The organism is Acetivibrio mesophilus (assembly GCF_004102745.1).
GTDB classification, from domain to species: Bacteria; Bacillota; Clostridia; order Acetivibrionales; family Acetivibrionaceae; genus Hungateiclostridium; species Hungateiclostridium mesophilum.
In genome coordinates this window covers 57,672-113,652 of the sequence record NZ_RLII01000009.1, presented here as the reverse complement: position 1 = coordinate 113,652, position 55,981 = coordinate 57,672, and the positions used below count along the sequence as shown (strand labels likewise).

The 55,981-nt window shown below is 37.5% G+C and carries 46 protein-coding genes and 4 pseudogenes (1 of these 50 running past the window's edge); 44 read left to right on the top strand and 6 right to left on the bottom strand.

Annotated features, from left to right (window positions below; genetic code table 11):
- From EFD62_RS09150 to EFD62_RS09085, 15 genes and pseudogenes are all read left to right on the top strand, one after another.
- On the top strand, positions 1-479 hold a 479-nt coding region (locus EFD62_RS09150), incomplete at its 5' end, for a PepSY domain-containing protein (protein WP_235832611.1).
- A 96-nt stretch (positions 480-575) separates the two neighbouring features.
- A pseudogene (locus EFD62_RS09145) lies at positions 576-2,055 on the top strand (RHS repeat domain-containing protein); the annotation flags it as partial.
- A gap of 117 nt (positions 2,056-2,172) precedes the next feature.
- A complete protein-coding gene (locus tag EFD62_RS18045) occupies positions 2,173-2,814 on the top strand; it encodes a DUF4474 domain-containing protein (RefSeq protein WP_083225307.1) in 642 nt (213 codons plus the stop codon).
- A 96-nt stretch (positions 2,815-2,910) separates the two neighbouring features.
- Entirely contained in the window at positions 2,911-3,345 is a 435-nt protein-coding gene (locus tag EFD62_RS09140; protein ID WP_235832610.1) for a DUF5104 domain-containing protein, read from the top strand.
- Between the two features lie 105 nt (positions 3,346-3,450).
- Positions 3,451-3,699, top strand: a pseudogene (locus EFD62_RS09135) (hypothetical protein); the annotation flags it as partial.
- A gap of 256 nt (positions 3,700-3,955) precedes the next feature.
- Positions 3,956-4,390 carry a DUF5104 domain-containing protein gene (locus tag EFD62_RS09130; protein WP_235832608.1) on the top strand — a complete coding sequence of 145 codons (435 nt, stop codon included), beginning with the start codon at positions 3,956-3,958 and terminating at the stop codon, positions 4,388-4,390.
- Positions 4,391-4,495: 105 nt separating this feature from the next.
- A pseudogene (locus EFD62_RS09125) lies at positions 4,496-4,882 on the top strand (DUF4474 domain-containing protein); the annotation flags it as partial.
- A gap of 44 nt (positions 4,883-4,926) precedes the next feature.
- Positions 4,927-5,439, top strand: a complete 513-nt coding sequence (locus EFD62_RS09120; protein ID WP_128706008.1) for a DUF5104 domain-containing protein — start codon at positions 4,927-4,929, stop codon at positions 5,437-5,439.
- A 432-nt stretch (positions 5,440-5,871) separates the two neighbouring features.
- Positions 5,872-7,578: pseudogene (locus tag EFD62_RS18315) on the top strand (RHS repeat-associated core domain-containing protein); the annotation flags it as partial.
- A gap of 843 nt (positions 7,579-8,421) precedes the next feature.
- Positions 8,422-8,736: a hypothetical protein gene (locus EFD62_RS09110; protein ID WP_069194458.1), complete on the top strand. Its 315-nt coding sequence runs from the start codon at positions 8,422-8,424 to the stop codon at positions 8,734-8,736.
- 1,007 nt (positions 8,737-9,743) lie between these two features.
- Positions 9,744-10,136, top strand: coding sequence for a hypothetical protein (locus tag EFD62_RS09105; protein WP_069194456.1), 393 nt, complete (start codon positions 9,744-9,746; stop codon positions 10,134-10,136).
- 361 nt (positions 10,137-10,497) lie between these two features.
- A complete protein-coding gene (locus EFD62_RS09100; protein ID WP_456236578.1) occupies positions 10,498-10,917 on the top strand; it encodes a MarR family transcriptional regulator in 420 nt (139 codons plus the stop codon).
- Positions 10,914-11,354 carry a pyridoxamine 5'-phosphate oxidase family protein gene (locus tag EFD62_RS09095; protein WP_069194454.1) on the top strand — a complete coding sequence of 147 codons (441 nt, stop codon included), beginning with the start codon at positions 10,914-10,916 and terminating at the stop codon, positions 11,352-11,354. Before EFD62_RS09100 ends, EFD62_RS09095 begins: the two co-directional genes overlap by 4 nt.
- On the top strand, positions 11,341-11,886 hold the full coding sequence (locus EFD62_RS09090) for a flavin reductase family protein (protein ID WP_128706007.1): 546 nt from the start codon (positions 11,341-11,343) through the stop codon (positions 11,884-11,886). Before EFD62_RS09095 ends, EFD62_RS09090 begins: the two co-directional genes overlap by 14 nt.
- Before the next feature lie 208 nt (positions 11,887-12,094).
- A complete protein-coding gene (locus EFD62_RS09085; protein ID WP_069194452.1) occupies positions 12,095-12,871 on the top strand; it encodes a formate/nitrite transporter family protein in 777 nt (258 codons plus the stop codon).
- 26 nt (positions 12,872-12,897) lie between these two features.
- Here EFD62_RS09085 and EFD62_RS09080 read toward each other — a convergent pair whose 3' ends face one another.
- A complete protein-coding gene (locus tag EFD62_RS09080; RefSeq protein WP_162302508.1) occupies positions 12,898-13,260 on the bottom strand; it encodes an AraC family transcriptional regulator in 363 nt (120 codons plus the stop codon).
- A gap of 267 nt (positions 13,261-13,527) precedes the next feature.
- Between EFD62_RS09080 and EFD62_RS09075 the strand changes: the two genes are divergently transcribed.
- From EFD62_RS09075 to EFD62_RS09020, 12 genes are all read left to right on the top strand, one after another.
- Complete coding sequence (locus EFD62_RS09075; protein ID WP_069196305.1) at positions 13,528-14,007, top strand: ferritin; 480 nt, start codon at positions 13,528-13,530, stop codon at positions 14,005-14,007.
- 775 nt (positions 14,008-14,782) lie between these two features.
- On the top strand, positions 14,783-16,465 hold the full coding sequence (locus EFD62_RS09070; protein ID WP_069194450.1) for a DUF1538 domain-containing protein: 1,683 nt from the start codon (positions 14,783-14,785) through the stop codon (positions 16,463-16,465).
- A gap of 27 nt (positions 16,466-16,492) precedes the next feature.
- The gene (locus EFD62_RS09065) at positions 16,493-16,807 is read left to right on the top strand and encodes a hypothetical protein (protein ID WP_128706005.1); all 315 of its coding nucleotides are present in this window, start codon (positions 16,493-16,495) and stop codon (positions 16,805-16,807) included.
- A 15-nt stretch (positions 16,808-16,822) separates the two neighbouring features.
- Positions 16,823-17,155, top strand: a complete 333-nt coding sequence (locus EFD62_RS09060) for a P-II family nitrogen regulator (protein ID WP_069194448.1) — start codon at positions 16,823-16,825, stop codon at positions 17,153-17,155.
- 338 nt (positions 17,156-17,493) lie between these two features.
- Positions 17,494-18,456 carry a biotin synthase BioB gene (gene bioB, locus EFD62_RS09055; RefSeq protein WP_069196304.1) on the top strand — a complete coding sequence of 321 codons (963 nt, stop codon included), beginning with the start codon at positions 17,494-17,496 and terminating at the stop codon, positions 18,454-18,456.
- The gene (gene bioD, locus EFD62_RS09050; protein WP_069194447.1) at positions 18,453-19,172 is read left to right on the top strand and encodes a dethiobiotin synthase; all 720 of its coding nucleotides are present in this window, start codon (positions 18,453-18,455) and stop codon (positions 19,170-19,172) included. Before bioB ends, bioD begins: the two co-directional genes overlap by 4 nt.
- Complete coding sequence (gene bioF, locus EFD62_RS09045; protein ID WP_069194446.1) at positions 19,165-20,331, top strand: 8-amino-7-oxononanoate synthase; 1,167 nt, start codon at positions 19,165-19,167, stop codon at positions 20,329-20,331. The genes bioD and bioF overlap by 8 nt, the downstream gene beginning before the upstream one ends.
- 23 nt (positions 20,332-20,354) lie before the next feature.
- Positions 20,355-21,101, top strand: a complete 747-nt coding sequence (locus EFD62_RS09040; protein WP_235832606.1) for an alpha/beta fold hydrolase — start codon at positions 20,355-20,357, stop codon at positions 21,099-21,101.
- Positions 21,098-21,958, top strand: coding sequence for a malonyl-ACP O-methyltransferase BioC (gene bioC / locus EFD62_RS09035; protein ID WP_069194444.1), 861 nt, complete (start codon positions 21,098-21,100; stop codon positions 21,956-21,958). The genes EFD62_RS09040 and bioC overlap by 4 nt, the downstream gene beginning before the upstream one ends.
- Positions 21,951-23,294, top strand: coding sequence for an adenosylmethionine--8-amino-7-oxononanoate transaminase (bioA, locus tag EFD62_RS09030; protein WP_172406034.1), 1,344 nt, complete (start codon positions 21,951-21,953; stop codon positions 23,292-23,294). Before bioC ends, bioA begins: the two co-directional genes overlap by 8 nt.
- Before the next feature lie 96 nt (positions 23,295-23,390).
- The gene (gene pabB, locus EFD62_RS09025; RefSeq protein ID WP_194087091.1) at positions 23,391-24,803 is read left to right on the top strand and encodes an aminodeoxychorismate synthase component I; all 1,413 of its coding nucleotides are present in this window, start codon (positions 23,391-23,393) and stop codon (positions 24,801-24,803) included.
- Between the two features lie 8 nt (positions 24,804-24,811).
- The gene (locus EFD62_RS09020; protein WP_083225132.1) at positions 24,812-25,606 is read left to right on the top strand and encodes an aminotransferase class IV; all 795 of its coding nucleotides are present in this window, start codon (positions 24,812-24,814) and stop codon (positions 25,604-25,606) included.
- A 15-nt stretch (positions 25,607-25,621) separates the two neighbouring features.
- Here the strand turns inward: EFD62_RS09020 and EFD62_RS09015 are convergent, their stop codons facing one another.
- Positions 25,622-26,632: a nucleotidyltransferase domain-containing protein gene (locus EFD62_RS09015; protein WP_128706003.1), complete on the bottom strand. Its 1,011-nt coding sequence runs from the start codon at positions 26,630-26,632 to the stop codon at positions 25,622-25,624.
- Positions 26,633-26,666: 34 nt separating this feature from the next.
- On the bottom strand, positions 26,667-27,437 hold the full coding sequence (locus tag EFD62_RS09010) for a nucleotidyltransferase domain-containing protein (RefSeq protein ID WP_128706002.1): 771 nt from the start codon (positions 27,435-27,437) through the stop codon (positions 26,667-26,669).
- 272 nt (positions 27,438-27,709) lie between these two features.
- Between EFD62_RS09010 and mscL the strand changes: the two genes are divergently transcribed.
- Positions 27,710-28,105 (top strand): large-conductance mechanosensitive channel protein MscL, encoded by a 396-nt coding sequence (gene mscL, locus EFD62_RS09005; protein WP_069194440.1) that lies wholly within the window; start codon positions 27,710-27,712, stop codon positions 28,103-28,105.
- 124 nt (positions 28,106-28,229) lie between these two features.
- Here the strand turns inward: mscL and EFD62_RS09000 are convergent, their stop codons facing one another.
- The gene (locus EFD62_RS09000; RefSeq protein ID WP_128706001.1) at positions 28,230-29,999 is read right to left on the bottom strand and encodes a glycosyl hydrolase; all 1,770 of its coding nucleotides are present in this window, start codon (positions 29,997-29,999) and stop codon (positions 28,230-28,232) included.
- Positions 30,000-30,348: 349 nt separating this feature from the next.
- Between EFD62_RS09000 and EFD62_RS08995 the strand changes: the two genes are divergently transcribed.
- Positions 30,349-32,997: a translation factor GTPase family protein gene (locus tag EFD62_RS08995; RefSeq protein WP_069194438.1), complete on the top strand. Its 2,649-nt coding sequence runs from the start codon at positions 30,349-30,351 to the stop codon at positions 32,995-32,997.
- A 7-nt stretch (positions 32,998-33,004) separates the two neighbouring features.
- On the opposite strand, the gene EFD62_RS08990 is transcribed toward EFD62_RS08995, so the two are convergent.
- Positions 33,005-33,664, bottom strand: a complete 660-nt coding sequence (locus EFD62_RS08990) for a Crp/Fnr family transcriptional regulator (protein ID WP_069194437.1) — start codon at positions 33,662-33,664, stop codon at positions 33,005-33,007.
- A 115-nt stretch (positions 33,665-33,779) separates the two neighbouring features.
- On the opposite strand from EFD62_RS08990, the gene EFD62_RS08985 reads away from it, so the two are divergent.
- The 8 genes from EFD62_RS08985 to EFD62_RS08950 all read left to right on the top strand — a co-directional run bounded on the left by EFD62_RS08985 (position 33,780) and on the right by EFD62_RS08950 (position 45,896).
- Entirely contained in the window at positions 33,780-34,484 is a 705-nt protein-coding gene (locus EFD62_RS08985; protein ID WP_069196302.1) for an ATP-binding protein, read from the top strand.
- A 46-nt stretch (positions 34,485-34,530) separates the two neighbouring features.
- Positions 34,531-36,159, top strand: a complete 1,629-nt coding sequence (gene hcp, locus EFD62_RS08980) for a hydroxylamine reductase (RefSeq protein ID WP_128706000.1) — start codon at positions 34,531-34,533, stop codon at positions 36,157-36,159.
- Positions 36,160-36,291: 132 nt separating this feature from the next.
- The gene (locus EFD62_RS08975; protein ID WP_069194435.1) at positions 36,292-37,194 is read left to right on the top strand and encodes a radical SAM protein; all 903 of its coding nucleotides are present in this window, start codon (positions 36,292-36,294) and stop codon (positions 37,192-37,194) included.
- A 17-nt stretch (positions 37,195-37,211) separates the two neighbouring features.
- Entirely contained in the window at positions 37,212-38,471 is a 1,260-nt protein-coding gene (locus EFD62_RS08970; protein WP_128705999.1) for a coproporphyrinogen-III oxidase family protein, read from the top strand.
- A 241-nt stretch (positions 38,472-38,712) separates the two neighbouring features.
- Positions 38,713-40,020, top strand: coding sequence for an MATE family efflux transporter (locus EFD62_RS08965; protein WP_128705998.1), 1,308 nt, complete (start codon positions 38,713-38,715; stop codon positions 40,018-40,020).
- Positions 40,021-40,606: 586 nt separating this feature from the next.
- The gene (locus EFD62_RS08960; RefSeq protein WP_128705997.1) at positions 40,607-41,071 is read left to right on the top strand and encodes a chemotaxis protein CheW; all 465 of its coding nucleotides are present in this window, start codon (positions 40,607-40,609) and stop codon (positions 41,069-41,071) included.
- A 50-nt stretch (positions 41,072-41,121) separates the two neighbouring features.
- Positions 41,122-42,993, top strand: a complete 1,872-nt coding sequence (locus EFD62_RS08955; protein WP_170176852.1) for a methyl-accepting chemotaxis protein — start codon at positions 41,122-41,124, stop codon at positions 42,991-42,993.
- Positions 42,994-43,229: 236 nt separating this feature from the next.
- Entirely contained in the window at positions 43,230-45,896 is a 2,667-nt protein-coding gene (locus EFD62_RS08950; RefSeq protein WP_128705996.1) for a glycoside hydrolase family 9 protein, read from the top strand.
- A gap of 6 nt (positions 45,897-45,902) precedes the next feature.
- Here EFD62_RS08950 and EFD62_RS08945 read toward each other — a convergent pair whose 3' ends face one another.
- Positions 45,903-46,337 (bottom strand): DUF2935 domain-containing protein, encoded by a 435-nt coding sequence (locus EFD62_RS08945; protein WP_128705995.1) that lies wholly within the window; start codon positions 46,335-46,337, stop codon positions 45,903-45,905.
- Positions 46,338-46,508: 171 nt separating this feature from the next.
- Here EFD62_RS08945 and hydF point away from each other — a divergent pair, with 171 nt between their 5' ends.
- From hydF to EFD62_RS08910, 7 genes are all read left to right on the top strand, one after another.
- The gene (hydF, locus tag EFD62_RS08940; RefSeq protein ID WP_128705994.1) at positions 46,509-47,711 is read left to right on the top strand and encodes a [FeFe] hydrogenase H-cluster maturation GTPase HydF; all 1,203 of its coding nucleotides are present in this window, start codon (positions 46,509-46,511) and stop codon (positions 47,709-47,711) included.
- Between the two features lie 222 nt (positions 47,712-47,933).
- Positions 47,934-50,162 carry a glycoside hydrolase family 9 protein gene (locus EFD62_RS08935; protein ID WP_069194427.1) on the top strand — a complete coding sequence of 743 codons (2,229 nt, stop codon included), beginning with the start codon at positions 47,934-47,936 and terminating at the stop codon, positions 50,160-50,162.
- Positions 50,163-50,522: 360 nt separating this feature from the next.
- Complete coding sequence (locus tag EFD62_RS08930) at positions 50,523-51,185, top strand: helix-turn-helix domain-containing protein (RefSeq protein ID WP_069194426.1); 663 nt, start codon at positions 50,523-50,525, stop codon at positions 51,183-51,185.
- 296 nt (positions 51,186-51,481) lie between these two features.
- Positions 51,482-52,441, top strand: a complete 960-nt coding sequence (locus tag EFD62_RS08925) for a DUF6263 family protein (protein ID WP_069194425.1) — start codon at positions 51,482-51,484, stop codon at positions 52,439-52,441.
- Between the two features lie 297 nt (positions 52,442-52,738).
- Positions 52,739-53,971 (top strand): putative glycoside hydrolase, encoded by a 1,233-nt coding sequence (locus tag EFD62_RS08920; protein WP_128705993.1) that lies wholly within the window; start codon positions 52,739-52,741, stop codon positions 53,969-53,971.
- Positions 53,972-54,167: 196 nt separating this feature from the next.
- Positions 54,168-55,430, top strand: a complete 1,263-nt coding sequence (locus tag EFD62_RS08915; RefSeq protein ID WP_128705992.1) for a putative glycoside hydrolase — start codon at positions 54,168-54,170, stop codon at positions 55,428-55,430.
- Between the two features lie 270 nt (positions 55,431-55,700).
- On the top strand, positions 55,701-55,981 hold the 5' portion of the coding sequence (locus tag EFD62_RS08910) for a vitamin B12-dependent ribonucleotide reductase (protein ID WP_069194422.1). It continues 2,062 nt past the right edge of the window; 281 of the gene's 2,343 nt are visible here — the first part of the coding sequence; the start codon lies at positions 55,701-55,703; its stop codon lies beyond the right edge, outside the window.

Below are 55,981 nucleotides of genomic sequence, written 5' to 3'. Positions count from 1 at the left end.
AGGAACTAATTAAATTATCCAATTCTTATGTTGATGAATATTGGGGTAAACGGACTTATTACGTAGGAAAAATCAATATGACACTAGACGAAAATCTTGAAGGAAAAGTTGAGATATGGTATAAAGATGATAATAAGGATAAAAATGGTGTACCGAACATAATTACAGTAGAAATTGATACTAAAAAGAATAAAATTTTGCGTATTATTAATCAGGAACGAAATTCAAAAATCGTTCCGGGTGATATCAATATCGATAAGTGGTCTGTAGATAGTATAAATGTTATTGATATAGCCAGGAAGAATTTTACGCAAGATAATGATTTTAATTTCACCACAGCGTGGTTGTCTGCGACTAGTATTGATAAGAATGAGAAAGAAATTTGGAATGTTAGCTTTTATAATGAAAATACCAAAAGGGCATATTATTTAGAAATTGATGCATATACGGGAGAGATTTACAGAAGTGAGGTCAAGTAAAGAGAAATATGAAATTTAAAGAGGTTTCTAAATTTTGCAACACTCGATAAAGTGTGATTAGAGCAGACAGCTTCATACGGAAGATTACCTGCAAAAATCACAGAGCCCGACGGAACCAGCTGATTATGACTACGCAGGAAACTTCATATCCACTACCGACGGCAACGGAAATACCACCCGATACACATACAACAGCTTAAACCTTTTGTCTGAAATAATAGACCCTGTGGGAATGAGAATAACCTTCAAATATGACAGGCAGGGAAGAATGGTGCAAAGGACAGGAAAAGACGGACGCAGCACTTATTACACCTACAATGCAGACAATAATATTACCAGCCGTTGGGAAGAAGAAGGACAGTTGGAAAAATATGAGTACAATATTGATGGAAGTCTCGCGGCATCAATAAGCGGTACTACCATACATACCTATACATATACTCCGGCAGGAAGACTAAAAAGTAAGGCAACCAACGGCCAAAAGGTACTGCAATATGACTATAATAAAAATGGACGCATATCGAAGCTTACCGATATAAGCGGAACTCCCGTGGAGTATACATACGATATGCTTGGCAGGCTAACGGCAGTATCAAATGGGGGAAAAGATTCTGCAAAGTATGAATACAACTTGGATAAGAATATAACAAGACTTCTAAATATAGACCCGTCAGGCAAAGAAATGTTTATGTACAGGTATGCCTATGACGGAAACGGCAATCAGATACTGAAGGAGGAGAATGACAAAGTCACAGCCTACAGCTACGATGCATTAAACCGCCTGGAGGAGGTAATATACCCGGGGCAGGTTAAAGAGAGATTTACCTATGATGCCAACGGCAATAGACTTAAGAGGGAATTTGGCGACATATTGGAGCACTATGAGTATGATAATTGTAATAGATTAATCCAAAGGATTAAGAATGGATTAACAACAGAATATGAGTATGACGAGAGAGGAAATCTCATAAGAGAGAAAGAAGGGCAATTAAATAAACTATACGGCTATGATGGATTTGACCGACTGACCCACGTAAAGAATCCTGACGGAACATATATGGAGAATATATATGATGCGGAGAATTTGAGATCAATATCGATAGAAAACGGAAAATATAACAGGTATGTATATAGCGGAAGCAGCATAGCATGTGAAGTGGATGAGGATTGGGGATTAAAAGATAGGATAGTCCGGGGTCATACAATATTGCAGAAAGAGGATAGCAATAAGGATGCTTACTATTATATCCATAATGCCCACGGAGACATTACCGCTCTTACCGATGGAATGGGAGAAGTAGTAAACAGATACAGTTATGATGCTTTTGGTAATATATCGGACTGCGTTGAGACTGTAGATAACAGATTCAAATATTCGGGAGAACTGCATGATCCAGTTACTCACCAATATTACTTAAGAGCAAGGTACTATAACCCAAGCATTGGAAGGTTTATGCAGGAAGACTCCTTTAGAGGTGACGGACTCAATTTATATACCTATGTTGCCAATAACCCGATAAAGTATATTGACCCAACCGGCCACTGCAAAGAAGGTGTCAACTTTATCGATTCAATTGGCAATGCTTTAGGAATTAATCTGAATGGTATTATCAGAAAGATACCAGGCGTGGATTGGATTTCAGACTGCTTTGATAATATAGTTTGGCCAGATAGCGGTGATGCATGGGATGATATGGTGGCATCTATATATAAAAATACACCTATATATAAGTGGTATGTAGAGCAAACGCAAGAAAGAGGATTACCTTGGATTTTTGGATTTTATAGGGATCAAAGTGGAAATTACCATGCTAGACAAAACAATTCATTGCAGAGTATCTCGATTGTGGGATATAATGACTTTTATGATATGGTGTTTGATTTAGCTACTAGTATGAGTAAAGAAAAATTTGACTTTTCCTATAATGGTCAGGATTACACGGTTTGGGTGTGGAAAGGCGATTATTTGAACTTAGGTGCAGGGGCAGAATTAGGTATATACAAAAGATTCGAGCTATTTGGAATACAGATAGAGCATTGGCTTATAGACAAAGATCTTTCTATGCCGATGACATTAGAAGTGGAATATGAAGGTGAGAAAATAATATCTTATGATCCAAAGAGAGATGATCCTAAAGGCCAAGAAATAGAAAAGTGGTGGGTTACAGGCTTTAACCCTTATTATCAAGATAAAAAAGCTCATGAACTGACAGCAACCTACACAATTGAATTTTCTGATAAGAAAGGTATGTTTGAAGCATTTCGTGAACAATGGAAAGATGATAAAAGATGGGATTTTGATGATGTGACATATACTGCAACATTTACTTTTTAATGAAAGAGAGGGATATATTTGATTAAGAAAACAGTATTACTAATATTTCTTACAAGTGCTTTTATATTAACGTCATGTTCATTTGGAGGTAGAATAGTGTATGTTGGCGAAGAAAAAGCGGCAAAGGCACGAATGAAAGAAATACTTGCAGCAATTAAAGATAAAGATAAAGAAGCGATGAAAGCGTTATTTTCCAAAAAGGCGTTGGATGAAGCCAATGACGTTGATGATGGAGTAGATTATTTATTTGATTTCTTTCAAGGAGATGTACAGTCTTGGGAAATATATAAATGGTCTTCAGGTGAATCAATAGAAAGAGGAAAGAAATCTTTAATGCTAAGGGCATGGTATACAGTAACTACAGATAAAGAGAAGTATATGTTTTTTGTAATTGATTATATAAAGGATACTATGAATCCTGATAATGCAGGGTTATATACATTACGTGTAATTAAAGCTGAAGATAAAGAGACTGAATTTGGCTACTGGCAAGATATGTGTATACCAGGTATTTACAAACCTGAACAATAACAATTTTTGAAGACTTTAATAGCATCGAAATGATTCTAACTGGTAAAATGTAAAAAATAAAAAAGACTGACATGGATTTTTAAATAATTTGACTTTTCTTATAATGGTCAAGATTACATGGTTTGGGTGTGGAAAGGCGATTATTTGAACTTAGGTGCAGGGGCAGAATTAGGTATATACAAAAGATTCGAGCCATTTGGAATACAGATAGAGCATTGGCTTATAGACAAAGATCTTTCTATGCCGATGACATTAGAAGTGGAATATGAAGGTGAGAAAATAATATCTTATGATCCAAAGAGAGATGATCCTAAAGGCCAAGAAATAGAAAAAATGGTGGGTTACAGGCTTTAACCCTTATTATCAAGATAAAAAAGCTCATGAACTGACAGCAACCTACACAATTGAATTTTCTGATAAGAAAGGTATGTTTGAAGCATTTCGTGAACAATGGGAAGATGATAAAAGATGGGATTTTGATGATGTGACATATACTGCAACATTTACTTTTTAATGAAAGAGAGGGATATATTTGATTAAGAAAACAGTATTACTAATATTTCTTACAAGTGCTTTTATATTAACGTCATGTTCATTTGGAGGTAGAATAGTGTATGTTGGCGAAGAAAAAGCGGCAAAGGCACGAATGAAAGAAATACTTGCAGCAATTAAAGATAAAGATAAAGAAGCGATGAAAGCGTTATTTTCCAAAAAGGCGTTGGATGAAGCCAATGACGTTGATGATGGAGTAGATTATTTATTTGATTTCTTTCAAGGAGATGTACAGTCTTGGGAAATATATAAATGGTCTTCAGATGAATCAATAGAAAGAGGAAAGAAATCTATAATGCTAAGGGCATGGTATACAGTAACTACAGATAAAGAGAAGTATATGTTTTTTGTAATTGATTATATAAAGGATACTATGAATCCTGATAATGCAGGGTTATATACATTACGTGTAATTAAAGCTGAAGATAAAGAGACTGAATTTGGCTACTGGCAAGATATGTGTATACCAGGTATTTACAAACCTAAGCAATAACAATTTTTGAAGACTTTAATAGCATCGAAATGATTCTAACTGGTAAAATGTAAAAAATAAAAAAGACTGACATGGATTTTTAAATAATTTGACTTTTCTTATAATGGTCAAGATTACATGGTTTGGGTGTGGAAAGGCGATTATTTGAACTTAGGTGCAGGAGCAGAATTAGGTATATACAAAAGATTCGAGCCATTTGGAATACAGATAGAGCATTGGCTTATAGACAAAGATCTTTCTATGCCGATGACATTAGAAGTGGAATATGAAGGTGAGAAAATAATATCTTATGATCCAAAGAGAGATGATCCTAAAGGCCAAGAAATAGAAAAGTGGTGGGTTACAGGCTTTAACCCTTATTATCAAGATAAAAAAGCTCATGAACTGACAGCAACCTACACAATTGAATTTTCTGACGAGGACAAAAAAGATATGTATTGGGCGTTTAAGAAAAAATGGAAGATGATAAAAGATGGGATTTTGATGATGTGACATATACTGCAACATTTACTTTTTAATGAAAGAGAGGGATATATTTGATTAAGAAAACAGTATTACTAATATTTCTTACAAGTGCTTTTATATTAACGTCATGTTCATTTGGAGGTAGAATAGTGTATGTTGGCGAAGAAAAAGCGGCAAAGGCACGAATGAAAGAAATACTTGCAGCAATTAAAGATAAAGATAAAGAAGCGATGAAAGCGTTATTTTCCAAAAAGGCGTTGGATGAAGCCAATGACGTTGATGATGGAGTAGATTATTTATTTGATTTCTTTCAAGGAGATGTACAGTCTTGGGAAATAGATGCATGGTCTTCAGGTGAATCAATAGAAAGAGGAAAGAAATCTATAATGCTAAGGACATGGTATATAGTAACTACAGATAAAGAGAAATATATGTTTTTTGTAATTGATTATATAAAGGATACTATGAATCCTGATAATGCAGGGTTATATACATTGCGTGTAATAAAAGCTGAAGACGAAGAAACCGAATTTGGTTACTGGCAAGATATGTGTATACCAGGTATTTATAAACCTAAGCAATAACAATTTTTGAAGACTTTAATAACACCGAAATCATTCTAACAGGTAAATTGTAGCTAATAAAAGAGACTGACATGGATTTTTAAATAAAATAATATGTGATCGTCAGTCTATCTTATATTATTGTTAAGCAACATACAATATTTGATATTTAGTGATAGTTAGTAACAATAAAGGGAAGTAGAGTAAAAATGCAATTGAATTAAATCAGCAGATAACGACAATGACAGATGCGGAGTGGAATTTGATTATGACCTGGCAAAACGTTTGATGCATATAACAACGCCAGAAGCAAAGCTCCAAGGAAGAAAGAGCGAGCAATATACCTATGACGCTGAAGGAAACTTATGAAGGAAAACAGCAAGAAGGGTGGCCGCTATTGTTCATAATGTCTAGGTAGACATTTGATGATGTGACATATACTGCGACATTTACCTTGCAAGACGCTTGGTAGATATAACAACTCCGGAAGCAAAGCTTCAAGGTCGAAACAGCCAGCAATACACCTACGATGCGGAAGGAAATATAACCGGAGTAATTGACGGAAATGGAAACAATGCAAAATATACCCTAGATCTGTGGGGTAAAATAATAAGCATCACAGAGCCCGATGGAATCAACACAAAATACGATTATGACTATGCAGGAAACCTTATATCCACCACTGACGGCAACGGAAATACCACCCGGTACACATACAACAGCTTAAATCTCATGTCTGAGATAATAGACCCTCTGGGAAGGAAAATAACCTTCAAATATGACAGGCAGGGAAGAATAGTACAAAGGATAGGAAAAGACGGACGCAGCACATATTACACCTACAATGCAGACAATAATATTACCAGCCGTTGGGAAGAAGAGGGACAGTTGGAGAAATATGAGTACAATATTGATGGAAGTCTCGCGGCATCAATAAGCGGTACTACCATACATACCTATACATATACTCCGGCAGGAAGACTAAAAAGTAAGGCAACCAACGGCCAAAAGGTACTACAATATGACTATAATAAAAATGGGCTTATATCGAGGCTCACCGATATAAGTGGAACTCCAGTGGACTATACATATGATGTACTCGGAAGGGTAACTGAGGTATCAAACGGAGGCAAAATTTCCGCAAAGTATGAGTACAATATTGACAACACCATAGCCCAGATATTGTATGGAAGCGGAGTATGCGCAAAATATGAATACAACTTGGATAAAAATATAACAAGACTATTAAATATGGATCCGTCAGGCAAAGAAATATTTACATACAAGTATGCCTATGACGGCAACGGTAATCAGATATTGAAGGAAGAAAACGACAAGGTTACAGCCTACAGCTACGATGCACTAAACCGCCTGGAGGAGGTAATATACCCGGGGCAGGTTAAAGAGAGATTTACCTATGATGCCAACGGCAATAGACTTAAGAGGGAATTCGGAGATATATGGGAGCACTATGAGTATGATAATTGCAATAGATTAATCCAAAGGATTAAAAATGGACTCATAACGGAATATGAGTATGATGAAAGAGGAAATCTTATAAGGGAGAAAGATGGTCAGCTAAATAAACTGTACAGCTATGACGGATTTGACCGACTGACCCATGTAAAGAATTCTGACGGAACATATATGGAGAATATATATGATGCCGAGAATTTGAGATCTATATCGATAGAGAACGGAAAATATAACAGGTATGTATATAGCGGAAGCAGCATAGCATGTGAAGTGGATGAGGATTGGGGATTGAAGGACAGAGTAGTCCGGGGGCATACAATATTGCAGAGGGAAGACAGCAATAAGGATACTTACTATTATATCCACAATGCCCATGGAGATATTACCGCCCTTACCGATGGAACGGGAGAAGTAGTAAACAACTACAGCTACGATGCTTTTGGAAATATACTAGACAGCGTTGAGAAAGTAGATAACAGATTCAAGTACTCAGGAGAACTGCATGATCCTGTGACAGACCAATATTACTTGAGAGCAAGGTACTATAACCCAAGTATAGGAAGGTTTATGCAGGAAGATACCTTTAGAGGTGATGGATTAAACTTATATACCTATGTTTCCAACAACCCGATAAAGTATATCGACCCAACTGGCCACTGTAAAGAGGGTGTTAACTTTAGTGATGGGAGTGGCAATATTTTAGGTACTAATTTGGATAATGTTATCAAAAAAATACCACTGATAGAACGGATTTTAGGCTATTTTAATAATGTAGAAGTAGGCAACACGTACAATGTTGAATCTGAATTTTTATCAGATGAATATTTTGATGAGTTAAATGCTTTATATAGCAAAGTTAAGAAAGAGAATAATAAATGGGGTATCTTTGGTAACGGGAAAGAAATTGCAGCAGAAGCAGTGATAAATCAAATGATGGATGATTTGGAGGCAAATCCTGATGCTTTAGTAGGTAATGCGAACTATAAACGATTCTTTGATACTTTTGACCAAAACATTACACAGTTAGATAGTATTACAGAACGAATGCATTACTTTAGAAATACATTGAACTCTTATGGTGGAGCGCCTACTGACTTAGAGGGTATGATAGAAATGGCTGCAAAAGGAGAATGGGAATTGTTTTCGACCATAGGAACTGCATATCATAGATATGATTATGACGGTGTTTATGGTGCTTTAAACGTTAAGTTTGTATCTGCAGACGGCAGATTTGAAGCTGTTTATAATACAGGTACTGGGAAGATGGTTACAGACCCTGCTAATATGGGTACTTATAACTACGCTCCAGCTTCTTCGGTAGTTGGATTCTTTAAGCATAATAAATGTGATGTGGAACCTTTTGAAAAATGGGGAAATACTTCAGAACTTTCATATGAAGATATCAAGAATTTGAAATCGGGACATATGACTATAACAGCGCATACGAATCATAATACTGTAAAAGAGTTAATAAAAATGAGAAAAAAAGAGCTAACAACGGAAAAATAATGAAGGGAGGAGATTTGCATGGATATAGGAAATGTGTTAATTAAATTTAAGATATATTATGTAGTAGTATTGTTTACTACACTTTATTGGATTTTTGCACTAACTGCGAGATTTTATCCCAGCATTTTTATGTTAGGAGGTATTTTGAGATTTATTCATGTAAAATTAATAGTAGGTGCAATTATTATTAATATAATAAACTTAATCCTTTTAGTTGCCATGATATATTTCAAGGTATGGCATTTGAAGTATTTGTTAATTTTATTAGGCATAAATATTTTAGCAGCTGCTATAGGAATTTATTTTACAAGCTTTCCTATTAGAATGATGTAGTAAAACTTTATCGACATCTAATTTGCTTTAGATGTTTGATGGGGTAGTAAAAATAATCCAAATATGACAGAAGATATTGAATGGAATAGAGAGGAATTATGGATAGAAAAATATTATTCTAATCGTAGCAAGTGTAATACTTATTTTGATAGCATTGACTACAAAAGATTTAGAGTACATATTTGATACGAGAATAAGAAAATATTTAGTGCAAAGGTAGAGAGATTATACCCAAAATGGATTTGAGGTTAGAGTAAATCCTTTGTAGTTAAGAAGGAATGTTGGAATTATCCGTGACGACAGATGAAAGATTGCTGTCAAGCACTAAGGGAATCGAACCTGGTATTTGCTAATAAAGCAAGAAATTGTAAAAGTGTAAAAGAGCTAATAAGCAGAAGAAAAGATGAGTTGAAAAATGATGTTAATAAATATATCAAAAGGGGATTAACGTGACTTTATCTGAATTGCTTATAAGATTTAAAATCAAATACATAATTATGGCAGTAAATCTAATTTATTGTACAGTTGCGATAATTGCTAGGTTTTTCACATCAATAATTACAGATTTAAATCTTTTTTGGTGGTCCGTTTATGTACAGCTGACAAAAGTATTAGTAGCGGCAAATATCATATGTATAATATTTTTGATAATGATGATGTGTTTTAAGACATGGAATTTAAAATATGCAATAGTTTTATTGGTTATAAATATTTTAATTCCAATCATTGGAATATATTTCATTCTTTTTCCGATTATTATTTTATAGACGTTATGAATGCTGAGAAATGCGATTATCTTATGATGAACGTCTATTTTTTGTGGTTTCTTTATAAATGCTTTCAATAATGTAGTAAAAGATGTAATATTAATATATTAACAAATAAATCGAAAAAATACAAAATATAGAAGAAAGGACGATGATTTTATGAGGTCAAAAAGAAGGTTTTACATAGTTATATCACTATTAATCATCTGCTTAATTATTTGCTCAATAGGAGTACTTTGCTTGAGAAAAGAAGTATTGGCGAGGAAAAAAAAACACAGTATAATAGACTCTTTCACCAGTAGGGATATCCAATATCTAGATAACAGTCTTGAAGCAACTACAATGATTGAATACCAAGAATACAAGGCAACTTATGATAATGTAAGGCAAAATGTAGTTAAAGCATTTGAAGATAATTATTATATAATGATGCCAACAGCAATGTATATTGATAGAAAATTAGATAAGAACGGGAAAATAAATAGAATTAGATTGATTGGATGGCCTAAATTTAACGGTAAGAGTATTGAGTTTGGTATTACGGTTGAACATATTGTCAATTGGAATAGTACTGAGATAACGAAAATATCATCTGAGAATGAAATGTTTGGAAAGATATTCTTTGATAAATGACCTAAACTACTGAAAAAAGCAAAGATATTTAAGAAAGCGGGAGTAAAAGACTTTGATTTGGATGCCTACAATATTGTCATATCAGAGGGAAGAGAAATAATTGAAATGAGATATAAGCGTGAAATAACACTTCCTTTTAGGAGAACAAAGTATATTTAGACGAACGAGTATTAAATAGTGATATAAAAATAAAAGAATAGACTGGATTTTTCATACTACTATTTTTCGATTTCTACACCATTCTATTACCTCTTACTCTACAAGTAGCAATCATATTTGGAATAGTACTTGACGAAAATAGTACTATATAGTATTATTCTATATAGAGAGGTGATGTTCTATTAAGACTAACGGAGGATTTTTGATATCCCAGATCAAACAGGTGCAAGGGCGCGTGTTCGAAAAGCTGCTTGGCGAAGCCGGTATAGAGGAATTCAACGGTCCACAAGGGCGAATACTGTATGTTCTATGGCAAGAAGACAACCTGCCTATTGTTGAATTGTCAAGGCGTACAGGACTTGCTAAGACCACTCTGACAAGTATGCTTGATCGGCTTGAAGCTCGTGGATTTCTAAACCGGGGGTTTGATAAATCCGACAGACGGATAATACGTATCATCCTTACTGATATGGCACGTTCTATGAAGGATAAATACAATCAGGTTTCTGAAGATATGAATAAAATCTTCTACAAGGGCTTTTCATCGGATGAGATCACTCAGTTTGAAGGGTATCTGCAAAAAATACTTGATAACCTATATAAGGAGGAGAATAATAAATGAAAAACGAATTGAGAAAAGACGCGCGTGAGCTGATGGAAAACGCAAAAATTGTATATGTGTCGTCTGTCAACGGCGATGGATTTCCTACCATAAAAGCTATGTTGGCATTGCACCATGAGGGAATGACGACACATTATTTCTCAACCCTCCTGTCATCAAAGAGAGTCTCACAATTTAGGCAAAACCCAAAAGCATGCATATATTTCTGTGATGATGTAGAGTTTAAGGGCCTTATGCTAACAGGTACTGTAGAAGTTTGCACAGATAGATATCACAAGGAATTATTATGGCGTGAAGGATTCGAGATGTATTATCCCAAAGGAGTAGAAGACGAAAATTATTGTGTCTTAAAATTCACTGCAACAAGCGGCAATTACTATCACAAGCTTGCAAATCATTCGTTTGAAATGGAGGAATTTAACGATGTTGAAGCCTAAAAACAATATCCCCTGTTTTTTCACACAGCAGGTTTTTCTGATAGGAACATATGACGAGGACGGCACCGAACGATTTGCTCCTATTTCGTGGATAAGCTATACAAATGGGGCTCCGGCCTGCCTTATAATAAGCATTAACGGTACAAAGAGGACAAAAAGAAATATCGAACGGACAGGGCTTCTTTCTGCAACGGTGGTTACACCGGAACTACTTGCTTTTGCCGAAAGCAGAAATAGTGCAACTGCCGATGAAAACAACGTTGTTGTTGTCCCGACGGTTAGAGGCAATGTTCTAGACGTTCCGTTGATTGCTGACTCGGTTTTCAGCTACGAGTGCCAGCTGTTAAAAACAGTGGAGTTGGGTATAACGCATACATATTTTGCTGAAATAAAAAAAGTAAACGTTCGTGACGATATTGAGAAGCTTGACTTTTACGATCTACGGGTTATCAATCCGGTGATATACTCTCCGGACAATTATTTTACCGTAGGCAATCACATTGGTAGAATTGGGGATTATTCCCAAAAATAAATGGGGGAGGACCAATGAACGCTGAGGACAAAATATGGGTAAATTTTCAGAATACAATGGAGAGTATTGAAAAAGAAATGATAAGCATAAAAAGTACTTTTTCATTTGCAATAAATATGTTATTATATATGCTGTGTCAGCTCTTAGGCAAATATTTTGTATACAAAATACGAAACGAAAATTGAGGAAATTAAGAAAGGATTCATTTATGGATGTTCATTCAGGACCAAAAGCCCTAACGGAGTACATACTATATCAAAGTAAGCATAAGGCCAATAAGCGATTTATTATCTTGCTTGTGCAGGGATTTCTTGCCGGATTGTATATTGCTATTGGTGCAATAGGAAGTCTTAAGGTTGCAGCAAGTGTTACAACCCCTGGAATAGGTAATTTCTTGGGGGCAGCGGTTTTCCCTATAGGGATTATTGCCATCATATTAATGCAGGCAGAGCTATTTACCAGTGATTGCATGGTTATGGTTGCTGTCTATGCAGGCCGTACTAAAATCAATAAGACTATCAGAATTTTATGTTTAATTATATTCTCCAATCTGCTGGGAGCAATCTTTGCAGCATTTTTAACTCAAACCTCAGGGATTTTTGACGATGCAGCAACTAATCTGGTAATTGCTAAAGCACTTCATAAAGTGCATATGCCAATAGGCCAGTTATTTGCCAGCTCCGTTCTATGTAATATCATTGTTTGCACTGGCGTGTGCCTTGCTTACAGTTGCAAAGAAGAAATCACGAAAATTATCGTTTTATGGCTTACAATTGCTGTATTTATTCTTAGCGGTACAGAGCACGTTGTCGCTAATATGTATTACTTATTCGCAGCACTGTTTTCCGGTGCAGGGCTTACAGCTAAAGATATTATTTATCATTTGGCTGTATCCGGATTTGGTAATTTCATTGGTGGAGGCATCATTGTATCGGGCATTAATTATTTATTGGCTTACAGGGATATAGAGAAAGTGAAAAAATAGGCAAAATTAAACTGAATAAAAAATATTCATAATATTAACCAAATATTATTCTTAATACCAATAGAGTATTTATCGGACTTTTTTTCTCTAAACCCTTTAGGAGAAAGTCCGGTATATTTTTTATATTGAGTTGTAAAGTAATTTTGGCTGTTAAAACCAATTAATATGGGTATATCCAATATCGACATATCCTCTTCTAAATGGTCATAAATATAGTCCACGGCCTTTCTGATATAAATATCTCGAATAGAAATTATATTATGCTTTAGTTGCTCTATATACCTTTGAATCATTACCCTTTCTATTTTGATGATTTCCGTATGGCAATGGCTTTTATCAACCATCGTAGAAAAAGCATGATATTTAGATTTTGCGCTGTATAAAGACACTTCTTTCCTTGTTGTATTATGGCAAATTTAAAGGAATATGGATGTCAAATAGCTTTTATTATTTTTATGTATAATATTATAAGTAGCCTCTTCTTTAAGAAAATCATCATGCAAATATTCAAAATTTGCATCGATTAAAATAATTGTTGTTTATATTATATGAATATGTGGTATATGAATATAAGAATAGTATTATTGATAAAATATATTCTATATGCAATAATAGTAAGAAAAAATGCAAATATAAGAATACAGGGAGGAAGAATAATGAGCAAATTGTATGACAATTTAAATGAGCAAATGAATTTTGAACTGGAGTCTGCTTACATATATGCGACTATGTCTGCATATTTCGATGCACTAAATATGAAGGGTATGACGCATTTTATGGATAAGCAGGTAAAGGAAGAAATGGAGCATGCAGGGAAGATTAAGAAATTCTTGCAAGAAACAGGATATGGTATAAAATATCGTCCTCTAAATCCTGGAGACGGTAAATTTGATTCTATTGAAGATGCATTCAAAAAAGCTCTTGCTCATGAGAAAGTGGTAACTTCACATATTAATGATTTGGTAAAAGAAGCAAGAGAAGAAGGCGACCAAAGAGTACTGAACCTCTTGGCTTGGTTTGTGGATGAGCAGATTGAAGAAGAAGATATGTTTGGTGTAATTGCAGAAAGATTAGAAAGAATTAATGGACAATGGAATGGATTATATATTCTTGACAACGAACTTGGTGCAAGATAGAATAAAAAATATAGAGGGTCGTGAAGGCAAAGAAGCTAGCTGATTTATAATTAGCGTTCTTTGCCTTTTTGATTTTACCTCTTGAAGTGAAATGAAAGAGGCAAAAGCGAAGGGATTCGATGTCCTGAGCTTTTATTTATTTAAGATGCAAGTGAAAATCAATAGATGTGGAAATACCTTGATTGGATGGAAATTTTATTACGAAAAACATATAACTGAAATAAAAAACATCGTGCGTAGACATGAAAACTATGATATAATAAGGAATTGAAGAAGGTGTATTCTACATTAGTTATTAACGTTACAGATATCGGTAGAGATATAAAGACGCATGTTAATAAAATTATTAGAATTACCCCTTTAGTTCCCAAAAGATCCTATGGGTTGTTTTATGGGCATTAGTATAGAAATGGCTAAAGAACTAAAGATATAGCCTTTAACGTAGACAAACATATATAACAGGAAAATTCCATTATTCAATTCTTTAATTGGTTTAATTTGGTAGTAAATATTAAGGATGAAACTACTGTAATACGCTCTTTAATAAAAGATTTTTGAGTATTTAAGAGTATTATGCTTTGGGATACTATGAAAATATAAAGTATTTGCCAAGTGCTGTAACATAGAAGAAACCAGCTGAAATACATATAGATTGATTTCTTAAATGATAATAATATTGAGCTTTGTATGCGACGCTGGAGACAACGAAAAGATTTTGTGATTGTGTTTGATTGATTAATTTGCATGTTTGACTAACTTGAGATAGGAGATTGTGATGAATAGTATAAACCTAAAAAGTAAGATCGCTATTTTTACTACTACATTAAAAGAAGTTTTTGTATCATCGCTACCCCTTGCGGCGGTTATAATCATTGTTTGCGGTTTTATTGCGCCCTTGGATAATATATCGGATTATATTAAATTATTTGTTGGCTATGCCAGTGTGGTTGTCGGTCAAACATTGTTTTTGGACGGGTTAAATATTAGTATTCTTCCTATAGGGAAGCTTGTTGGAGGATCACTAATAAAGCTTAAAAAGTCAGCCTTTATTATCTTTTTCGGACTTCTTTTCGGTTTGCTTGCTACTGTTGCTGAGCCTGCACTAACTGTTTTGGCTAAACAGACCAATATGATTATGCCGATTATCAATGAAACTGTATTTATCTGGATTATGGGTGCTGGAATTGGTGTTATGGTGGGTTTTTCACTTTTTCGAATTATGAAGGACTTAAACATTAAAATTGTTTTTGCTATATTATATATCATTACTTTCATAACAATTATATTTGTTCCAAATGAATTTGTTGCCTTAGCTTTTGACGGAAGCGGTGCAACAACAGGAGATATTTCGGTTCCATTTATTTTGGCTTTGGGTATGGGTGTTTCGGCGACTATGTCCAAACACAAAAGTAATGATGATAGCTTTGGAATTATCGGTCTTGCTTCGGTAGGTCCAATACTTTCATTGTCCATCTACGGCATTATACTTAATATTCGTCATAATGGTGTATTTCCTCCCGAACAGGTATATGCTCCTGAAACTATGGGAACCATAGGTGAAATAATAAGTAGCAATCTATTAGGAGTAGCTTTGGCACTTTTGCCGGTTATCATAGTATTTTTACCCTTTCAGTTCCTTTTAATTAAGCAACCTAAAAAGGAATTTGTGACTATTTTATCGGGAACTATTGTAGTGTTTATAGGCTTGTTGATTTTTCTGGTAGGTATAGATTATGGATTTGCATTTGCCGGTAAATACATTGGGGAAGTCTTCTTAGATCCTTCTCGTCCCGGATGGTTTAAGTGGTTGCTTCTGATTGTAGGATGTATTTTAGGTGCGGCTATTACCTTGTCAGAACCTGCTGTTACGGTGCTGGGAGAGCAACTGGAAGAGATAACTAACGGTCATATAAAAAAGACGACAATTCGCATGACCCTTGCAATAGGTATTGGTTTTGCATCTTTACTTGCTATGTTAAAGATATTGACAGAGATCAATATATTATGGTTTTTAATACCCCTCTATGCTATCGCACTTATCATGATGATATTTGCGCCGAAGCTATTTGTGGGGCTCGCATTTGACTCGGGAGGAGTCTCTGGAGGGGCTTTGACATCTGCGTTTCTAACACCTCTCACTCTTGGAGTGGCGCAAGCGGTGGCGGCCACGTCTGCTTCCGGGGGACAATCAATTTTGGTTAACGGTTTTGGAATTATTGCATTTATTTCAGTTACCCCATTGATTGCTGTACAATTTTTGGGTATAGTGTATAATATAAATATTAAGAAAGCAGAAAAATCTCTGAAAGATGCCGAAACAAATGATTTGAAAGAACTGGAATCCCTTGCCAATATAGTTGAGGAATCGCGCCAAGAGAAAAAAATTGTCGAAGACATAATCGAGGACATAAAAGTTATGCAGAGCAAGGTTAAGGTGGATAACGGTAGTCCAGAGTAGAATGTTTTAGAGGAGGAAAATATAGCCTTGACGGAATATAAATATGGTGTTGATTTTCTAACCTTAATAGTAGGTAGAAAGTATAAAAAAGAAATCTTAAAATTTCTATTTGACTCAAGATGTCATCTGATTGATGTAGTATATGCCAAGGGTACAGTCAAATCGGAATTTTTTAGAGATATGGTAGGACTTGTTCCTGAGGAGAAAAAAATTATGATTACCGGCTTAATTGCAGGTAATTTATCGGGCCAATTGCTTGACCAATTGATTACAAAATTTGATTTTAATAAACCGAATACAGGGATTGCTTTTATTGTCCCTGTAGATAAGTTGTCAGTATGATTTAGGAGGATAAAAATGGATAATGGTAATATGAGAGCTCTATATATAGTGGTTAATGCAGGATTTGCTGAACAAGTAGTTGATTTTATACGTTCACAAGGTTCTTCAGGTGCTACTATAATTAATGCGCGCGGAATTAGTTCGTTGCAAAAAGAAATTATGGGAATTAGTATTGATAGGGAAAAAGAAGTGGTATTGACTCTTACCGATAGCGAAATCGCTGACAAGATTATGGAGGCCATAAAACTAAACGCGGCATTCAAATCTGAGGCCCAAGGTATTTGCTTCACTTTGCCCGTGTCGAAAGCGATTGGTTTGAGGAATAGCTCATCATTGGATAAAATATAGTATATCTATGTTTTTAAGTGTCAACAGATATGCATTTCGTAAGCCATTGAGTTAAAAACAAAAGATATTCTTTGTGTTTGTGGAGATAAAATCCAAGAGTGTTTTTATTGTAATCCTACTTCAGTTATCAATTTATGTCGAAAAGCTTTCCAAAACCTTGATAAAATTTTATTTAGTATCAGGTAATAGCAATAAGTTAACTAACTTTTTCAAAAAGCAGTGGTTAAACTTTATTGCTTGATTAATTGTCAACCTAAATTTAGAATCAGGTTGACAATTGACTTTTGTATGGATATAATGTGAAATGAAGGTTGAAAAAGGGGGTAATGGGAAGTTATATGGATTTGATATCAGAGATTGAGGATAAATTTACTCGAGGTCAGATGATTACATTTGAGGAAGCAATTGAGCTTTCAAAAGGAAAGGTTGAAGACGAAAAGCTGTTTTTGCTGGCAGATAAGCTGTGCAAAGAGAATATGGGTTATAAGGTTGAACTTTGCTCAATTATTAATGCAAAGTCAGGGAGCTGCTCGGAGAACTGCAAATTTTGTGCCCAGTCAGGGCATTACAATACAGGTGTTGTAAGCTATCCATTGATTGACATTGATCATGTTCAAAAAGCGGCAAAGGAAAATGAAAAGGAAGGTGTGCACCGCTTTTCGATTGTGACTAGCGGAGAAAGGGTTTCGGATGAGGAATTTGAAAAGATTCTGGATATGATTTTACTATTAAGAAAAGAGACAGGTCTAAAACTATGTGCTTCATTGGGAAGCTTAAGTTATGAGCGGGCAATAAGGCTAAAGCAGGCAGGAGTATCTATGTACCACCATAATATTGAAGCTTGCAGGGAGTATTATAAAAAAATCTGTGATACTCATACATATGCTCACAGAATAAGCACTGTAAAAAATGCGGCAAAGGCAGGGTTGGAGGTTTGCTGCGGGGGAATAATCGGTATGGGGGAAAGCATGGAGCAAAGAGTAAAAATGGCGTTTGAGATAAGGGGGCTCGGTGTCAAGTCAGTTCCAATCAATATATTAAACCCCATAAAGGGTACCCCTTTAGAGAATGTTGAAAGTCTTCAACCGAATCAGATACTTAGAACCATAGCCATTTTCAGATTGATAATGCCCCATGCTTCCATAAGATATGCCGGTGGGAGGATGTCTTTGGGAGAACATCAGCCCAAAGGTTTTAAGGCTGGTATCAACGCAATGATGGTGGGAAATTATCTTACGACAGTGGGCAATAAAATTTCCGATGACATTCAAATGATTCAGAGTATGGGGCTTAAAATATGAGCAGGGCAAAAGGGATATATGTTATCGGAACAGATACTAATGTGGGCAAGACAGTAGTTTGTGCAGGGCTAACGTATTTGCTGGAGTCAAAAGAATATAATTCCTGCTATTTTAAGCCCATATCCAGCGGCGGCAGGGAAACAGCAGATGGCTTTATCTCATATGATGCTTCTTTTATAAAAGCTGTTTCGGGACTTAATGAAGATGATGAGATAATAAATCCTTTCAGATATAGAACGCCGGTTTCACCACATCTGGCGTCGGAGATGGAGGGCTTGGCAGTTAATAAAGAAATTATCCGGGATAGATACAGTAAGCTCACTGAAAAATACCAATATATCGTGGTTGAAGGCTGTGGAGGACTTGCTGTACCTTTATCCAAGGATGGATATATGCAGTTTCAGCTAATAAAAGAGCTTGAGATTGGATGTATCTTGGTTTCTCGAACTACTCTTGGCACGATAAACCATACTCTTCTTACCCTCTCCTTTGCTAAAAATACTGGTATTTCAATCAAGGGGATAATTTTCAATGGTTTTTCTAAAGGCAGTGTTGAACGAGACAACATAGAAACAATACGGCGATTATCCGAAGTGCCGGTGCTTAGCGTTGTTCCAAAAATTGAAGGAATTAATGTTGAAGATAAGGTTTTGGGAGAACTAAAATCTGTTTTTGAAAAAACAATAGATATTAAAGAGTTGTTGGCAAATGTTTGATTTTGAAGCTGCTTTGAAAGATATAAAAAACAAGGGATTGAACAGAGAACTGCGCAATCTAGAGACTGCCCAAGGTCCGTATAGCGTTATTGATGGTAGAAGAATGCTTATGATGTCCTCGAACAATTATCTGGGTTTGTGTAATGATATCAGGCTAAAAAGGGCTGCGATAGAATCCATTCGTAAATTCGGAGTGGGAGCTGGGGGATCAAGGCTGACCTGCGGAAACTTTACACTGCACAGGGAGTTGGAGGAAAGACTTGCCGGATTTAAACAGGCGGAAAGCAGTATTATTTTTGGCAGCGGATATGCTGCAAATATAGGAGCAATATCGGGTATTGCAGATAAAAGTTGTGTCATATTCTGCGACCGTCTGAACCATGCCAGCATTGTGGACGGTATTCGCTTAAGCGGTGCAAAGCTTGTGGTGTATAAGCACTGCGATATGGATGACCTTGAAAACAAGATTATACGCTACCATACCGGTAGGGGCCTTATAGCAACCGATGGGGTATTCAGTATGGATGGTGATATAGCACCAGTAGATAGAATTGTGAAATTGGCCAAGAAATTCAATCTGATGACAATGGTGGATGATGCCCATGCTACAGGGGTTTTAGGTGAGAATGGAAGGGGAACATTGGAGTATTTCGGCCTTAAAGATGATGTAGATATAAACGTGGGTACTTTGAGCAAAGCTTTTGGCGTTGAAGGAGGCTTTGTTGCAGGAAAGAGGAAACTCATTGATTTTCTCCGGCATAGGGCAAAAAGCTTTATTTACTCCACTGCTTTAGCACCCCATAATATAGCTGCAGCAGTTGAAGCTTTGAATATCATAGAAACAGGTCAACAGGCAAGAAAAGAATTGGCTGAAAAATCTATATGGCTGAGGAGTAAGCTGATAAAAAGATGCTTTGACGTCCCGAGAGGTGTCACACCAATAATACCTCTTATGGTGGGAAATGTGGATACTGCATTGAAATTCAGTATGTTACTTTATAACGAAGGGATATATATTCCGGCTATCAGACCCCCGACAGTTCCTAAAGGAACGAGCAGGCTTCGGATTTCTCTAATGGCTTCCCATTCCTACGATGATATGGAATTTGCAGTTGAAAATCTAGTTCGTTTTGGAAGAAAGCTGGGGGTAATACCATAATGTTGATAGGGGAGGATACTGTTTTGGAAAAGCAAAAGTTGGTCATGCTGCCCGGATGGAGTATGGATTCTTCAGTATGGAAGCCTGTTACTCCGGTTTTAAGTGAGTGTTTTCAGCTTGATTTCTGTGAATGGCACGGCATAAACAGCATGGAGGGTTATACCAAACGGGTCTGGAAGTTGATTGAAAAGGAGAAGGGGAAATTATCTCTTCTGGGATGGTCTTTAGGAAGCCTGCTAGCCATTGATGCTGCCTGTAAATATAAAGACAGGGTTGAAAAGCTTATACTTGTCAGCGGAACCTCTCGATTCACAAGGGATAAAGAGACAGGATACCTGTGCGGCTGGCCGAAAAGTACAGTTAAAAAGATGAAAAAGTCTGTAAGAGTTGATAGGGAAAAAACAATGAATTCCTTTTATTCTTCCCTTTTTTCTTCGAAGGAGCTAAAAAGCAAAGAATATGTAGCCTTGTTGAAAGCTGATATTAATACGAATGCTGCCTCTTTTATGGAACTGGAGGCAGGGCTTGACTACCTCTTGGCTGCAGATGTCCGAGAACATTTGGGGAGTATTAGAGCGGATACACTTATCATTCATGGAGAAATGGACACTATATGTCCTAAAGAGGCATCTTTGTATATAGCACAGAGGATGAAAGGTAAGGCGGTATTACATATCATGGAAGGAGCGGGTCATGTCTCCTTCTATTCTTCATCCGATGATTTCAGCAAGTTGATTTTGAAATTTATAGGACAAGGTGATAATAAATGATAGATAAAACTATTCTTCAAATGCACTTTAGCCGTAATGCAAAAAATTATGATACATATGCAAAAGTTCAAAAGAAAATGGCCAATACTCTATTGAATATGGTGGGCCTTGATTCTAAAAGCAAAAGTGATGCATTGGCTATTTTGGATGTGGGGTGCGGTACAGGATATCTCACAAAACTTATATTAGACTATTTGCCGAATGCACAAATAACAGCAATAGATATTGCGCCGGGGATGATTGAATATGCACAGGATAGGTTTAAAGAGAGCAATGTGGAATTTCTATGCCTTGATATTGAAGAGGCAGAGCTTAGCAAAAAATACGACCTGATTATTTCAAATGCGGCATTTCAATGGTTTAACAACTTAGGGGGGACTATGGAGAAGCTTGTCCAAGGCCTTAAGAATGATGGAGTACTTGCTTTTTCTACATTTGGGCATATGACCTTTAACGAGCTTCATTCTGCATACGAAACTGCCTGCAAAAAACTTAAAATAGATGGAGATTTCCCACCAAGCCAAAAATTCTTCAACTCAAAAGAGCTATTTGGTATTTGCAGACAGACACTGCAAGGGTTTGAGGAGTTCAAATTTGATATTATAAAAAAAGAAAGCCTTGAATATGAGTACTTTTATACAGTAAGAGAATTTTTGAATTCTGTAAAAAAAATCGGAGCAAACAACAGCAATAAAGAAAGAACGGTGAATACCACCCTTACTAAGGAAATGATAAGAGCTTATGAAGAGATGTATAAAGCAGATGGGTTGGTGAGGGCAACTTATCATTGCATTTTCATAACAGCAAGGAAGAAACTTGCTGCAAGTAAAAGAAGGTTGGTGAATGCAGTTGTATGACTTGCAGGAAAAAGACTTGAAATATATTTGGCATCCTTGTTCTCAGATGAAGGATTATGAAGATTTTCCTCCGATTATTATCGAGAGGGGGGAAGGTGCATACATTTTCGATACTCTAGGCAAGCGGTATATAGATGCGGTATCCTCCTGGTGGGTCAATCTTTTCGGACACTGCAACAAAAGAATTAATAAAGCTGTCAAAAAACAGCTTGACAGCCTCGAACATGTGATATTCGCCAACTTTTCCCACAAGCCTGCCATTGAACTGGCTGAAAAAATCGTTGAAATCACTCCGAAGGGGTTAAATAAAGTATTCTTTGCCGATAATGGTTCTTCTGCCGTTGAGGTTGCATTGAAGCTTAGTTTTCAATATCATCAGCAAACTGAAAACTGTGAAAAGAAAAGATTTGTTGCTCTGTCCGATGCCTATCACGGAGAAACTCTTGGGGCTTTGGCTGTAGGTGGGCTGGATTTGTACAGTAAAATTTATAAACCTTTGATGATGAATACCATTAAAGTGCCCGGGCCTGACTGTTACCGTTGCAAATATGGAAAGGAATACACCACTTGTGAGGCTGAGTGTTTTTGTGAAATGGAAGAAGTATTAGCTAAAAAACATAAGGAAATTTGTGCAGTAATAATTGAGCCGATGGTTCAAGCAGCAGCCGGAATGAAAATATATTCTGCCCAATATCTGATTAAACTTAAGGAAATGTGTTCTGCTTATAATATTCATTTGATTGCAGATGAAATTGCAGTGGGATTTGGAAGGACGGGAAAAATGTTTGCCTGTGAGCACGGTGGTATCAGTCCTGATATTATGTGCCTGTCAAAGGGGCTCACCGCAGGGTATATGCCTCTTTCGTTGGTTGTTACTACCGAAAAGATTTACAATGCTTTTTACATCGATTATATAGAGCTTAAGGCATTCATGCACAGCCACAGTTATACGGGAAATCCTTTGGCATGTGCCGCAGCGCTTGAATCGCTGAAAATATTTAAAGATGATGATGTTTTAAACACGAATAGAGAAAAATCCGAGCTGATTAGAAAACTGACAGAGCCCCTTGCCCATAGCCATCCCTATGTGGGGGAATTTCGACAGATAGGGATGATTGCTGCACTAGAGCTTGTTGAAAACAAGGCGGAAAAGAAAGGTTTTGATTGGAAACAACGTGTGGGATACAATATTTATAAAATCGCTTTAAGAAAGGGATTGTTGTTAAGACCTTTGGGCAATGTTTTATATTTTATGCCCCCGTATGTTGTTGGGAAAAAGGATATTGAGGATATTGTAAACGGCACTTTCGATGCGATAAACGAATATTTCGGATGATTAAATCCATGAAAATGCAAAAGGTTGTTTCCATAAGGATTGTAACCTGATATAATTATTTGGCTGATATTAATTATTGTTGGTAGGGGTACACCGATGCAGGACGAAATATTTATTAAAAAAGAGATAGAAACTTCAAAAAGTGCTATAGATATTTTTAAGCAGTTTTATGATGCTCCATACAGTGTTTTCTTGGACAGTTCATTAATCAATAATGAATTGGGTGAAAACTCCATAATTGTATTTGATCCTTTTTTGGTGTTTACATCAAAGGGAGACAGGATAAGGCTCATAAAAGGGTCCCATATCGAAGAGTATACAGAAGACCCCTTATTGTTTTTAAGAGAGTTGTTGGACAAATACAAAAGTACGTATGTATCCGAATTGCCGTTTTTTAGTGGGGCCATAGGATATTTTTCCTACGATTTATGCCACCGGATAGAGACGTTTAAAGATCATGGAAAAGAGGATATGGATATACCCGACATGATTTTTGGATTTTATAGTAATGCAATTATTATAGATCATAAATGTCGTAAGACATATGCGGCAGTGTCATCCATAGGTTTTGAAAACACAGGGGATATTGATCAAATCTTAGATAGAAGAATAAACGGTATAATAAGAAGAGTCTGCGAAAGCAGCGAGGGGAATAAACCCGTAAAAAAAATGACGGAAGGTCAAGGTTCTGTTGCTTCGAATTTTACTTTGGAAGAATATTGCAACATGATTCGCATGGCAAAAGAATATATCAGAAACGGTGATATTTATCAGGCTAATTTGTCCCAACAGTTTAGAACATATATTGGAGATTCCGATCCCTTTGATATATATGTTGATTTACGGCAGTTAAATCCTGCGCCTTTTTCGGCGTACATGAATTTTGAAGCAATAAAGGTTTTGAGCAGTTCCCCCGAAAGATTTCTGAAAATAAACGGCAGAACCATTGAAATCCGCCCGATAAAAGGCACAAGACCCAGGGGCAAAACCAAAGAAGAAGACGATAAGCTTAAGGATGAGCTTATAAACAGCGAAAAAGACCGGGCAGAGCATATAATGATTGTCGACCTTGAACGGAACGATTTGGGCAGGGTGTGTAGAATAGGAAGCGTGCATGTTGAGAAAATGCTTGAAATAGAAGAGTATTCTACGGTCCTACATCTTGTTTCCACAGTGAAAGGGGAATTATTGGATGATGTAGATATGATAGATTGTATAAAGGCAACGTTTCCCGGAGGTTCGATAACCGGGGCACCAAAAATACGGTCAATGGAGATAATAGATGAGCTGGAGCCTGTGAAGAGAAATATATATACCGGTTCAATAGGCTATATGGATTTTAACGGCAATTGCGATTTAAATATAGCCATAAGGACTATTGTCATAAAAGATAATGAAGCCTTTTTTAATGTAGGCGGAGGAATAGTGTGGGATTCCGTCCCGGAGGATGAATACCGGGAAACCCTTGATAAGGGAAAGGCTTTGCTCAAGGTGTTGACAGGGAGGTAGCAGATAGTATGGATTGCTTTAGCGGTATTAAACCTGATGATTTTGGGGTTTTGTATGGTTTTAGCTTGTTTGAGACGTTTCTTGTAAATGAATATGGGAGAGTATTCTTAATTGAAAAGCATATTGACAGACTGTTTGATTCAATGAGGCATTTCGGTTTTGATAGTCATTTGACCAAGGAAAATCTGCTGTCTATGGTAATGGATTATATAAAGAAGTCCGACTTGAAGAATACAATACTAAGACTAACTGTCACCTGCGGTAATAAGAATAAAGGCATAGATCCGGCCATCCTTTTTTCAACACGGGAATACACATATAGCAAAACTATTTATAAAACTGGCTTTCGGCTTATGGTATCCGGGCTTGTGAAAAATGCCAATTCTCCTGTTATTGCCCATAAAACCGGTAACTATCTTGAAAATTATATGGAAGGGCAAAGAGCCTTGAATAATGGGTTTGATGATGTGATTTTTCTAAATGCAAAAGGGGAAATTACGGAGACATCAAAAAGCAATATATTCTTTGTCCATGACGGGAGATTACATACTCCCCACCTAAGCTGCGGGTTGTTGCCAGGGATTATACGAAAGTGGGTGATCGAAAAAACCAAAGACTTAGGACTACTTTGTGAGGAAGGACATTATTCATTGGAAACACTTCTTTGTGCAGAAGAAGTGTTTGTTACCAATTCCGTCATCGGTATTGTACCTGTAAATAATATAGACAATAAATTGGTTGGCAGTGGGGTTCGCGGTAAAATAGCTGCTTTATTGATGAAAGAGCTTCAAGATGTCATGTAAGCAATATAAATGATTTCATGACCCAAAACCCCAAGCCTTAGAATAAATCTCCAGCATTAATTCTTCCACACGCTTATAATTCGGTTGCTCAGGAAGAGATGTGCTTTCAGCTGCCACTTTGAATTTGTGTTCATACATGTCAACCATCTCAAATAATTCGCTATAAGAATACTTCCCTTTACGTATATCGAGGAAAAAGTCCCGTTCCTTTTCTCTATAAGTGTTAATTCCTTTGCCCTCAAGGATTTCTGTACCGGTAATCAAGAGCCGGATTAAGTGCATGGCGTGTTTGTTAAGATGAAGTTCATCCTTTTTGCTGTTTCTGTGATTTAGTTTGGAGTAATTCTTTACAATGTTGTTCATATCTGAATAGATATTTTTTAGGTCTCTAAGGGGGTAATGCTTGAGGCATATATCAATAAATATTTCTGTGTCCATTTCTTGTCTGTCGGATTGATCAATGTAAAGATCAATTTCTTCTTTTGTAAAACTTTTGTAAGTTCTTTTTAGGTGCTCCATCTGACCTAAAATACTATCAAGAATATGCTGTTCCTTTTCTGCTTGAGGATAGTTATCTCTTGCAAGGGCATTTTTAAGCCTCCTTAGCTGGGCTGTTGCATAATTGCCAAAACTCTGGATTGCTTTTTTAGATAAGAATAAATCAACATTATCCCTAAGAAGCTGACCTTCTTTTGTTATAACAAGAAGATGTTCGGGTCTTGTGCCTAGAATCTCTAAAACATTTGGGTTGCTATCGAGGCATAGATTTATAAACTTTTTGAGTCCGTAAATCACAGTGTCTGTTATCCTGTCTTCGAACTGTTCAAAGCTTGACAATCCCATAAGGTCCTGTTTTGTTTCTAGAGTAACGCCCCGGATATCAATATCGCTAGTGTCAACATTGGTTCTATAGGCAATGGACCCTGCTGTTGTAAGAATTAATATGTTTTTCCCAAGGTGAGAATCCGTCCTTAGAAATTCATAGGCACTGGTATTTAACTTGTCTTTTATATCTTGAATATTCATACGGTTACTCCTTTAATTCTACAAAACACTTTAATTAATTCCAGACTTCCTTTAGGGTTTCTCTAAATAGAGTATTTAAAGGTTCATAATCGGACTTTTTTTCATTCCTTACAGTTTTGAGATACTTCTCATAATGAATTATTTTATTTCTAAGAAACTCAATGACTATAGGGCTTTTTGGTTCGATATCAATTTCCAGGCCAGAGGTCTTTTTATCAAGCAGTTTGGAAATTTCACTAACCAAGGAGTCGTCCAACTGCTGCTCAGCCATTAGCTTTTTAAATTCCATCGGAGGAGCGGTACCGTTTTTCTCAATCCACATGCATGCTAATATGGGCCTTAATATATAGAAAAAGCGTTTAATCTTGACTTGGTCTGTGTTCATTATCTCTTCAAATTTATTTCTTGCTATATGAAGATAATGATATATTGTTGGTACAGGTGAGAAGTAGGACGGCAGTAATTCTCTCATTTTCTGCGCGGTACTGAAACTTTCCCTGTAAACAATAGGTGAACTCAGCCATTCCATTAATGTAGGATTTGACTTTTTATACTGCAGTAATGCCTTTGTGATATCCCAGCCGTTTATATCCAATAGGTCGTTAATTGGAAGCTCAATAAAATCCTTTTTGTCTTCAATGGAAAGATACCAGTCAGTGGGATGAATATATATAAACCGTACATCATAATCGCTGTCTTTAGATGCAAAACCCCATCCTCTGCTGCCGGATTCGACAGCATAGAGGATATTGATATCGTTTTCCTCTTCAATATTTTTTAGTTTTTCCAGTATTTCTTCATGCATTAGTGATCCTTCTTTCATTGAAATTCAAAATTACCAAATCGCAAAGAACGTGTATGAATATTTTATCAAATAATACTATAGAAGAAAAGCAAAGGACAGCCCAATAGAGAAATTGAATTCTATCTTTTTTATCCGATAAAATAATTAGATGATAAAATGATATTTGTCAACAATAATATACAGATTGATTTATAGTATTGCTTTTGTATGAGCTTGTAATTTGGCTCGAATTAATGGTAATATAATAAGAAAATAAGAGAGGATTATGTGTTATGCTTAAAGACTTTAAAAAATTTGCCTTAAAGGGCAATGTGATTGATTTGGCTATAGGTGTCATAATTGGTGGGGCTTTTGGTAAAATTGTATCATCTTTAGTAGATGATATTATTATGCCTTTGCTCGGAATTATTCTGGGGCGTATTGACCTAACATCGTTGAAGCTGGTCATTAAACCGGCTGCGGAAGATGTTGCAGAGCTTTCCCTCAAATACGGACAGTTTTTACAGTCAGTAATAGATTTCTTAATTATAGCCTTTTCTATTTTCTTTATGATGAAATTGTTGTTTGCTTTTAAGAAAAAAGAGGAAGAAAAACCGAAGGCACCGGAACCTTCTAAAGAAGAGCTGTTGCTTACAGAAATACGTGATTTGTTAAAGGAAAGAAAATAGAATTAACACGGTTGGTATATTAACCGAAACAGGTCAAAAAAGAAGTACCCTTTAGACTTTTCGAGCTAATTGACAAAGGGTACTTTTTTACTATAGCAAAATATACAATTACTTAATAAATTAATTACTTTTTGGCGACAGGAAATTCTGTTATTATTTTAAGCAAAAATCTTTTCAATATAGTGAAATCAGTAGAATTAATTAAACCGTCACCATTTAAGTCTGCTGCTTCTTCAGGAACATCAAATTTTGAAATTATTTTCAAAAGATATCTTTTCATTATAGATAAGTCGGTTGAATTTATCTTTCCATCATTATTCAAATCACCATAGGTAATATCTGGTATTGGATCGTGTTCATAAAGGTTTTCGGGAAGTTCATCTAAGGTAATTACATATTCACTGTTGTAGATAGTGTTTAGAAGTACAGGATCGTTGAATCTCGAACTGGTAAGGAATTCGCCATACCATGGGCAGAAATACAGCCACCAAGCTCCTTCGTTAACTATGTTTTGAATATCGGGAATAACGTCATTTTCAGTCAATGCAACCATCTTTGTATCGTTTGTGTAATCTACAAGGGAGAGAAATAATGTTGTTGCAGCACTGGTGCCCCAAGTGTTGGGAGAACCTTCATACTTATCATATCCAACAATATCCACATACTCATCACCAGGATACCACTCAAAGGAATTGGCGTATGTATAAAGATTTACTTCCCATATTAAATTATGGAGGCCGTATTCTTCAGTAAGGGTAGTGTAAAGAAGCTTCCATAGTTCTTTGTAAACTTCTGCACCACCGGAACCCCACCAGAACCATGCTCCGGAACCATCAGTGTTATTGTAGCCTTCAGCTTCATGGAAAGGACGGAAAAGCACAGGAATGTTTTCATCCTGAAGAATGAGAAGCTGCTCGGCGAGATCTTCAATTGCCATCATCAAATATGTGTATTCCTTTGATGTTTTATCAAGGCATTTGGCTGTATCAAAGCTTTTTGTAGGTTTGTATGTACAGTTTGTCCAATCCAGTTGGTCACCCGGTGTATAGCTTGTAAAATCAGCGGGGACATTAATATGCCAGGAAGCAGTTGCAATACCGCCACGGTTTTTTACCCAGTCAATTATACGTTCTGTTGTACCGTCTTCCCATCCATACAGAGGATTGTAGTTCATAAAATCAAAACCTCTGATTGCAGGATATTTGCCTGTCTTGTCATAAATGTATTCAAATTCAAGTTCCATATTACCGTCATTTCCGTTGCCATAAATCTCCTGTTGGCCGGAAATAACATATTTTCCGTATACACCGGTAAGATATTTCATGAGAGCTTTTGTTTCAGCAGTTGCTTTTGGATCGCATGGAGTTGGATCAATTATATGGTCAGGCATATCGGCATAGTCAAAGGTTATTGTGTCGTACAGTATAAAACCCCAACTTCCGGAGGAACCAATCTCAATGGTTGTTTTACCTGCTTCAAGATAGAAGTATCCAAAACTGTAATCAATCCATTTGCCTTGATTAGGGATAAAATAGTTGCTATATGATTTGCCATTGACGCTGACGACCTGCATTCTGGTCTCACCCTCAGCGCCAAGATACATCCAGCATCTTGTTGAAAGCTCATACATAGCGTTTTCGGGAACTGTAACTTCCAAGGTTATTGTGCCTGAGTTGGATGCCCATACAAATCCATCGCCGGAATACCCGGGATATTGAGTACCGTAGACATTGGTGGTAATGACAGCACCATTGCCAAGAGTACAATCTTCAGCTTCAACGTTTACAGGAAGGGTATCGGCTGCGTAAGTTGAAACAGGTATGGCTAAAAGAACGGAAAATGCCATTGCCAGCGTTGTCAGTAGGCACAGTGCTTGGCCTAAAACTTTCTTCATAAATAATACACCCCTTAAATAATAATTTCATTATAATAATACTGATAATTCTACTTTTTTTGTGTCTATGAAAGAAACTATGCTATTGAGAAATTGATGAAAAATAGTACCGGAAAGTAAGTTATTTTATTAATCATTGTCTGTTGTTATGTAAAGATGTGTAACTTTCTGTAATAATAAAATTTTAGCATATTCATAAGATAATATCAATTATTCAATTATGTGATTGGGGGCACTAGACGCCTCTACATTTACAAAAATAACTTTACTGTAGTATAATAAAGCTTGCACTGAACCGGTTTGTCTTAATGCAAATCGATGAGAAGCGATCAGGAAATGAGAAAAGAATATGAAAAAAATAGTAATTGGAATATTAGCCCATGTCGATGCTGGAAAAACAACATTATCAGAGAGTTTGCTATATGTAAGCGGGAAAATAAGAAAGCTAGGAAGAGTAGACAATAAAGATGCCTATTTAGATACCTATGAATTGGAAAGAGCTAGGGGAATCACTATTTTCTCCAAACAAGCCATCTTTGAAATAGATAATACCCGGATTACCTTGTTGGATACTCCGGGGCATGTGGACTTTTCAGCAGAAATGGAGAGAACACTTCAAGTGCTGGATTATGCCATTTTAGTGATTAGTGGTGCTGATGGAGTGCAGGGACATACCAAAACCCTCTGGCATCTTCTTGAAATCTATAAGATACCGGTGTTTTTATTCGTCAATAAAATGGATCAAAAGGACACAAATAAGGACAAGTTAATTAACGAAATAAAAAAGCAGTTGGATGATGGATGCATAGAATTTAGAGAAGTTGAGACAGAAGCCTTTTATGACCAGTTGGCTATGTGTGATGAAATATTGATGGAAACCTATCTGGAAAACGGGCATATTGAGGATTCACAGATTAGTATTGCCGTCAAGGAAAGAAAAGTATTTCCCTGTTTTTTCGGTTCAGCTTTAAAATTGGAAGGCATTGAGGAGTTTATCGAGGGTATTGAAAAATATGCTATAATTCCTCGCTATCCTGATGAATTCGGAGCCAAGATATTTAAAATAACAAGGGACGAACAGGGCAACCGTCTTACCCATATGAAGCTGACAGGCGGAAAACTCAAAGTAAAAGATGTGTTGACAAATGGCGTCTGGGAAGAGAAAGTGAATCAAATCCGCATCTATTCCGGAGAGAAATTTGAGGCAGTAAGTGAAGTGGATGCAGGAACTGTATTTGCGGTAACAGGGCTCACCCAATCCAAACCGGGAGACGGCCTTGGGATTGAAAAGGCTTCAGTAGCACCGCTATTGGAACCTGTGCTGAGGTATCGAGTTTTACTTCCGGAAGGCTGTGACCCGAGAGTAATGTTACCTAAGCTGCGTCAAATTGAAGATGAGGAGCCGGAGCTTCACATAGCCTGGGATGAACAGTTGCAGGAAATCATGGTGCAGGTAATGGGGGAGGTGCAGATTGAGATTCTGCAAAGCCTTATACGAAGCCGCTTTGGTGTTGAAGTGGATTTTGACGACGGAAGGATTGTATATAAAGAGACTATTGGCAATGCTGTTGAAGGGGTGGGACATTTTGAGCCACTGAGGCATTATGCGGAGGTTCACCTGTTATTGGAGCCGGGGGAACGGGGGAGCGGTCTTAGGTTCGGAGCCCAATGCAATGAAGATGTCTTGGGTAAAAGTTGGCAAAGGCTTATTTTAACCCACCTTGGAGAAAAAGTCCATAAAGGGGTTTTGACGGGCTCGGCCATTACAGATATGAAGATTACTTTGGTATCCGGCAGAGCACACAACAAACATACAGAAGGAGGTGACTTCAGAGAGGCTACCTATCGTGCGGTGCGTCAGGGGCTAAAAGAGGCAGAATCCATACTGCTGGAGCCCTATTATGCTTTTCAACTGGAAGTGCCTGAAAAAATGGTAGGAAGAGCTATGATGGATATTGAGAAAATGCACGGAACATGCGAAATATCACAGATAAATGGCGAGATGGCAGTTCTTTTAGGCAGTGCTCCCGTTGTCACTATGAGGAATTATCAGAAAGAGGTTGTAGCCTATACAAAAGGCCTTGGCAGGCTTTTTTGCAGCTTGAAAGGGTACGAACCATGCCATAATGCGCAGGAGGTTATAGAACGTATAGGATATGATTCGGAAAGGGATGTGCAAAATCCTACGGGCTCTGTATTTTGTGCCCATGGAGGTAGCTTTTTGGTCGATTGGTTTGAGGTAAAGAATTACATGCATGTTGAAAGCTATTTCCAAAAGAAGGATGATACGGAGGATTTAAATAAAGACAGGACCTCATATTCAAAAGAAGAAGCGATAAGCTTGGAAGAAATCGATCAAATTATGAATAAAACCTTCTATGCAAACCAGGGAAGAAAGTCTATCTGGAAGAAGCAAAAAGCAGCAGGAGAAAGATACTATAAACCTGTCACTTATATAAAAAGACAGGAGGAAAGAAAAGAAGAGTATCTCCTTGTGGACGGTTATAATATTATCTATGCGTGGCCTGAACTAAAAGGGCTTGCAGATGAGAATATGGATAGTGCAAGAATGAAATTGCTTGACTTGCTAAGCAATTATCAGTGGATTCGAAAATATCATATTATAGTCGTATTTGATGCTTACCGTGTTGAGGGGCATCGCGAAGAAGTAATAGATTATTATAATATCCATATGGTGTACACAAGAGAGGCACAAACGGCGGATCAGTATATTGAAAAATTTGCCCATGAGAACAAGAAAAACTATAACATTACAGTTGCTACATCCGATGGTTTGCAGCAGATGATTGTAAGGGGAGAAGGATGTTCTTTATTATCTGCCAGAGAATTAAAGGCTGAGCTTGAAGCAGCTAATGAAAGAATAAGGCAGGAATATCGCCCAATGCATGGAATGGACCGCAATTATCTAAGCGATGCATTATCTCCAAAAGCAAAACAGCATATAGAAGATCTTATTAAAGAGGATGAGGATAAATAATTATAGTTTATAGTAGTTCAAAATTGTTTTTCTTATACTTTAAAATCCCTTCATTTCTTAGCTTGCTAAGCTCTGCCGACATTGCACTTCGATCAACTGACAGGTAATCGGCAAGTTCCTGACGGCTGAATGGAATGCAAAAGCAATTGCTTCCGGCCTTCTGCGCTTCAGCGGAAAGATAGGCTATAAGCTTTTCCCGAGTGGTACGCTTTGAAATAAACTCAATTTTCTGTGTCAAGGATATATTTTTCATCGCAGTAATATGTAACAAGTTTTGAATCAGTTGGCTGTGGAAAGAGCAGGCGGTTGCGCATGGATTGGCAATCTTGCGGCAATCGATAAAAAGAAGCTCGCTTTCGGTGGTTGCAATTACGCTGACCGGAAGCATTTCTATTTGGGCACAGGCAAAGGATTCCGCAAACAAATTGCCTACGCCTATATTGGCGAGGATACTTCTATTGCCGTAATAATCTTCTTGGACAATCTGAACCTGGCCTGACAAAACTATTCCAAAAGAGTTAATGGTTTCACCGCTCATAAAAACGGTCTGATTTTTTTCATAATGCATAAGTTTTCCTGACAAGCAAGACATAAGTGAGAGCAGGTTCGATTCTTCAATTCCTTTAAATAAGTTGACTTTTTTTAAAATTTCCAAATATTTTTTCATAATAACCTCTTTTTGTTGGATTTCCAACAGACTTATTGTTCTCAGTATAGTAAACTTAAAACATAAAGTCAATGAGAAAGTTAATGAAAAAAATAAGATGAAAGAGGGTAATAAGATGATTCGTAGAATAATTAAAATTGATGAAGATAAATGCACAGGGTGCGAATTGTGTGTAAATGCTTGTCACGAAGGAGCCATAGGAATGGTAAACGGAAAGGCAAAACTAATGCGGGATGATTATTGTGATGGCTTAGGAGATTGCCTGCCGGTTTGTCCTACGGGAGCTATAACTTTTGAGGAACGTGAAGCAGCAGAGTATGACGAAGCCGCTGTGCAGGAAAACATGATAAAAAAGCAGAAAGAAAGTTTGCCTTGCGGATGTCCCGGTACGCAACTTAAGACTATCAATAGGGAAAATGAAAGTAAACCTGTCCGTACCGAGGTCAATGAAAATACAAGCCAGCTTTCCCAGTGGCCTGTCCAGATTAAACTTGCACCGGTCAATGCACCGTATTTTACAGATGCAAATCTTTTGATTGCAGCTGACTGCACGGCATATGCCTACGGCGATTTCCACAACAAGTTTATAAAGAATAGAATAACCCTGATTGGTTGTCCAAAGCTGGATGAAGGAGATTACACCGATAAGCTGACGGCAATTATCAAAAACAACAGTATCAAAAGTGTCACTGTTGTAAGGATGGAGGTTCCGTGCTGCGGCGGCATCGAAAATGCGGTTAAAAGAGCACTTATGAATAGTGGAAAATTCATACCGTGGCAGGTAGTAACAATTTCGACGGATGGGCAGATTCTTGAGTAAATAATTTTATGAAAATAAAATAAAAAGCATTAAAGGAGGAAAAGCAATGGGAATGTTTTGTTATCAATGTCAGGAAACTGCGGGAGGAAAGGGCTGCACAGTACGTGGGGTGTGCGGTAAGAATGAGGAAGTTGCAAAACTTCAGGATCTTTTGATTTATATTGTTAAGGGTATTTCAAATATCGTTACCAAGGGAAAGGTTGATGTCGATAAGCTTGGCGATGCAAATTATGAAGTATTGAACAGTCTGTTTATGACTATTACCAACGCAAATTTTGACGATGGTTCAATTGAAAAACAGATAAGAAAGATGCTTGCCATTAGGGACGAAATGAAAAAATCCATACAAACAGCGAGTCTTCACGATGCGGCGGTCTTTTCTGTAGATACAAGGGAATCAATGCTTGAAAAAGCAGATTCGGTAAGCATATTGGCCACCCAAAACGAAGATGTGCGTTCCTTAAGGGAAATGATTACTTACGGTGTCAAGGGTATGGCAGCCTATGCCGAACATGCAAAAAATATCGGAAAAGAACGCCAGGAAATCTATGGCTTTATTTATGAGGCTTTGGCGGCTACTCTAGATGATACACTTTCAGTTGATGACCTTGTCGGGCTGACGCTGAAAACCGGTGAATACGGTGTAAAGGTTATGGCACTCCTTGATGAGGCAAACACATCTAGATTTGGCAACCCGGAAGTTACCGAGGTAAATATCGGTGTTAGAAAGAACCCTGCTATACTTATCTCGGGGCATGACTTGACCGATCTTGAGCAGCTCTTAGAGCAGACAAAAGGAACAGGAGTAGATGTATACACCCACAGCGAAATGCTGCCTGCCCACTACTATCCGGCTTTCAAAAAGTATGACAATTTCGTGGGCAATTACGGGAATGCATGGTGGAAACAGGTGGGTGAATTTGAGTCCTTCCACGGACCTATTCTGTTTACCACAAACTGTATTGTACCTCCTAAGAGCGAAGAGGTTAGAAGGAGAATATTTACGACCGGCTCGTCGGGTTTCCCCGGATGCAAGCATGTTGAAGCCGATGCAAACGGTAAAAAGGACTTTTCGGAGATTATTGAGCTTGCGAAGACTTTACCAGCTCCTGATGAAATCGAAACAGGAAGCATTGTGGGGGGATTTGCCCACAATCAGGTAATGGCTGTTGCCGATAAAGTGGTTGAAGCTGTCAAATCGGGAGCTATCAAAAAGTTCTTTGTTATGGCTGGCTGTGATGGACGCATGAAGTCTAGAGATTATTACACCGAGTTTGCCCAAAAGCTTCCGGAAGACACTGTAATCTTGACGGCAGGTTGTGCTAAATATCGTTATAACAAGTTGAAATTAGGAGATATCGGTGGTATCCCGAGAGTGTTGGATGCCGGTCAGTGCAACGATTCATACTCGCTGGCAGTTATTGCACTTAAGCTTAAAGAGGTATTTGGAGTGGACGATATCAACCAGCTTCCGATTGCATTTAATATAGCGTGGTATGAGCAGAAGGCTGTTATAGTGCTTTTGGCTCTCCTGTACTTGGGTGTGAAAAATATCCATCTTGGGCCTACATTGCCGGGATTCCTTTCGCCGAATGTGGCAAAGGTTCTGGTGGAGAATTTCGGTATTGCAGGTATAGGCACTGTTGAGGACGATATAAAATTGTTTATGGACTAAATAAAATATGAAATAATAAATAAAGGGCCAGTCAGTAATGATTGGCCCATACTTCTTTCTACTTGATTTCTAATTGATGGTTTGGTATGTTTAAAGTAAGAGAGGTCTTAAATTACATTTTGTGAGGCTGATATGAAAATAAATCATCTGATAAAGCTTGGAGCATTTGGAATCAGTACTATTCTTTTTCGTAGAAAAAAGGCCATTTTAGGAACGATTATTCTTACAGACAAATGTAATTTGCATTGTAAACATTGCTCTGTGAATAATATAACTTCTGTAGTATATTCATATACGAATATAAGACGTGAAATGGAATATATGTATAAACAAGGAATAAGGATTCTTTTCTTTTGCGGTGGGGAAACCTTTCTTTGGAGTAGTGAAAATAAAACTCTGCGTGACTTGGTAAGAGAAGCAAAGGAAATGGGATTTTATATTGTTAATGTAGTTACCAACGGAACTTATAAGCTTAACTTGCCCGAGGCGGATTTAATACTGCTAAGTCTCGATGGTGACAGAGAGAGACATAACATTATCCGCGGGGATACATATGACACTATAATGAAGAATATTGATGAAGCTGCATCGGATAATATTTGCTTATATATGGCAATCAACAAAATCAATCAGACTTGTATCCGACAAGTTTGTGATGTCGCAAAAAATAAGCCTGCAGTTAAAGCTGTATCTTTCAATTTTCACACTCCATATCCCGATACTGAAGAACTGGAATTGAGTATTGATGAAAAAAAGAATTGTTGTGATACAATAAGCGAGCTGATAGATATGGGCTATCCTGTTTTTAATCTGAAATCTGCCTTTCCTTATATTGTTGACAATAGTTTTCCGACTCCTTGCCATCAGTGTGTTGTTATGGAAAACGGAAAGTTAACTGTATGCGGACGATGTATTGATGTTCCGGGGCTTTGTGAAAAGTGCGGATATTTCTTTGCGGCTGAGTACACTCTTGTGTTTAGCGGAAAAATCAAGATAGCCATTGATATGCTTAGGACATATTTAAGATATATTTAATGAAAGGTTGAACGGATATGGGCGTAATAACCACATTGACAAGAGCATGGCTGACAAGAACGTTTAAGCCGTTTCATTTTACAAATGAATATGATAATATGTTGGATTATCAAGACACAAAAGGTCTCGGATTGTATGTTCATATTCCGTTTTGCAGATCACTATGCAGTTTTTGTCCCTATTGCAAGGTCGTATACGATGAAGCCTTAGCAGAACAATATATTGAAGCATTGCTGAAGGAGATTGACATGGTGGGCAGTACTGTCGGCATAGATAAAAAGCAAGTTACAAGCCTTTACTTTGGGGGTGGAACTCCTGCACTGCTTTTAAATGATATAGACTGTATTATCAAACGGATTGAAAGATACTTTACCATAACCGAAGGAATAGGTCTGGAGCTTCATCCTAAGGACGTAACTGAAGAAACCCTTGCAATCCTAAAAGCTGCCGGAGTATCAAAAATCAGTATCGGAATCCAAGCATTCCAGGAAAAGTATTTGAAGCTTTTGGGAAGGGAAGAATTCGATTATGACGAAATGTTCAAAGCGCTCAAGAGGGTGCGTTTTGAAACGGTTTCAATGGATTTTATTTTTGCATTACCCAGCCAAACAATTGAAAATATAAAAAATGATATTGAAACTGCTTTCAATAATGGTGCGAATCACATTGCAATCTACCCGTTTATAGATTTCACCTTCACAGACCGGAATTTTATAAAAATGAGCAACAGGAGAAAGAAAAAGCTGTTGTATGAAATTGTGGACTATTGCAAGGAGAGAGGATATGTTCGTGATTCTATCTGGACGTTTTCAAAGAATGGGACATCAAAGTACTCCTCTATGACCCGGGAGAATTTTCTTGGTTTTGGCTGCTCGGCGACTACCTTGCTTAAAGATCGTTTCAAGATAAATACTTTTGATATAAAGGAATATCAGAGGAGGATCAAAAGTGATAATTTGCCTACCGCTTTGACGCTAAATTTTACTCTAAGACAAAGAATGGTTTATTACCTATTCTGGACAGCATATTCGATGAGGGTAAGCCCGATAGATTTTCGAGAGTTTTTCGGTGAGAGTCTTGAGCGCAATTATGGGTTTGAGATTATCCTTGCAAGGATATTGGGATTTGTCAGGAAGGAAAAGAATCAATACATTATGACAACTAAGGGATCATACTACTATCATTATTATGAGAATTTTTACACCCTTTCATATATAGATAGAATGTGGCATCTTATGAAAAACGAAGCTCTTCCGAAAGAACTTATTATTAAGTAAAATGTGGCTGATGCAAGTATATTGACATACCGTGAAAACTATATTAGAATTAATAATGCTTTTTAAAGTAAGCCTAGTCTTTGCCACCGGGTAAAGAATTTCAGGTGTTCTGAAACATTCCGTTAGGTCTTAGAAGGAATGTTCGGAACACCTTTTTTGATTTAGCCCCTTGGAGTGAAATGAAAGAGGTAAAGAGAAGGGAATCGATGTCCCGAGCTTTTATCTTAATGGAGGGTTTTAGATGGAGAGATATATATTTAGAGATTTCATAAAGTATGTGAGCTTAAATGTCCTCGGAATGATAGGACTTTCTTGTTATATTTTAGCAGATACATTTTTTATATCAAAAGCATTGGGATCAATAGGTATAGCTGCACTTAATTTTTCTATTTCGATATACAGTTTAATCCATGGCGTCGGATTGATGATTGGAATTGGCGGAGCTGCAAGATACAGTATATTAAAGTCCCGAAATGAAGAAAAGGATGCAGACATAGTATTTTCCACTTGTTTAAAATTAGGTGTGATTATAGGAGTTATCTTTGCAATTATCGGTATATTTGGTTCGAGGTCTTTGGCTTCAATTTTAGGTGCTGATATGTCCACATTACCGATGACTAAAACATACCTCACGACAATACTATGCTTTGCCCCGTTTTTTATCGTAAATAACATTTTGCTTGCTTTTATACGTAATGATAATAATCCGAATTTATCAATGATTGCAATGCTGACAGGGAGCTTTTCCAATATTATTTTGGATTATGTATTCATGTTTCCCCTTGGAATGGGAATGTTCGGTGCCGCATTTGCAACATGTCTTGCACCAATAATCAGCATAGGCATATTGTCAATTCATTTTATTAAAAGGAAAAATAACTTTAGATATATTCAAAGCAGAATGCCTTGGTCTTCTATATGTGATGTGTTTAGTTTGGGGTTATCTTCTTTTATCACTGAGGTGTCTTCCTCTGTTGTCCTTATAACCTTTAATCTGGTGATTTTGGGGCTTAGGGGTAACTTGGGTGTCGCTTCTTATGGAATTGTTGCCAATATAGCACTTGTGGGAATTGCAGTCTTTTCGGGAATTGCGCAGGGGATACAGCCCCTTGTCAGCAAAGAGTATGGATTGAAAAACTACAAGGCAATTAGAGAAGTGCTGAAATACGCTCTGTTCACCTCACTTACGATAGCGACAGTTATATATTTGGGAATGTTTTTTTATGCGGACAATATTATCAATATCTTCAATGGTGAGCAGAATTTGGAAATTGCCCGTATTACAAAAACCGGACTTAGAATCTATTTTATCGGTTTTTTCTTTGCAGGAATCAATTTAATTATGGCAATGTATTTAAGTGCTACTGAGCAGGCAAGGTATGCATTTATCATTTCTGTTGCACGAGGTTGTATTATTATTGTTCCTCTTGTTCTTTTACTAAGCAGGATGTGGGAAATGACAGGAGTATGGATGGCATTTGTTTTGACAGAGGTTATCGTAACTGTTATAACAGTTCTTATAAATAATCGGCAATCTTTACTTGTATGAGAATTATGTAAGAATTTTAAAAGTAAGAAGGAAGTTTATTATTTATGTAGAATAAATATTAATTGTGAAATAAACATAAAGTCTTTACCGTTGCACAAATGCTTGGCAATATCTGCATATTATTTATAGCATTGAAAGGAGCGATAACTTGTCGACACAGTATTTCGATAAGCTTTCAATAAAATTATCTTTGGTTATCAGAATTGTGCAGGTTGTCAAGAGAATTATATTTTTGGAAATGATTGAAAATAAATCATTGTCTTTTCATAATTCAAAATACCTATCCTAATATTTATGTGAAAGAAAATCTTAGTAGATTCAAAAGGTCAATTTATCCATAGTAACAAATTGATGACAGTTTAATTACTTTTGGGGGGCATTTGCGCCATCTAGATATACGCAGCGAATTCGGTGGGGGATAACCCTATTAGTGAAGCAATTAACCTCATACGGTTTATTTGCAACCAAATATTTGTGATGTTGTAATTATCTGCTAACAAACCATATTTTACGTTAGTTGGGTCGAACAGTGGTAAAAGTCACTGATAATAATAGCTGGGTAAATCGTACAAGGAGGTGAAAAGGAATGACTGAAACACTAACTAGCGAATTAGAGTTGCGACAAGAAGAAACTCAGAAAGATAAGTATTTGACGTTTATCCTTGGAAAGGAATATTATGGGATTGAAATTAAGTATGTTACAGAGATTATTGGAATTCAATCTATCACAGAAGTGCCCGATTTACCGGGGTATATTCGGGGGATAATAAATCTGCGCGGAAAGATAATACCCGTAATGGATGTCAGATTGAGATTCGGCAAAGAATTCAAAGAGTATGACGATAGAACTTGTATAATTGTTATTGACTCTGACAATATTCTCGTTGGACTGATTGTAGACAGCGTATGGGAGGTGATGTCCATTCCGAACGAGGAGATTGTTACTCCCCCTGATTTTAACGAAAGCGAGAATAAGTTTATTAAAGGAATAGGCAAGACCGGAAGTGAGGTTAAGCTGATACTGGATTGTGAGAAACTTCTTATGGATTAAAGAAATGAAATGCCAAAGGAATGCAATATAAGATCAAGGAGGATTATATAATGCGATGGTATTATGATTTGAAAATATCAGCAAAATTAATTATAGCTTTTTTAGTGCTTGCAGTGATTGCAGGAGTTGTCGGCGGTGTTGCTCTCGTAAACATCAATAATATGAGCCAAGCGGATGTGCAACTGTATGAGGATAACACAATGGGTATCAACTACATTGCTGAAGCTGCTTTGCAGTTTCAACGCATGAGGTTTAATGCAGCAAGAATGATGTTGTTTGATGATTCAGCGAAGCAAAAAGAATCTATGGTAAAAATTGAAGAACATATTGTAAATGTTGGAAAATACTTAAGTCTGTATGAGGATGCAATTACAAATGATACCGACCGCAAACTGTTTGACGAATTAGGGCCCAAATGGGAAAAGTATAAATCTACGGTTAACAAAGAAATGGAACTTGTTAAATTGGGGCAGATGGAAGAGGCACAAACGTTACTTCTCGGAGATATGGCTGAAGCTGGCGATACGCTGAGGGATGCTCTTGAAGTCTTAATGGAATATAACTCCACTGCAGCTAAAGCAAGAGTGGATGAAAATAAGAGGATCGCATCAAGTGCCTCAACAATAATGATAATGGTGGTATTTGTAGGTGTATTAATAGCTATTGCCCTGGGAGTATTTATATCCAGAATAATCAGCAAACCTATCGCGAAATTGGTTGATGCTGCTGACAGACTGGCCCTAGGAGACGTGGATGTAGATATCAAGGCTGAGACCAAGGATGAAATTGGAAAGTTGGTAGAATCCTTCAAAGGCATGGTAGAGAATATTCGAGAGCAGGCTTATGTGGTAGAAAAGATTGCTGCCGGTGATATGACTGTTGATGTCAAAGTCAAATCAGACAAAGACCTGCTGGGTAAAAAGCTTAGCGAAATGGTTGAAACCAATAACGAGGTTCTTTCGAATATCAACGAAGTTGCAGGACAGGTGGCATCAGGGTCAAAACAAGTATCGGATTCAAGTATGCAGCTTTCACAGGGAGCTACCGAACAGGCTAGTTCAATAGAAGAGTTGACAGCTTCCCTCGAGCAAGTATCAACACAGACAAAACTCAGTGCCCAGAATGCAAATCAGGCTAATGAACTGGCTGAAATTGCCCGGAGTAATGCGGAGCAGGGAAATAAGCAAATGGCTGACATGCTCAATGCCATGGAGGAAATCAATAATTCTTCTTCAAATATCTCCAGAATTATCAAAGTAATAGATGAAATAGCCTTCCAGACCAACATTCTTGCTCTTAATGCTGCGGTTGAAGCGGCAAGAGCTGGTCAGCACGGCAAAGGATTTGCGGTTGTGGCGGAAGAAGTGAGAAATCTTGCAGCCAGGTCTGCTAATGCAGCAAAAGAAACTACGGAACTGATTGAGGGAACAATTAAGAGAACTGAAAATGGTACAAAGATAGCCCGGGAAACTGCCGAAGCCCTCTATAAGATAGTGGAGGACGTATCAAAAGCAGCTTCGTTGGTTAATGACATAGCTGTTGCCTCCAATGAACAAGCTGCAGCCATTACGCAGATAAATCAGGGAATTGCGCAGGTATCCCATGTTGTGCAGACCAACTCAGCTACATCGGAAGAGAGTGCAGCTGCAAGTGAAGAGCTGTACAGCCAGGCTGAATTCCTGAAACAGTCCGTTGCCAAGTTTAAGTTAAAAAACATGGGAAAGATGACATACAACAGGTATAAGGAGCTTAGCCCTGAAATTATGAAGATGCTGGGAGAGTATACGGAAAAGAAGCAACCGAATAATCCCAACAAGGAAAAAGACATGAGGTATATTGATAATATGGGAGCATCAGAAAATGATATTTCGGATTTGAAGCAAAAAATACTGTTATCTGACAATGAATTTGGAAAATATTAAGCATACATAAAGCAGAGTGGGCATTAGTGTTCACTCTGTTTTTTTATGGGTTATTATTCTAAATCCATCATAAACTTAATGAGGGGATAATTGTCGACAATAGTTGACTTTTAGACTTTATCGAATTTGACGAGGTTCATATGTTATAATAAACTAATAGTGCGGATAAATATAGCTTTATTGAATTAAATTGATAAGTCTATTTCTATTAATTGCTGTGGGGGGAAAAGGATACCATGAGGCTGATTGACATATTGAAAAGAAGAAAAGTTCTTTTAGCGCTTGCAGTTTTTGTGATTTTGGGCACTGTCCTATTGTTTACAAATCCTTGGGCGCGGGAATCTTCCAATACTCCGGATGAGTCCGGTTTAAAAGCCAATGATGATTTGGCAGGGAGAAATAAGAATAGCGAATATTTACCTCAAGAGGAGATCCCGAAGCAGCCTCCGGCCACTGGTGAGTTTAACTATGGGGAAGCGTTGCAGAAAGCAATTTTCTTCTACGAGTGTCAAAGGTCCGGAAAGCTCGATCCATCAACTCTTCGTCTGAATTGGCGCGGAGATTCTGGGCTTGACGACGGAAAAGATGCAGGAATTGATCTTACCGGCGGGTGGTATGATGCAGGAGACCATGCAAAGTTTAATTTGCCCATGTCTTATTCGGCGGCTATGCTGGGCTGGGCGGTATATGAATACGAAGAAGCATTTAAGCAAAGCGGACAGTATAACCATATATTGAATAACATAAAATGGGCTTGTGATTATCTTATCAAATGTCATCCACAGAAGGATGTATACTATTACCAAGTAGGTGACGGACATGCCGATCACGCATGGTGGGGTCCGGCCGAAGTACTGCCTATGGAAAGACCTTCGTATAAAGTTGACAAATCATCGCCCGGTTCTGCAGTTTCGGCGGAGACATCAGCGGCTTTGGCAGTAGCATCAATAATATTTAAAAAGGTGGATAAAGAATACTCAAAAGAATGCTTGAAACATGCAAAAGAACTATTTGAATTTGCAGATACCACCAAAAGCGATGAAGGCTATACCGCAGCCAATGGTTTCTATGATTCATGGAGCGGATTTTATGATGAGCTTTCTTGGGCGGCTGCATGGCTCTATCTGGCTACCGATGATTCCTCCTATTTAGAAAAGGCTGAAAGCTATTCTGATAAATGGGGATATGAGCCGCAGACCAACACACCAAAGTACAAGTGGGCCCAATGCTGGGATGACGTGACCTATGGCACTTATCTTCTTTTGGCGAAAATTAAGAATGATAATGGAATATATAAAGAGTCAATAGAAAGGCACCTTGATTGGTGGACCACCGGATATAATGGAGAAAGAGTTGCGTATACTCCGAAAGGACTGGCATGGCTTGACCAATGGGGAGCATTGAGATATGCAACCACAACGGCATTTTTGGCATGTGTTTATTCCGACTGGGAAAATGGTGATAAAGATAAGGCAAAGAATTATTTGGAGTTTGCAAGAAGTCAGGCTGATTATGCCTTGGGGAGCACAGGGCAAAGCTTTGTTGTCGGCTTTGGGGAAAATTCAACGAAAAGGCCTCATCACAGAACGGCTCATGGTTCATGGGCAGATAGCCAGATGGAACCTTCTGAGCACAGGCATGTTCTCTATGGTGCCCTTGTGGGGGGACCTGATAACTCGGATAACTATACGGATGATATCAGCAATTATGTCAATAATGAAGTGGCCTGTGACTACAATGCGGGTTTTGTCGGTTTGCTTGCAAAAATGTATAAGCTTTATGGTGGAAGCCCCGATCCCAAATTTAGCGGTATAGAAGAGATTCTCGAGGATGAAATATTCGTTGAAGCAGGCATAAATGCTTCGGGGAACAATTTCATTGAAATAAAAGCAGTGGTGAATAACAAGTCGGGCTGGCCTGCAAGAGTTTGTGAGAATTTATCCTTTAGATATTTTATCGACCTTCAAGAGCTTGGTGGTGCAGGCAATACTGCAAGCAACTTAACAGTAAGTTCCAGCTATAATCAGGGAGCAAAGCTATCTGATGTCAAACACTACAAAGATAATATTTATTATGTGGAGGTGGATTTATCGGGAACCAAAATATATCCCGGGGGACAATCAGCATACAAGAAGGAAGTGCAATTTAGAATTTCCGCACCCGAAGGCACAGTGCTAAATTCCGAAAACGATTACTCATATCAAGGCCTATCGGCAGGAGCAGTTGTAAAATCTGAGTATATTCCGGTATATGATACCGGGGTGTTGGTATTTGGAAAGGAACCGGGTTCACCAGCGAAAAATCCTTCAAAAAATGATGCTTTCCCTAAGGCAACTTCTACAGTAAAAAATGATTCGGAACTTGCAACAAAATACACAGAAAAGCCTGCAGCTGATTTTAACACCCCTGCCGGGCAGAATAGTATAAAGGATAAAGAACAGGGCAATAAAGGAGGGGTGTCATTGCAATATGCAACCGGGAATGCAGGAGCTTCAACAAACGGTATTAATCCAAAATTTAAAATAACCAACAATGGCGCAAAGTCTATAAACTTGTCCGATGTCAAGATTAGATATTATTATACAAAAGATGGGGATACTCCCCAAAACTTCTGGTGTGATTGGAGTAGTGCCGGCAATTCAAATGTTACGGGGAACTTTTTTGATGCTCCTTCACCTAGAGATGGAGCGGACGCCTACCTTGAAGTTGGATTTGCCGGCGGAGCAGGAACCCTTGAATCTGGAGAAAGTGTTGAAGTACAGGTAAGGTTTTCAAAAGATGACTGGTCAAACTATACCCAGTCAAATGATTATTCTTTCAACTCATCGGCTTCAGATTATACCGATTGGAACAAGATAACTGTATATATTTCCAATAAACTTGTTTATGGTAAAGAACCTTAATCCTGATTATCTATACGCAATATGGCTAAGATATGCCTTTGCAATGCCAATGTAATATTCGGATTCTCTGATAATATGATTAATCACAACCGAGGCAGTTAAATTGTTTTTAACTGCTTCGCTCTCTTTTGCCATAGTATTCAAAAAGTTTACAAAGATTTCGCTTTGACGTAAAGTAATTTCAATAATATTTGCAATTTTTTGTACTAATTCAGGGGTCATTGCATAGCAAGATCTATTTAGCCTTTCAATATATTGCAAGATTGTGGCCTCTGTTGCACTAAGAATCTTCTGGTATTCATCCAGCTTTTCTACAAACTCATCCTCCAGATCTTGTATAATTTTCCTGATGACCACAGTGTGTTCTGACTCTTGCCTTTTCCAGAATTTGGCTTCCTCCAAGATTCTTATATTATTCTTATCACCGTAACAAAGCTGCATTGGCTATTTCTCCTTTTCTATATATTTATTGCACATAACATAATTCATTATATGTTGAGAAGCAGAATTCAGTACCAATATTGCATCGTTATAATTTCCATAACAATAAGGTTTACATGTACGGTTTTTACCTGATAATATATAAAGAAAAGAGCATAGGAGGTAATCGACATGGGATTGAATGAAACACCCTCTGCAAACCGTGTTCATATAGGATTCTTCGGAAAAAGAAATGCCGGTAAATCGAGTATTGTAAATGCTGTCACAGGTCAGGATCTAGCTGTTGTTTCAGAAGTGAAAGGAACAACCACTGATCCTGTTTACAAATCAATGGAACTTTTGCCTATGGGTCCGGTTGTGATAATCGACACTCCCGGAATTGATGATGAGGGAGCGCTGGGGGAACTACGGGTAAGAAAAAGTCGCCAGGTACTTAATAAAACCGATGTTGCCGTGCTGGTAATCGATGCTGCTTGCGGCAAATCGGAAGATGATGATAAATTGATCGAACTCTTTAATAAGAAGGATATAAAGTATGTTGTTGTTTACAATAAGGCAGATTTGAAAGAGCATGAAGAGGCAATAGACAATAATGAAATTTATGTTAGTGCCAAAACGGGATACAACATTGAGCAATTGAAGGAAAAAATCGCAGCTCTTGCTGTTACTGAGGACATTACGCACAAAATAGTCGGTGACCTAATTAATCCTTCGGATTTTGCTGTACTTGTAGTACCTATTGATAAAGCAGCCCCCAAGGGCCGTCTTATACTTCCTCAACAGCAGACCATTCGTGATATTTTAGAGTCCAATGCTGTTGCAATTGTGGTAAAGGAGTACGAACTTAAGGATACGCTCAACAGCCTTGGTAAGAAGCCGAAGCTTGTCATCACTGACAGTCAGGCATTTGAAAAGGTATCGGCGGATACACCGGAGGATATTTACCTTACTTCATTTTCCATTCTTTTTGCGCGATACAAGGGCAATCTCGAAATTGCAGTAAAGGGGGCAAAAGCGCTAGATTCCATGAATGACGGTGACACCATTCTCATTTCCGAAGGGTGCACCCATCACCGACAGTGCGATGATATAGGAACGGTGAAGCTTCCGAGATGGATAAATAATTATACTAAAAAGCAGTTGAACTTTGAATTTACATCGGGTACAGAGTTTCCGGAAGATCTATCCGGCTACAAATTGGTTGTGCATTGCGGCGGCTGCATGCTCAATGAAAGAGAAATGAAATACCGTTATAAATATGCCGTGGAGCAGAAAGTGCCTATCACCAATTACGGAATTTCCATTGCATATATGCAGGGGATTTTGAAAAGGAGTCTTGCCATTTTCCCGGATATACTTTCAGAAATTCTTTAGTGTTTGAGGCAGTGTGGCAAGACTGAATGTTAAATATTACTGTTTTAATTGAAGATAGCGACTGGTGTATGATATAATTTATATGAAATAAATAAAGGTCGCGTTTCTATATACTTTGATTTGTCTTTGCAAACATTTTAGAATGAAGTTTTCATATCTTACGCATTTGAAATTTATATTAAATACAATAAAAGTAAAGTTTAAGGGGAGGTATTATTAATAATGAAGAAAACGAAATCGGTCAAATTTCACAAAAAATTTGCCCTGGCTGTTCTGGTATTCTTCTTGGCTGCTATACTGCTGCCGTCGTCTGCTCTTGAATCAAAAGTGCAGGCTGCTTCTTCACCTCGTTCGGGGGGAGCATACTATAGTTATGGAGAAGCTTTGCAAAAAGCAATTCTTTTTTACAAAGCCAACCGTCTTGGAGACTTGCCCGATGATTACATTCTGCCCTACCGGGCTGATGCGGCAATGACTGACGGCCAAGATGTCGGTCTGGACCTTACCGGAGGATGGGCTGATGCCGGGGATGGAATCAAATTCACCCATCCTATGTCCTATGCGGCAGGTCAATTGGGATGGGCTGTGTATGAATATCGCCAAGCCTTTGAAAAATCAGGTCAATTAGATGATATTTTGGACGAAATAAAGTGGGCTACGGATTTTTTCATTAAAGCTCATCCGGAGCCAGATGTATTGTATTATATGTGCGGCTACAACGATTCTGACCACTCGGTATGGGTTCCCCACGAGTTGTTGGATTATGTTACCGATAGGAAGTCCTTTGTGCTAAATCCGTCAACCCCCGGTTCTGATGTGGCGGGGCAGACTGCTGCTTGTCTGGCTATTGCCTCAATCATATTCGAGCCGACAGACCCGGAATATGCTCAAACTTGTTTGACCCATGCAAAGCAGATTTTTGAGTTTGGTGATAAATATAGAGGCAAAAATCCGCTGGATGTATTATATCCATCCGGAGGTTATGTGGATGATATGGCTTGGGGTGCTGTGTGGCTCTACATAAAAACCGGTGATACCACTTATCTTGATAAAGCAAAATCCTATTTGCCTGTTACTTCATTAGGAGGGGGACATACCCACTGTTGGGATGATGTCAGTTACGGAGCGGCACTTAAAATAGCCCAGATTACTCATGACGAGGGATATGCCGCTATGGTTGAAAAGAACCTTGATTTTTGGATGCCCGGCGGAGGCATTACTTATACTCCTGGGGGCTTGGCATGGCTTTCACCATGGGGCTCTTTGCGTTATGCGTCTACAGCAGCATTTTTAGCCTTTGTATGGTCTGACGACCAAACGGTTGGCACGCCGTCAAAAAAAGAAGCCTATCACAATTTCGCAGAAAGGCAAATAAACTATATTCTCGGGGATAATCCACGCAAAGGAAGCTTTGTGGTAGGGTTTGGTGAAAATGCACCTGAGCATCCCCATCACAGAACAGCTCATGGTTCATGGGTGAGTATGCTTGATGTACCGGGTTTCCATCGCCATATTCTCTATGGCGCACTGGTTGGAGGACCGTCTTCAGATGATAGCTGGGTGGATGATATTTCAGACTATACTTTGAATGAGGTGGCTACCGACTACAATGCAGGTTTTGTGGGGTCTTTGGCAAAAATGTATGATATGTATGGCGGAGAACCTCTTGAAAATTGGCCTCAGCCTGAAGATTTCAGAGCGCCGGAAGATGACCTTACTGAATACTTCTGCCGTGGTTGGATAATCTACGAGGGCTATGGAACTTTAAATCTGCTGCTCCAGGTGAACAACCGCTCAGCATGGCCTCCCACAATGAAAGATAAATTGTCTGTTCGTTATTTCATGGATTTAAGTGAAATATTTGAGGCTGGAGGAAGTCTGGATGATGTTCAAATAACCCTTGGACAAAGCGAGGGAGCAAAACTTGAAGGATTGAAGCAGTACAAGGATAATATTTACTACTTTACGGTAGACTTTACAGGAACACAGATTATGCCTGCCGAATGGGAAATGTGTGAAAAAGATGCCCATGTATCAATTAAATACAAAGACGCTAACATAGGCTCTAATGAAAACGATTGGTCGTTTCAGAATTTAAGCAAGTCTCCGGATTATGACGCTGTATCCTTTGCAGGATTGACTCCTTACATACCTGTATATGATAATGGTGTTTTACTGTGGGGTGAAGAACCGCCTAACGGAGGGAATACTCCTGAACCTTCACCGGAACCGACGCCGACCAAGCCGCCAATTACTTATGGAGATTTAAATGGCGATGGCAATGTGAATTCTACGGATTGCACAATATTAAAAAGAGCTTTGTTGGGTATTGTAGTTCCAGGTGCAAACTTAGATGCTGGGGATTTGAATAGAGACGGTAAAGTAAACTCAACAGACTTAACAATTTTCAAAAGGTATTTGCTTAAAGTGATTCCTTCCATACCTCTGTAACTTATAGATTTTAGATATATGTTGCAATAAGTAAAAGCTCGGGACATCGAGTCCCTTCGCTTTTGCCTCTTTCATTTCATTCCAAGAGGCCAAATAAAAAATCCTACGGATAGGTTTAGCCTCCGTAGGATTTTTGCTATCATCCATTTAGGTGAATGAAGATACAGTATAAAATGCAGTACTAAAGAGATGGAATGATTTTAAGGATGTTAACACCATTAGGTACATAGATTCTTTCATTGCACATTATCGAAGACCGAATTTACAATTTACCTTCAACTGATATAATAGATATATAGTTTTTAATAATATATTAGAACCATAACATCAAGAATTATATTTTGGAAAAGGTGAAAGTATATGAGCAGATTAGGTTCAGAGATTGGAAGACTCCGGAAGGAGCTTGGAATTACTCAAAAGCAGCTTGCAAAATTGGTGGGTGTTTCTGAGGGATTTATTGCTGATGTAGAATCAGGTAAAAGGATACTAAATGAAGACCTCGTAAAGAAATTCTCCAGAGCATTGCGAGGTGAAGTGGGAAAACTGGAATTATATGAGGCTGAAGAAAACAAGCCGGAACCGGATGCAAATGTGGTGAAGGTTGTTGAGAAGCCTGTACAGGATATCTGGAACGATGCTCTTGCAGGAATTCTCATGCCAGTACCTGTATATCGCTATAAGATGGACAAATCCGTTGATACAAAGCAGCTACCTATAATACACAACAAAGTCGAAGGTTTTCCAAAGGATAAATTATTCTATCTGATTATTGAAGATAACGATATGTCCGGTTTTAGAATAATTAAGGACGATCTTGCTTTGGTTTATAGTACCCATGACATTGATAAGGATGGAATTTACTTTGTTGATTATAAAGGCAAAAGGACGGTAAGACAGATAAAAGACATTGGAAACGGCAAATTGTTGCTTGTCAGTAATGGCGCAAGACTAGTAACGGATACGATTTATAGAAAGGATTTAAATGTACTGGGAAGACTGATTCGTCTCGAAATTATGCTGTAAAAGTAGAACTTCAAAGTAAAGGCAAAGCCCACTGGGTTTTCCCTGCATCACAGCAACCTCAATTAACAGCCTATATCCGAAAATTCTTACTGGACAGTCCTTCTAGCACTAATGTTTTTAAGACAGAAGGTCGTTTCACAGTTGGCAAATCAAAATGGCTTTACTGGACTGTTCCTAATTTCAGTGAGCAAATGAGAATGGGTAGGGATTCTTTTTGGCTATAAGATTATATCTTGACTTTTTTTTCAAGTATTATATAATAAAATCCTAAAACATTTGGGGAGATGATATTGTTTATGAGGTCAAAAAGAATTTTAGTTGCTTTGATAGTAGCTGTTATGGCATTATCACTGAGTGCTTGTAACTCGGGTCTTGCATTATACGTAAATGTAAATGTTGGTGACAGCTATAAGTATCATATTGAAATGGATCAAACGATGAACGTAGAACAGAGCGGGCAAAGTGTAGAAACTAACCAAAATATGGTTTATGACTTTATTGTTTCTGTTAATGATGTGGATTCGGAGGGAAATATTACAGCTGACTATAAATATGATGCTTTAAAAATTGATATAGAGTCAAATGGAGCAAAGCAGTCTTTTGATTCAAAAAATGCCAATGCCGATGATTCGATGTCAGCGATATATAGCAGTTTTATTGGCAAGGGCTTTACAGCGAAGATGACAAAATATGGTGAAATTAAGGAAATCAGCGGTGTTGATAACCTTTTAAATTCAATAGTGGATTCTATGGATTTAGGTGAAGATGAAGTTGCGCAGGTTTTTAAGGAGCAGACGAAAGAAAGTTTAAGGCAAAGCTTTGGAGATGAAGCAATCAAATCAGCTGTTCAATCAGCTACGGTATTCCCTGATACTGAGAGTATCAAGGTGGGAGACACGTGGACTGTTGACAACAGTGTTAAGACTATTGTTGATATGAAGATGACTACTACGTATACTCTTGATAAAGTCGAAGGTGAGATTGCCTATATCTCGGTTAAGGCCGATTACAAATCAGATCCTTCTACGGCTTCGGACTATATGGGTATGCAAATGACTACAGATTTGTCGGGCACAATGACAGGAAGCATAAAAGTTAACACTAAAAACGGCTTTTTATCTGAAGGACAAATGACACAGGAATATTCAGGCAAAATGAGTATTGTAGTTCCGGCGATGGAAGGTCTTGAAAGCCAGACAGTAGAAATCCCTATGGATTCAAAAGGAACTATTACTTATTCAACAACTAAAATGTAATTCTAATAAAAAGACTCAAAAGAAGTCAACAGGAATGGTTCTTGTTGGCTTCTTTTTTTAACCTCTTGGAATGAAATGAAAGAGACAAAAGCGAAGGGACTCGAGGTCCACAGCTTTTATTTTTTATGCTTATATGATGAACTCGTTTTCAAAGTTTTCATGTTTAAACATACCCTTGCCAAGCAAATAATATAACGAGGCAATAAATGTTCCCACTTCTTATAAGTTGCGGGTATCGATTAGCCTTTCAGGCGGTGTTATAACAAAACATTATAGTGAATGGAATAGGAGAAAAGGATGTTTAAAAACAGACGGTTTTTAATAGCTTTGGTTGTTTTTTTGCTTGCTATTACAACAACTTATGCATTTATATATTACAACGGAAATTTAAACAAAAAAAACCAAATAAATGATAACAATCAAAATACTCAGATTAAGTACTCTTTGACAAACGAGGATAGTAATAAAGAAGAGAATCTTCCCACTCCTGTGCCTGAAAAAAAAGCAGTAAAGGTAAAAGGACTGTACATTACTGGATCTTCTGCCGGGAATAAAAGGTTCATGGAGAATATTGTTAACCTTATTAATACCACGGAGCTCAATACAGTGGTTTTGGATGTAAAAGAGGATGGAAAAGTTAATTATTTTTCAGAGGTAGAAAGTGTAAAACAGATTGGTGCACATCATGAGTTGTATGATGTAGATGAAGTAATAAAGCTTCTGCATGATAACAATATATATGTAATAGGAAGAATCGTATGTTTCAGGGATAATTATCTGGCTGGAAAGAGGGTGGATCTGGCTATAAAACGCAAGGACGGGTCTATATGGAGGGAAAATGGAAGTATAGCCTGGACAAACCCTTATAATAAGGAGGTGTGGAAATACAACATTGATATAGCAAAGGAGGCAATTAACAAAGGTTTCGATGAGATTCAGTTTGACTATGTAAGATTTCCTACGGCAGGAAAAAGCGAGGTTGATTACGGAGAAAATCCTTCGCCTAAGGCTGATGCAATTTCCGGTTTTCTTAGGGAGGCAACAAGTGAAATAAATAAAATGGGTGCGCCGGTTTCGGCAGATATATTTGCAATTGTTTGTGAGACTCCGGGGGACACGGAAGGCATCGGACAGGTGTTGGAAAGGATTGGGATGGATGTGGACTATATATCCCCAATGATATACCCCTCCCATTATGCCAATTCATCTCACGGAATGATGGGGAACGGAAAAGGTCAGTCTATTAATGGCATAATTTTTACTGCCCCTGATTTAAAGCCTTATGAAGTTGTTTATAATGTTCTTTTAAAAACAAAGGACAGGATATCAAAGGTAGAAGGGTATAAAGCGAAGGTAAGACCATATCTTCAGGATTTTACAGCTTCATATCTTCCCAAAGGTTATTATCAGCGTTATGGTCCGGAACAGATAAGGCAACAGATAAAGGCGGTCTATGATGCGGGATATGAAGAGTGGATATTTTGGGATGCGGCAAATACGTACACAGAGTCAGCATTTACCAGAGAATAATTTTATTAATAGTTAAACTTTTATTGTTATTTTTGCGTCTAAATAGTATTATTGAATATATACCAATATAAAAACCTACGCAAAAATCTTATATGGTATTTATTGATAATGACAACAGATATATTTGTGTTATAATTTAATAATAGCAGAAGTATATCTAAACTGATCAAAAACAAAAATACAACGGGGGGTCAATATGTCAGCCAAAAACGCAAAAATTACTTTAAGGAACAGGAGTTTTTTAGTAGTTCTGCTAGTCGCAGTATTTGTTTTTTCGTTAACAGCATGCAAAGGTGAAGATGTTGAAGTCAATAATCCGACGCCTACAGCAGAAGCAACGGATAATGGACAAGCAAGCAATGACGGTAATACGGATAGCGGTGACCCGTCAACTGCAGTACCCAATGAAGAAACAAGCCCGATACCGAGCAATTCCGGTGAAGATGTTAAGCCGGCAAAAAAGGATATCAAGGTAAAAGCATTATATCTTACAGGATGGACAGTAGGAAGTGATGACAGAGTTCAACATTATGTTGATCTTGCAAAAAATACAGAAATTAATGCCTATGTTGTAGACATCAAGGATGACGACGGATATGTTGGTTATGAGTCGAATGTACCGGCTGTAAGGGAATTAGGTGCATGGATGAATAAATACAATGCGGACAAAGTATTAAAAGCTTTCCATGACAATGATATTCATGTTATTGGAAGACTGGTATGCTTTAAGGATCCTATTTTATCTTCTAAAAAGCCGGAGCTGGCGGTTAAGAGTGTGAATGGAGGTTCATGGCGCGACAACCATAATCTCACATGGTTAGACCCCTACAACAAGGATTCATGGGCTTATTTGATCGAGATTGCCAAGGAAGCAGTTGAAAAGGGTTTTGATGAAATCCAATTTGACTATATCAGATTTCCTAATGACGGAAGCAAAAAATCTATGAGCTTTAATACTGGCGGCAAAGAAAAATACGAAGCAATAAATGAGTTTTTGGCCTATGCCAGAGAGCAAATGCCAGGAGTTGTTCTCTCAGCAGACGTGTTTGGAATAATACTGGAAAGCCCCGCGGATACGGAAGATATCGGTCAATATCTGGAGACGGTAGTAAAAGATGTTGATTATATTTCGCCTATGGTGTATCCTTCACACTATGCTGTTGGGCAGAAAGTTAACGGTGTTCAGTTTATGAAACCGGACCTTGATCCTTATGGAGTTGTATATCAAAGTCTTGCTAAGTGTAAGGACAGACTGGCACAGGTTGAAGGCAATAAAGCTGATGTAAGAGCTTACATTCAGGACTTTACGGCATCATGGCTAGGAAAAGGCTATTACCAGTCTTATGGACCTAAGCAGGTAAGAGAGCAAATTCAGGCTGTTTACGATGCAGGCTATGAAGAATGGATATTCTGGGATGCGAACAATACGTATTCTGAAGATGCTTTTTTGAAAGAATAACCTATTAATTTTAATAGTATTATGATATTATTGTAGATAGCAAATGGAATTTTCATTTGCTATCTGCTTTTATTTTATTTATATTATTCTTAAAAATTTTATTAATTCTAATTTTATTTCTGCAACTTCAATATCTCGTTATATATTAAATTACTCTTCATAAAAATGATTTTTTTCAACTTGACTTGTAATGGATAAATGATACAATATACTGTATGACACTAAAAGAAAGAACACAAAATGTAGTGAATTTGTGAGGAGGCTAATCTAATGAATTTAAACGAAAACGCAATTAAAGTCCTGGAAAAAAGGTATCTTGCCAAAGATGAAAATGGGAAATTATTAGAAAATCCAGAGGGGATGTTTAAGAGGGTTGCCAGGGCTGTTGCATCTGCTGATAAGGAAAGTGTCTCAGCAGAGGAGCTTAAGGATATTGAGCAGGAATTTTATGATATGATGGCAAATCTCGACTTTTTGCCTAATTCCCCCACTCTTATGAATGCAGGAAGACCTTTAGGACAATTAAGTGCATGTTTCGTTCTACCTATAGA

Coding starts and splice junctions, on each gene's coding strand:
- EFD62_RS09015 (WP_128706003.1), bottom strand. CDS start 26,632: ATGAATATTCAAGATATAAAAGACAAGTTAAATACCAGTGCCTATGAA.
- EFD62_RS08995 (WP_069194438.1), top strand. CDS start 30,349: ATGAAAAAAATAGTAATTGGAATATTAGCCCATGTCGATGCTGGAAAA.
- EFD62_RS09020 (WP_083225132.1), top strand. CDS start 24,812: ATGGATTGCTTTAGCGGTATTAAACCTGATGATTTTGGGGTTTTGTAT.
- EFD62_RS08930 (WP_069194426.1), top strand. CDS start 50,523: ATGAGCAGATTAGGTTCAGAGATTGGAAGACTCCGGAAGGAGCTTGGA.
- EFD62_RS09110 (WP_069194458.1), top strand. CDS start 8,422: ATGGATATAGGAAATGTGTTAATTAAATTTAAGATATATTATGTAGTA.
- EFD62_RS08945 (WP_128705995.1), bottom strand. CDS start 46,337: ATGCAGCTTTGTTACGGTGATAAGAATAATATAAGAATCTTGGAGGAA.
- hcp (WP_128706000.1), top strand. CDS start 34,531: ATGGGAATGTTTTGTTATCAATGTCAGGAAACTGCGGGAGGAAAGGGC.
- bioC (WP_069194444.1), top strand. CDS start 21,098: ATGATAGATAAAACTATTCTTCAAATGCACTTTAGCCGTAATGCAAAA.
- EFD62_RS09085 (WP_069194452.1), top strand. CDS start 12,095: ATGGATGTTCATTCAGGACCAAAAGCCCTAACGGAGTACATACTATAT.
- EFD62_RS08990 (WP_069194437.1), bottom strand. CDS start 33,664: ATGAAAAAATATTTGGAAATTTTAAAAAAAGTCAACTTATTTAAAGGA.
- bioF (WP_069194446.1), top strand. CDS start 19,165: ATGTTTGATTTTGAAGCTGCTTTGAAAGATATAAAAAACAAGGGATTG.
- EFD62_RS09010 (WP_128706002.1), bottom strand. CDS start 27,437: ATGCATGAAGAAATACTGGAAAAACTAAAAAATATTGAAGAGGAAAAC.
- EFD62_RS08925 (WP_069194425.1), top strand. CDS start 51,482: ATGAGGTCAAAAAGAATTTTAGTTGCTTTGATAGTAGCTGTTATGGCA.
- EFD62_RS08985 (WP_069196302.1), top strand. CDS start 33,780: ATGATTCGTAGAATAATTAAAATTGATGAAGATAAATGCACAGGGTGC.
- EFD62_RS08955 (WP_170176852.1), top strand. CDS start 41,122: ATGCGATGGTATTATGATTTGAAAATATCAGCAAAATTAATTATAGCT.
- mscL (WP_069194440.1), top strand. CDS start 27,710: ATGCTTAAAGACTTTAAAAAATTTGCCTTAAAGGGCAATGTGATTGAT.
- EFD62_RS09000 (WP_128706001.1), bottom strand. CDS start 29,999: ATGAAGAAAGTTTTAGGCCAAGCACTGTGCCTACTGACAACGCTGGCA.
- EFD62_RS18045 (WP_083225307.1), top strand. CDS start 2,173: ATGGTGGCATCTATATATAAAAATACACCTATATATAAGTGGTATGTA.
- pabB (WP_194087091.1), top strand. CDS start 23,391: ATGCAGGACGAAATATTTATTAAAAAAGAGATAGAAACTTCAAAAAGT.
- EFD62_RS08935 (WP_069194427.1), top strand. CDS start 47,934: ATGAAGAAAACGAAATCGGTCAAATTTCACAAAAAATTTGCCCTGGCT.
- EFD62_RS09090 (WP_128706007.1), top strand. CDS start 11,341: ATGTTGAAGCCTAAAAACAATATCCCCTGTTTTTTCACACAGCAGGTT.
- EFD62_RS08970 (WP_128705999.1), top strand. CDS start 37,212: ATGGGCGTAATAACCACATTGACAAGAGCATGGCTGACAAGAACGTTT.
- bioB (WP_069196304.1), top strand. CDS start 17,494: ATGGATTTGATATCAGAGATTGAGGATAAATTTACTCGAGGTCAGATG.
- EFD62_RS09095 (WP_069194454.1), top strand. CDS start 10,914: ATGAAAAACGAATTGAGAAAAGACGCGCGTGAGCTGATGGAAAACGCA.
- bioD (WP_069194447.1), top strand. CDS start 18,453: ATGAGCAGGGCAAAAGGGATATATGTTATCGGAACAGATACTAATGTG.
- EFD62_RS08975 (WP_069194435.1), top strand. CDS start 36,292: ATGAAAATAAATCATCTGATAAAGCTTGGAGCATTTGGAATCAGTACT.
- hydF (WP_128705994.1), top strand. CDS start 46,509: ATGGGATTGAATGAAACACCCTCTGCAAACCGTGTTCATATAGGATTC.
- EFD62_RS08915 (WP_128705992.1), top strand. CDS start 54,168: ATGTCAGCCAAAAACGCAAAAATTACTTTAAGGAACAGGAGTTTTTTA.
- EFD62_RS08920 (WP_128705993.1), top strand. CDS start 52,739: ATGTTTAAAAACAGACGGTTTTTAATAGCTTTGGTTGTTTTTTTGCTT.
- EFD62_RS09070 (WP_069194450.1), top strand. CDS start 14,783: ATGAATAGTATAAACCTAAAAAGTAAGATCGCTATTTTTACTACTACA.
- EFD62_RS09060 (WP_069194448.1), top strand. CDS start 16,823: ATGGATAATGGTAATATGAGAGCTCTATATATAGTGGTTAATGCAGGA.
- EFD62_RS08960 (WP_128705997.1), top strand. CDS start 40,607: ATGACTGAAACACTAACTAGCGAATTAGAGTTGCGACAAGAAGAAACT.
- EFD62_RS08950 (WP_128705996.1), top strand. CDS start 43,230: ATGAGGCTGATTGACATATTGAAAAGAAGAAAAGTTCTTTTAGCGCTT.
- EFD62_RS09075 (WP_069196305.1), top strand. CDS start 13,528: ATGAGCAAATTGTATGACAATTTAAATGAGCAAATGAATTTTGAACTG.
- EFD62_RS08965 (WP_128705998.1), top strand. CDS start 38,713: ATGGAGAGATATATATTTAGAGATTTCATAAAGTATGTGAGCTTAAAT.